45 protein-coding genes and 1 pseudogene (1 of these 46 running past the window's edge) are annotated in these 57,671 nt (G+C 58.2%); 15 read left to right on the top strand and 31 right to left on the bottom strand.

Going from position 1 to position 57,671, the window contains the following annotated elements; all coding sequences use genetic code 11:
* Positions 1-2,821 carry the 3' portion of an NACHT domain-containing NTPase gene (locus tag CKW38_RS25735; protein WP_256588450.1) on the top strand. The gene continues 1,733 nt to the left of window position 1, outside the view, so the window shows 2,821 of its 4,554 coding nt (coding positions 1,734-4,554); the start codon falls outside the window, past its left edge; its stop codon occupies positions 2,819-2,821.
* A gap of 350 nt (positions 2,822-3,171) precedes the next feature.
* On the opposite strand, the gene CKW38_RS25730 is transcribed toward CKW38_RS25735, so the two are convergent.
* The 3 genes from CKW38_RS25730 to CKW38_RS25720 form a co-directional block, all read right to left on the bottom strand.
* On the bottom strand, positions 3,172-4,383 hold the full coding sequence (locus CKW38_RS25730) for an RES family NAD+ phosphorylase (protein WP_095114206.1): 1,212 nt from the start codon (positions 4,381-4,383) through the stop codon (positions 3,172-3,174).
* A 296-nt stretch (positions 4,384-4,679) separates the two neighbouring features.
* The gene (locus tag CKW38_RS25725) at positions 4,680-5,570 is read right to left on the bottom strand and encodes an SIR2 family protein (RefSeq protein WP_095114205.1); all 891 of its coding nucleotides are present in this window, start codon (positions 5,568-5,570) and stop codon (positions 4,680-4,682) included.
* A 714-nt stretch (positions 5,571-6,284) separates the two neighbouring features.
* Positions 6,285-7,325 (bottom strand): DMT family transporter, encoded by a 1,041-nt coding sequence (locus CKW38_RS25720; protein ID WP_095114231.1) that lies wholly within the window; start codon positions 7,323-7,325, stop codon positions 6,285-6,287.
* A 216-nt stretch (positions 7,326-7,541) separates the two neighbouring features.
* On the opposite strand from CKW38_RS25720, the gene CKW38_RS25715 reads away from it, so the two are divergent.
* The 4 genes from CKW38_RS25715 to CKW38_RS25700 all read left to right on the top strand — a co-directional run bounded on the left by CKW38_RS25715 (position 7,542) and on the right by CKW38_RS25700 (position 11,423).
* Positions 7,542-8,465 carry a hypothetical protein gene (locus CKW38_RS25715; protein WP_095114204.1) on the top strand — a complete coding sequence of 308 codons (924 nt, stop codon included), beginning with the start codon at positions 7,542-7,544 and terminating at the stop codon, positions 8,463-8,465.
* A 239-nt stretch (positions 8,466-8,704) separates the two neighbouring features.
* A complete protein-coding gene (locus tag CKW38_RS25710; RefSeq protein WP_095114203.1) occupies positions 8,705-9,079 on the top strand; it encodes a DUF6124 family protein in 375 nt (124 codons plus the stop codon).
* 248 nt (positions 9,080-9,327) lie between these two features.
* Positions 9,328-9,915 (top strand): ribosomal protein S5-alanine N-acetyltransferase, encoded by a 588-nt coding sequence (gene rimJ / locus CKW38_RS25705; protein WP_095114202.1) that lies wholly within the window; start codon positions 9,328-9,330, stop codon positions 9,913-9,915.
* Positions 9,916-9,944: 29 nt separating this feature from the next.
* Positions 9,945-11,423, top strand: a complete 1,479-nt coding sequence (locus CKW38_RS25700; protein ID WP_095114201.1) for a glycosyltransferase family 39 protein — start codon at positions 9,945-9,947, stop codon at positions 11,421-11,423.
* A 62-nt stretch (positions 11,424-11,485) separates the two neighbouring features.
* On the opposite strand, the gene CKW38_RS25695 is transcribed toward CKW38_RS25700, so the two are convergent.
* Both CKW38_RS25695 and CKW38_RS25690 read right to left on the bottom strand, forming a co-directional pair.
* Positions 11,486-12,307, bottom strand: a complete 822-nt coding sequence (locus CKW38_RS25695) for a phosphatase PAP2 family protein (protein ID WP_095114200.1) — start codon at positions 12,305-12,307, stop codon at positions 11,486-11,488.
* On the bottom strand, positions 12,304-12,975 hold the full coding sequence (locus CKW38_RS25690) for a histidine phosphatase family protein (RefSeq protein ID WP_095114230.1): 672 nt from the start codon (positions 12,973-12,975) through the stop codon (positions 12,304-12,306). Before CKW38_RS25690 ends, CKW38_RS25695 begins: the two co-directional genes overlap by 4 nt.
* 253 nt (positions 12,976-13,228) lie before the next feature.
* On the opposite strand from CKW38_RS25690, the pseudogene CKW38_RS30720 reads away from it, so the two are divergent.
* Positions 13,229-14,290: pseudogene (locus CKW38_RS30720) on the top strand (methyl-accepting chemotaxis protein); the annotation flags it as partial.
* A complete protein-coding gene (locus CKW38_RS30715; protein WP_371748303.1) occupies positions 14,285-15,148 on the top strand; it encodes a methyl-accepting chemotaxis protein in 864 nt (287 codons plus the stop codon). The pseudogene CKW38_RS30720 and the gene CKW38_RS30715, both read left to right, overlap by 6 nt.
* A gap of 147 nt (positions 15,149-15,295) precedes the next feature.
* Here CKW38_RS30715 and CKW38_RS25680 read toward each other — a convergent pair whose 3' ends face one another.
* From CKW38_RS25680 to CKW38_RS25645, 8 genes are all read right to left on the bottom strand, one after another.
* The gene (locus CKW38_RS25680) at positions 15,296-15,769 is read right to left on the bottom strand and encodes a type II toxin-antitoxin system HigA family antitoxin (protein ID WP_007911534.1); all 474 of its coding nucleotides are present in this window, start codon (positions 15,767-15,769) and stop codon (positions 15,296-15,298) included.
* 53 nt (positions 15,770-15,822) lie between these two features.
* Positions 15,823-16,176, bottom strand: coding sequence for a type II toxin-antitoxin system HigB family toxin (locus CKW38_RS25675; protein ID WP_228759094.1), 354 nt, complete (start codon positions 16,174-16,176; stop codon positions 15,823-15,825).
* Between the two features lie 159 nt (positions 16,177-16,335).
* A complete protein-coding gene (locus tag CKW38_RS25670; protein ID WP_095049688.1) occupies positions 16,336-17,709 on the bottom strand; it encodes a DUF1329 domain-containing protein in 1,374 nt (457 codons plus the stop codon).
* Positions 17,710-17,872: 163 nt separating this feature from the next.
* Positions 17,873-19,831 carry a DUF1302 domain-containing protein gene (locus tag CKW38_RS25665; protein ID WP_095114198.1) on the bottom strand — a complete coding sequence of 653 codons (1,959 nt, stop codon included), beginning with the start codon at positions 19,829-19,831 and terminating at the stop codon, positions 17,873-17,875.
* Positions 19,832-19,877: 46 nt separating this feature from the next.
* Positions 19,878-21,167 (bottom strand): phospholipase, encoded by a 1,290-nt coding sequence (locus tag CKW38_RS25660; protein WP_095114197.1) that lies wholly within the window; start codon positions 21,165-21,167, stop codon positions 19,878-19,880.
* 241 nt (positions 21,168-21,408) lie between these two features.
* Positions 21,409-22,977, bottom strand: a complete 1,569-nt coding sequence (locus tag CKW38_RS25655) for an FGGY-family carbohydrate kinase (protein WP_095114196.1) — start codon at positions 22,975-22,977, stop codon at positions 21,409-21,411.
* 20 nt (positions 22,978-22,997) lie between these two features.
* The gene (locus CKW38_RS25650) at positions 22,998-24,590 is read right to left on the bottom strand and encodes a glycerol-3-phosphate dehydrogenase/oxidase (RefSeq protein WP_095114195.1); all 1,593 of its coding nucleotides are present in this window, start codon (positions 24,588-24,590) and stop codon (positions 22,998-23,000) included.
* A gap of 5 nt (positions 24,591-24,595) precedes the next feature.
* Positions 24,596-26,191: an FAD-binding oxidoreductase gene (locus CKW38_RS25645; protein WP_095114194.1), complete on the bottom strand. Its 1,596-nt coding sequence runs from the start codon at positions 26,189-26,191 to the stop codon at positions 24,596-24,598.
* Between the two features lie 207 nt (positions 26,192-26,398).
* Here CKW38_RS25645 and CKW38_RS25640 point away from each other — a divergent pair, with 207 nt between their 5' ends.
* The gene (locus CKW38_RS25640) at positions 26,399-27,415 is read left to right on the top strand and encodes an AraC family transcriptional regulator (protein ID WP_095114193.1); all 1,017 of its coding nucleotides are present in this window, start codon (positions 26,399-26,401) and stop codon (positions 27,413-27,415) included.
* Between the two features lie 513 nt (positions 27,416-27,928).
* On the top strand, positions 27,929-28,294 hold the full coding sequence (locus tag CKW38_RS25635; protein ID WP_095114192.1) for a DUF6124 family protein: 366 nt from the start codon (positions 27,929-27,931) through the stop codon (positions 28,292-28,294).
* 401 nt (positions 28,295-28,695) lie between these two features.
* Here CKW38_RS25635 and CKW38_RS25630 read toward each other — a convergent pair whose 3' ends face one another.
* The 9 genes from CKW38_RS25630 to CKW38_RS25590 all read right to left on the bottom strand — a co-directional run bounded on the left by CKW38_RS25630 (position 28,696) and on the right by CKW38_RS25590 (position 38,171).
* Positions 28,696-29,064 (bottom strand): glyoxalase superfamily protein, encoded by a 369-nt coding sequence (locus tag CKW38_RS25630; protein ID WP_095114191.1) that lies wholly within the window; start codon positions 29,062-29,064, stop codon positions 28,696-28,698.
* A gap of 198 nt (positions 29,065-29,262) precedes the next feature.
* The gene (locus CKW38_RS25625; RefSeq protein WP_095114190.1) at positions 29,263-30,720 is read right to left on the bottom strand and encodes an amidohydrolase family protein; all 1,458 of its coding nucleotides are present in this window, start codon (positions 30,718-30,720) and stop codon (positions 29,263-29,265) included.
* 26 nt (positions 30,721-30,746) lie between these two features.
* A complete protein-coding gene (locus tag CKW38_RS25620) occupies positions 30,747-31,385 on the bottom strand; it encodes a YdcF family protein (RefSeq protein WP_095114189.1) in 639 nt (212 codons plus the stop codon).
* On the bottom strand, positions 31,382-32,092 hold the full coding sequence (locus CKW38_RS25615) for an HAD family phosphatase (RefSeq protein ID WP_095114188.1): 711 nt from the start codon (positions 32,090-32,092) through the stop codon (positions 31,382-31,384). The genes CKW38_RS25620 and CKW38_RS25615 overlap by 4 nt, the downstream gene beginning before the upstream one ends.
* Positions 32,058-33,233, bottom strand: coding sequence for an MFS transporter (locus CKW38_RS25610; protein ID WP_095114187.1), 1,176 nt, complete (start codon positions 33,231-33,233; stop codon positions 32,058-32,060). The genes CKW38_RS25615 and CKW38_RS25610 overlap by 35 nt, the downstream gene beginning before the upstream one ends.
* A gap of 65 nt (positions 33,234-33,298) precedes the next feature.
* On the bottom strand, positions 33,299-35,020 hold the full coding sequence (locus CKW38_RS25605; RefSeq protein ID WP_095114186.1) for a carbamoyltransferase C-terminal domain-containing protein: 1,722 nt from the start codon (positions 35,018-35,020) through the stop codon (positions 33,299-33,301).
* Between the two features lie 543 nt (positions 35,021-35,563).
* On the bottom strand, positions 35,564-36,457 hold the full coding sequence (locus CKW38_RS25600; RefSeq protein ID WP_095114185.1) for an NAD-dependent epimerase/dehydratase family protein: 894 nt from the start codon (positions 36,455-36,457) through the stop codon (positions 35,564-35,566).
* Positions 36,458-36,560: 103 nt separating this feature from the next.
* A complete protein-coding gene (locus CKW38_RS25595; RefSeq protein ID WP_095114184.1) occupies positions 36,561-37,472 on the bottom strand; it encodes a LysR family transcriptional regulator in 912 nt (303 codons plus the stop codon).
* 108 nt (positions 37,473-37,580) lie between these two features.
* Positions 37,581-38,171: an NAD(P)H-dependent oxidoreductase gene (locus CKW38_RS25590; protein WP_095114183.1), complete on the bottom strand. Its 591-nt coding sequence runs from the start codon at positions 38,169-38,171 to the stop codon at positions 37,581-37,583.
* Positions 38,172-38,355: 184 nt separating this feature from the next.
* Between CKW38_RS25590 and CKW38_RS25585 the strand changes: the two genes are divergently transcribed.
* On the top strand, positions 38,356-38,670 hold the full coding sequence (locus CKW38_RS25585; protein WP_095114182.1) for a putative quinol monooxygenase: 315 nt from the start codon (positions 38,356-38,358) through the stop codon (positions 38,668-38,670).
* Here the strand turns inward: CKW38_RS25585 and CKW38_RS25580 are convergent.
* Positions 38,660-39,424 (bottom strand): sulfite exporter TauE/SafE family protein, encoded by a 765-nt coding sequence (locus CKW38_RS25580; RefSeq protein ID WP_095114181.1) that lies wholly within the window; start codon positions 39,422-39,424, stop codon positions 38,660-38,662. The genes CKW38_RS25585 and CKW38_RS25580 overlap by 11 nt on opposite strands.
* Positions 39,425-39,658: 234 nt before the next feature.
* On the opposite strand from CKW38_RS25580, the gene CKW38_RS25575 reads away from it, so the two are divergent.
* The 4 genes from CKW38_RS25575 (at position 39,659) to CKW38_RS25560 (ending at position 42,038) form a co-directional block, all read left to right on the top strand.
* Positions 39,659-40,540, top strand: a complete 882-nt coding sequence (locus CKW38_RS25575; protein ID WP_095114180.1) for a LysR substrate-binding domain-containing protein — start codon at positions 39,659-39,661, stop codon at positions 40,538-40,540.
* A gap of 45 nt (positions 40,541-40,585) precedes the next feature.
* A complete protein-coding gene (locus tag CKW38_RS25570; protein WP_095114179.1) occupies positions 40,586-41,161 on the top strand; it encodes an NAD(P)H-dependent oxidoreductase in 576 nt (191 codons plus the stop codon).
* A 47-nt stretch (positions 41,162-41,208) separates the two neighbouring features.
* Complete coding sequence (locus CKW38_RS25565) at positions 41,209-41,580, top strand: MerR family transcriptional regulator (protein ID WP_038357439.1); 372 nt, start codon at positions 41,209-41,211, stop codon at positions 41,578-41,580.
* Positions 41,581-41,687: 107 nt separating this feature from the next.
* Complete coding sequence (locus CKW38_RS25560; protein ID WP_016770579.1) at positions 41,688-42,038, top strand: cupin domain-containing protein; 351 nt, start codon at positions 41,688-41,690, stop codon at positions 42,036-42,038.
* A 163-nt stretch (positions 42,039-42,201) separates the two neighbouring features.
* Here the strand turns inward: CKW38_RS25560 and mmsB are convergent, their stop codons facing one another.
* Together mmsB and CKW38_RS25550 are read right to left on the bottom strand one after the other, a co-directional pair.
* Positions 42,202-43,104 carry a 3-hydroxyisobutyrate dehydrogenase gene (gene mmsB, locus CKW38_RS25555; RefSeq protein WP_095114178.1) on the bottom strand — a complete coding sequence of 301 codons (903 nt, stop codon included), beginning with the start codon at positions 43,102-43,104 and terminating at the stop codon, positions 42,202-42,204.
* Positions 43,105-43,113: 9 nt separating this feature from the next.
* On the bottom strand, positions 43,114-44,640 hold the full coding sequence (locus tag CKW38_RS25550; RefSeq protein ID WP_095114177.1) for a CoA-acylating methylmalonate-semialdehyde dehydrogenase: 1,527 nt from the start codon (positions 44,638-44,640) through the stop codon (positions 43,114-43,116).
* Between the two features lie 149 nt (positions 44,641-44,789).
* On the opposite strand from CKW38_RS25550, the gene CKW38_RS25545 reads away from it, so the two are divergent.
* On the top strand, positions 44,790-45,737 hold the full coding sequence (locus tag CKW38_RS25545) for a LysR family transcriptional regulator (protein WP_095114176.1): 948 nt from the start codon (positions 44,790-44,792) through the stop codon (positions 45,735-45,737).
* On the opposite strand, the gene CKW38_RS25540 is transcribed toward CKW38_RS25545, so the two are convergent.
* The 6 genes from CKW38_RS25540 to recC all read right to left on the bottom strand — a co-directional run bounded on the left by CKW38_RS25540 (position 45,734) and on the right by recC (position 57,437).
* Positions 45,734-46,228: an OmpA family protein gene (locus CKW38_RS25540; RefSeq protein WP_095114175.1), complete on the bottom strand. Its 495-nt coding sequence runs from the start codon at positions 46,226-46,228 to the stop codon at positions 45,734-45,736. The two genes, CKW38_RS25545 and CKW38_RS25540, sit on opposite strands and share 4 nt — an antisense overlap.
* Positions 46,229-46,233: 5 nt before the next feature.
* On the bottom strand, positions 46,234-47,502 hold the full coding sequence (locus tag CKW38_RS25535; RefSeq protein ID WP_095114174.1) for a diguanylate cyclase domain-containing protein: 1,269 nt from the start codon (positions 47,500-47,502) through the stop codon (positions 46,234-46,236).
* Positions 47,499-48,074 carry a YfiR family protein gene (locus CKW38_RS25530; protein WP_007911622.1) on the bottom strand — a complete coding sequence of 192 codons (576 nt, stop codon included), beginning with the start codon at positions 48,072-48,074 and terminating at the stop codon, positions 47,499-47,501. Before CKW38_RS25530 ends, CKW38_RS25535 begins: the two co-directional genes overlap by 4 nt.
* A 119-nt stretch (positions 48,075-48,193) precedes the next feature.
* A complete protein-coding gene (gene recD / locus CKW38_RS25525; protein WP_095114173.1) occupies positions 48,194-50,302 on the bottom strand; it encodes an exodeoxyribonuclease V subunit alpha in 2,109 nt (702 codons plus the stop codon).
* Entirely contained in the window at positions 50,299-53,988 is a 3,690-nt protein-coding gene (gene recB, locus CKW38_RS25520; protein WP_095114172.1) for an exodeoxyribonuclease V subunit beta, read from the bottom strand. The genes recD and recB overlap by 4 nt, the downstream gene beginning before the upstream one ends.
* The gene (gene recC, locus CKW38_RS25515; protein WP_095114171.1) at positions 53,985-57,437 is read right to left on the bottom strand and encodes an exodeoxyribonuclease V subunit gamma; all 3,453 of its coding nucleotides are present in this window, start codon (positions 57,435-57,437) and stop codon (positions 53,985-53,987) included. The genes recB and recC overlap by 4 nt, the downstream gene beginning before the upstream one ends.
* Between the last annotated feature and the right edge of the window lie 234 nt (positions 57,438-57,671).

The following is a 57,671-nucleotide window of genomic DNA, read 5'->3' as shown; positions in this document are numbered from 1 at the left end:
TGAAGCCGAGCAAATCGTGCAGGTTATCGATGAGCCTGAGGTTGATGTGATCGGCGCATTGCAGCGGCGCTTGCTTCTTGCCAATGTCGTGTTTGGAGGGGCAGAGATCAATCGACCTACTGCTATCAGGCTGGCTGAACGCAGTCTGAACATCATTGGAGGGGCTGGGTGGGGTGGCGAGCGAAGTGCCCACCTTGCCGCTGCGCTAGGGGGAATTTACAACCCGACACTCAGAGAAAAAACTTCGGAAAATATCAACCGCTGGGGCATACGGGCTGCAGAGTATTTGCAAGAATTTTATTCCGCATTAGCACGATGGGAGCGGTCAGACCATCAGCTTAGTTTGTTGAAACATGGGCTTAAGGATGAGAGTCCCGCCAATTCTCGAGCCGCCGCTCAGTCCTTGGCAGTCGTCTACAACGGCGATCTTGAGGTAGAAAGCTGGCTGATGGGGTTGCTTCGCGGTGACTCCGATTTGGCGGTGGTGGCGCGGGCTCTGGAGGCCCTGACCCTCGGTTGGTCCGATAATCCGATGTTGATTGATTTTCTAACCACAGCCTCTGTTGCTGTGGACAAGGCGCTTCAACTGAGTGCTGTCTGGTGCAAGGTTCAATTAGGGCTGCACCAGGATACTGATCTGTCAGCGCTACTTTCATTGTGTGCTTGGCGTGATGGGGTCGGCCACTTGCATCGTGCACAGGTTGGGGAAAGTTTGGTACAGGGTTGGTTGGACAACCCTAAATTAGTTGAGATTTGCCTGGGTACCCTAAACGGAAGCATCACGCGCTACGATGAAATTGAGAAGGAGATCGCACAACATTATCTTCTCAGCTGTAGTGCTGACAATGCGCAGATATGTGCATGGATCGCGCGTGAGTTGCAGTCAGAGCATCCGTTCGTCTTGCGATTGGGGCAGGATTGGAGCCAGCTTTTGAAATTCTCGGAAATGGATAGTGAGGTTCGAGAGCAGCTCGTGCTCGCGGTTATTTCCAAGAAGGTGGAGCATCAAGAGTATGTCGCGAGACCGGTGTACAACTGCCTTCAAGACCCAAGAATTAAACAGCACTTGATGGATAGGGTGAAAAAAACTGAGGGTTTTTCGGTCTTCTGGGCTCTGGCTCCTTTGGTTGAAGGTTGGGCGGCTGAGCTTCCTGAAGTTCGCGAGCTGGTGCAAGAGGTACTTCTGTGGCCAGATGAGCGCAGATTTCATCTGATTGGCTTGTACCCCAAAATGCTTAGTCGCGAAGCGTGCATTGAGGAACTATTAAAGATTCTCAACGGTCGCCATAAGGTAAGGTTCGACACATTGCTTGCTGCTTTCAGCCAGTTGGACGTTTCCGATCATAAAGAAATTGTAGATATTTTGGTGAGCAGGGCGTTGTGCGAGCCAGACCACGTGTTTTCAGGTTCCGGGCAGTTGATTGCGCTCTACCCCCAAGAAGGCAGGGTTAAAGCGTTTGCGCTAGAAAGACTTAAAGGGCGTAACCCACCCATTGGGCTGCTAGCTTCAGCCTATCGTGATGACTCGGTCGTTCAGCAACTTATCACTCAGAGTGTTGGTTCCCTCTCAGCTGTCATGCGGTTGCAAATCATTGATGCTGCCTCCAGTGAATTCGACCGAAACGATACTGCCAAGGAAATCTTGGAAAAGTATGATCATGAAGTAGACGGCCCTCTCAAAACACACGCTGCCATAAAAAACTATCAAGCACTGCTCTCCATCGACACAGACCGGAAGCCAGTTGTCGATCGCCTGCTTATAGATGCAATGGCGGTTGGACACGATCATGACGCTCGGCGAGCGGCTGCGTTCGCCGGCTTGGTCGTGTACGGAGCAACGGAGCAATTTTCCATCCTCGAGTGGGGCAAAAAACCCCTGGATATATCGCTAGGGCAATATTCTAATGAGCCCCCAGCGCTGATTAGATTGGTGGCCGAGCACTGGGACGAATTGGAAAAGAGCTTCGGCGAGCAATTACTCTCAAGACTAGGACACTTTACTGACGAATCGCGCTTTTGGGAGCTTATAGCGCCATATGTGTCCGTTAATGCCGTTTTGCGACAGCGCTTTCTCGACTATTGCTCACACACCACGGAGTGTCTTCGCGTCCCAGTATTGCAGGCGCTCGCCAAGGAGGTTTCCAGAAGCGATCTGCTGCTACAGCACTGTTTGACTGGGACTAGGATTCGCAGAAACAGTGCGGATCACTCTTGGCATAGAATGCAGAGCTATTTCGAAGCTTCCTATATATTGCGACAGCAATTTTCCGAGAACGGTGACGTGTTAGCCCAATTACAGTCGACTGTTTGTGAGAGTGGCTTCCAACTTGGCGTTGCAGCACTGGCCATTTATGATCCCGGCAACCCCAGTCTGGACGAAGTAGTATCAGCGATAACAGATGACGACCACGCCTATGAAAGCTTTGTTGGACCTATCATTGTCGGGGTTCAAAGGCTTCAAGGCGTAAAGCTCGAGAAGCTGGTTAGAGCAATGGTCAATCGACCGAGCCATTCGTTATGGGATTTTCAGGACAGGGTCAATTATGCTATTAAATCCAGGATTGGCACAGATGATGAGTTTGCTGGTTTGATTGGTGCGCGGTTGGCGTCAAGTTCGTCCGAGAGTGAAATTTCAAGCTACTCGCGTTATTTGGCGTCCGCAGGAAGGCTCAACGAAGAAACTCATGGGCATTGTCTACGCTTGCTCAATGCAAGGTCCTCTTCTTTGCGCATCCCAGCGCATGGGTACGATTCGACAGCCGACGTTGTACGACCAGTCGTTCATTCTCTTCTTGATGTCCTAGCAGGTCCAATTTATTAGCTTGTGGTGTTTTGATAATTGTGGGCTTTCCTTTGTTTGTGGAAACCGCGTCGTATGACTGACCGCTTTGGAACGCTTCCAGCGTTAGATCGAGGTGCTCGACAAGCAATGAACGAGTAAGTCACTAAGCGCCAAACCATCTATATCGCGTAAGCGTCCGCTTTCGGCCAAAAGCGGATCTCCACCCTCTCTAGATAGCGTTAGCCAAATTTTATAATTCTATTCGACGACGCTTTTTAATAATGGGCAAGGAGAAAATATTACTTTAGCTGAACACGTCAAGCCATAATTTTCCGTGGCGGAGCATGAACTTCTCCACAAAACTATCAGACGCCAGAAGCTAAAGTGTATTATCTCTTCTTGGCTATACTATGCAAAAGCGTTGAAAGTGGACTATTTTCATCAGACTGGTACTCAAACTCATCATAACTTTCACCAATTACTGGCATGCTTCTGAGTTCGTACCGCAGAGAGGAAATCTCATAAACAGCTTCACTGCCAGCAATTGGAATGAAAGCGTCAGCAACGAAACAAGTTAAATTAACCCCCTCCCCGACACTGCTTTTAAATGTTAAGCCATCAAATCCTTCAAGTCGCAGAGCATCACCAAATAGCTGAGTAAGGCTATAAAGATAACGATGCTCAGGCTGTACTGGAACACTCAATATATCAGCAATAGACAGTATTTCCCTCAATTGCTCTAGCTTGCTATCACTAAGAAAATTCCGCACATCAAAACTTGCAAAATTTGCGATCTTAAGGTCGCGAACGGAACGAAATTTTGAAATTGAAACAAGATGTCCAGGATCTGGGCGAAGTTCAGACACAGCAGTACTGGAGTCAGACGCCAAGTACAAAACCGAAACTCTAGTGCGATTGAATCGTCCCTCAGTTGCCAGATGCAATGGTGGGCGATCAATATCCGCTGACTGGTAAGCCTGATACTTATATTCTGGCGGATAGCCAGGCTCTATAAAAACAGGGGAAAGCCGCGAGCTAACACCAACACGACCTCGAAAATATTCTGCTCCCGCTGGAATAGCCTGAACAAGGTAAGAAGAAAGAGTCTTGAGCTTCTCTCTTACTGCTGGCTCTACTTCAAAATGGTTATTTTGCAATGCTTTATTTACCAGTCCATTCACAAAACCACTATGATTTCCTCGTATCGCATCAAGAATACTACCATCCCAATAGCCTCCTCCTAGAGCAATATCTTCTTCAGACTCTGGGTACCATCCTAGATCCTGCTCAATTGCACCCCAAACCTCATCAGGAAGAGGGAAATCAATATCTTTGTCAAAACTAAATACCACTTCACCCTTAGACATCAAATTGTAGAGCGAACTTCCTCCAATATGATCATTGTAATGCCATTCGGAATAATTAACTCTAATTAGCGCTCTAACTATTTGCTTGACCCTTCTGTCCTCTGCGCTAAGAGTTCGGACACCTTTTCTCTTACAAGTCGGGCAAAGCTTAGCACGGACACCCCTCTCTTGAATCTCTAATCTCAATTCGTTATCACTAGCACAAAGCTCACAGATGTGCGTTTTATCGACCATTTGAGTATCTCTTAAGAGCCTATTGACCTAGCGCCTCACATAAAAGGCTACGCTATAAACAGTGGCTCACAATGACGCCAACATATGCACGCAATAGACAAGCCTACTCTGCGTGGGCAAGCAAAAATAAAGAACATTTAGGACGCTAGGGACATTATAAAGCCCCTTGAATCATTACCATCCCCATACCTCGACCGATCTCGTCATCATAACTCTATTAGAGACCGGGTGATAAGCGATATCAATCTAATTCGATACTTAATACTTAATCCTGAGAAAGTCGGCGCCCATGATTACTATGCCGCTCGCACCGAAACCGACGGAGGAAGCATTTTTTCAATGGTGGCCCTATACATACTTTTATAATCGCCACTACAAATTTCTGCGAGTACAATATTAACACCAAAGGACTCCAGCAAGCCTTTTTTCTCATCATCCAAGTAGTGAGAGTAAAAATATATTTCGTTTTTTACGAGATTTTCGGCAGCGAACCGAGCTCTTTTATTTAAAAGCCACCATAGATCTGTCTCGCTATAATCCATGCCGAAACCGATTATATGAACATCTGAGGAAAAAAATAAATCCACCCAAGAGGCGTGACAAAACTCTTGATCCCTCAGCTTATCTTTCATTGGCGCAACTTGGATCGGTTTCCCGTCAACAGAGTGCTTGTAGGTGCCTTTGACATACGAATCTATTTTACTTAAGGACCCGCAGTAGTGATCTAAGCCAAGCATAATTGACTTGGGATTATCAATCTCACCATGAATATTCCAAAGTTGCTTTACGTCATTACCAATCTTATACCTACGTTTCCTTCGCAAGCTGTAGATGTCTTCAGTGCTTAATATTTCCGGCAGTACACCGATCGCTTTTTCGAAAGCATAGTCATAATTTGTCGTAAGATAGTTTTCAAAATCCATACCCGCTAGCAATTCGAAGATTTCATTCGACTCCTGCTCCGCAAGAGAGCTAGCGATTTTTATTTTCAGATCCAACTCATCGAATTTATCTTTCTCGTTCGCCTTATGCTTCCCCATAAAGATTCTTTCATACACCATGGTATATGGCAGTCGACCGTTATCAAAACCATTTGAACCCTTGAGCTCATCCAGTAAGTCATTCCAACTAACGGCATTATTTGAAAGCCTGTTTAGGCCATTTCCATAAAGAACTGTATTAGTCATTCCCAACCCTGATATTCACTAAGCTAAAGCCTGGGGAGTTCTAGCTTTCCTGAGGCGCAGCGCAAGAGTAATATATCCGAGCCGAATGTAAAGACAGCCTGCTCTTAGGTCCAAGCTTCAACTGGCCGATGCTTATCATTTTTCGCCGCGAGCCGTCGAACCACAAACGGCATGAATTGGTGCTAATGCTCTCTTCGTACGCATTGGCGCGAACAATCGCCGAATGGTGTCTCACTCTCGATGTAGCGGGCTGCCGATTGGATATCGCGCTATCCAACGTAGTCCGTCAGGGACGTACTGCATCCCACCCGCTTTCGTAGACTTTTGGAATGACAGCATTAGGTCGTTTTCTACCGAATGCGACGGGAGCTTTTGGCCGGTTTCTGCCAGTCACCACCTTCAGCCTCTTATCAAGCGTAACCTGTGTCCCGACAGCGGCAGGAAGATCCCCCCTGATCATAGATGAGAAGCAACGGTGTAAAATCGATTACAAGCGACTGGCCAGAGCATGGCTATCTCGTGAGGTATTCCCATTGGTATTCCAAGCAAAATAGAAAACGAAAGTTAACGATAATAATCAATAGGATAGAATCTGAAGTCAGATTACCCCGGCCCACCAACTCTCAACGACAAAGCCCGCCAAGTGCGGGCTTTGTCGCATCTGGCCGTCCCATCCAGCCCCTACCGCCAAAAACCAATCCCTCCCCACACACCTCAATGCTCATGCCGATGATGCACATCCGGAAAATGCGCATGCCGATGACGCATCGGCGTATGCACATGCGGATGACTGTGCGGCTCCGTTCCATCCCACTCAAACCCGTGCGCATGCTGATGATGCTCGTCGTGTGTATGACGATGCTCATGCTCGAGCCGTTCGTGCTGATGCTCATGACTATGGTTTTCCATCAGGTGAATCCACACCCCCACGGCCATCAACGCTGCTGCGAGCAGGAACATCAGCGATACCGACTCGCCCAGCAGCAGAATCGAGATCGCTGCGCCCAGAAACGGTGCGGTGGAAAAGTACGCGCCGGTGCGTGCACTGCCCAGCCCGCGCAGGGCGAGGACGAACATCACCAGGCTGACGCCGTAGCCGAGAAACCCGACCAGCAGGATGGGCACCAGCGAGTCGGCTGCGGGCAGTTGTTTGCCGATGAACAAGGCCAGGCCGCAGTTGACCACTCCCGCCATAAGACCTTTGCTGCCCGCGATAAACAGTGCATCCGAGGCAGAGACCTTACGCGTCAGGTTGTTGTCGATGGCCCAGCAAAAGCAGGCGAACGCGACGGCCAGCGGGCCTGTCCAGTCCTGCGCCGACACGGCCTCTTGCGGCCAGGACAACACGACACCACCGGCCACGATGGCGAGCATGCCGATCACGATTCGCCGATCGGCATTTTCCTTGAACACGACCCACGCCAATAGCGCCGTGAGCACTGATTCCAGATTGAGCATCAGTGACGCGCTCGCGCCGGATGTTCTGGTCAAACCGAACATCAATGCCACTGGCGCCAGTACACCGCCGAAGCCGATGGCTCCGATCAGCCACGGCCATTCGCCGGTGCCGAGTCCGGAGCGCTGCCAGCCTCGATCGCGGGCAAAACGCAGGACGGTCAGACCCAGCCCGCTGCCCAGATAGAGCAACCCGGCCAATAGAATCGGTGAAATCTGTACCCCCAGCAGCTTGGCGAGTGGCGTGCTGGCGCCAAACAATGCTGCCGCAACCAAAGCGTAGAGAACGCTCACATTCATGACGGAATCACTCACTCGGGCTGATGGAATGCCGGTGATGATCATGGCAGAACTCAGGTGAGAATTATGTGAACGGTTTCCTGATGGATCGAACATCCAACGCTGGCCGCCCCTTCAAGCACACGCTCAAATCCAGCAACATTTAATCCTCGCACTTCATGACGCTGGCTCGACGCAGCCTCTATGCTGCAAACATCGAGATGAATGGAGTTGAAGATGAAGATCTGGATCGCCGCCACGCTGGCGGCACTGATTTCCCTGCCTGTCCACGCAGCAGATGCTGGCGCTGTGCGCGTCGAACCGATCGCTTTCACAACCAGCGCCGACAGTGTCCAGCGCAAACAGTCGATCAAGGGTGACCAAACGGCGGAGTACCGATTCAACGCCAGGACCGGCCAGATGCTCACCGTCGATTTCAAACCATCCAACACCTCCGCTTACTTCAACATTACTGCCAAGGGCGCGGATTACGCACTGTTCAACGGCTCGATCATGGGCAATCACTTTTCCGGCACCTTACCTTCCGATGGCGAGTACACCGTTCAGGTATACCTCATGCGCAATGCGGCACGGCGCAACGAAGTCGCCAACTATGCGTTGTCTCTGAGGCTCGCCACTGCTGATGCGGCGGACGGGACGAAACCGTTCGAGCAGACATTGGAATTGCAGGGCATCCGCTTTCACGTCAGCCGTGAACAGGCCGATGGCCAAGCCGTTTTGCGCATTGAACCCAAAGGCCTGGAAATCGACAACAGCGCGATTACCCGGCCGCTCAAGGGCGATATCGTCCGCGCCGAGATTGGCGACCTGAACAACGACGGCTCGCCCGAAATCTACGTTTTCACCCGCATTCCCGGACGCGGCATGCCGGGCGATCTGATTGCCTATTCAGCCAACAACAAGAAATCCCTGAGCGAAATCTACCTGCCGCCGGTCAGCGACAATCCAAACATCGCCGAGGGCTATCAGGGCGAGGATTCGTTTGCGGTGGTGGAAAACGCCTTGGTGCAGCGCTTCCCGGTGTATGACAGCACTGATGCAGGCGCAGGCCGCACGGGGAAGATGCGCCAGGTTCAATACACGTTGGTGACGGGCGAGGCCGGGTGGGTTCTGCGCGGAGATAAGGTGGCGGAGTATTGAGTTCCCGTCCGGACCACACGTCTTGAAATGACTATCCGTGATCACCGCGACTGCCGTTTGGTTTTATCGCTACGCCCGCCCTCCCACATCGAACGTCCTAGGAAAATTCCTGCAACACGCGTCGACTTTGATGAACTGGTGCACAGTTCCTCAGGGCGTTACGCTCCACGACCACTGCCATCCAGCGGACGGTTTGGCAGCCGCAATTGCAGTGAATGTTCACTCCACGGAGCTACGTCATGAAGAAAATCCCCCGTCTTTCGCTGGTTGGCCCGGCACCGTCCGACGCGCCAACGTCCAGCACCCAACCGCAATCGAATAACAGCGCACACAGCGAAGCGCACAAACGGCGCCGTAGCATCCCGCTCAATCAACTCATCAGGGTGCGCGACGATGTCGACACCCTGACCCTGCTCACCCACGCCAGCGAGATCCTCGATTCCCTCGCGGCCATCAGCGCAACCTTTGCCGATGAGTTCGACGGCTCAAAACGCCATGTGGCGGTGGCCATGAAGCAATTGAGCGCACTGGCCGAGATCCTGATTTGTCGGGCACGGGACAATCTTGATCCGCAGAAACCGCTGAACACTACCGGGCCTGAAACCCGCCATTGACGGGCGAAACCCCGGCGCTCGGTTGCGCATCGGACTGCATTGGGGCCGCCCATCGAGATGAATTTTTCTTCACTGCAGCTGCGCGGCCAACCCTTGTACAGTCCGCTCGCTCATTCAAGAAACTACGGTTCGCCCGCGCTCCTGCGGGCTTTTTTTTGCCTGAAACAAAGTCCTGTCTTCGCCACGACTTGCCGTAACCCCGGTGATTGCGCGACTCTGCCTGCAGATCCCACAAGCCGGAGCGCCCGATGCCGCTGTTGACCCTGCCCTGCCAACGCCTGACGCTCGCGATACTTGCACCGGAGCAGGCCGAGCTTGAAAGCGAGTTCTACCGACGCAATCAGCGCCACCTCGCGCCCTGGTCACCGATACGCACCACTGAATATTTTTCCACCAAGCAGATTCGCCGGCGCCTTGAAATACAGGCCAGCGCATTCGAGGCCGGGCTGGCCATGCATTTCGCGCTACTGACGCCGGACGGCCAGCAGATGATCGGCGCGTGCAACTTCAGCGGCATCATTCGCGGGGCCTTTCAGGCGTGCTATCTGGGCTATCACATTGATGAAGCCCAACAGGGACAGGGCTTGATGCACGAAGCGCTGAAGGCTGGCATCGACTACATGTTCGATATCCAGAACCTGCATCGGATCATGGCCAACTACATTCCCGGCAACGAGCGCAGTGAGCGCTTGCTTGAGCGTCTGGGCTTCGAGCGCGAGGGTTACGCCAAGGCGTACCTGAACATTGCCGGGCGCTGGCAGGATCATGTGCTGACAGCGCTGGTCAATCCGCTGTTCGAAACGCCGGAGAAGCGTTGGTCGCGACAATTGGACTAGCTTCACAATTTGTTCAGGATTGCCGACGTATGCTCAGGCCTCCCGCCCCTTCCGGTTGCCTGAACACCATGTCGCGTGCCGTCACTTCGCTGTTTCTGCTTGCCGCCCTGCTGTTTTTCTTCGCATTGGGCGGCCATCAATTGCAAGGCTCCACCGAGGCCCGCGTGGCTGGCATCGCCATGGAGATGCATCTGGACGACGACTGGGTGACACCTCGTCTGTTTGGTGAACCGTTTCTGGAAAAACCACCGTTAAGCCTGTGGCTGGATGCTGGCGCCATGCGTATGTTCGGCGTTTCACCGTGGGCCGTGCGGCTGGCGTCGGCGGTTGCCGGGTTGCTCAGTGTGATGCTGCTGTACGGCATGTTGCGGCGTTTCGAGCGGCCGAAAATGATTGCCTGGACCGTAGGCATTCTGCTCGCGACCATGGCCAGTTACTGGAGCAATGTGCGCGGGGTCGGTGAGGACGCGTTGCTCGCCCTCGGCGTGACCACCGCGCTGCTGGCCTTTTTCCAGGCGCAACGGGCGTCGACCGCGGGCAACTCGCTGTTGTTTGTCGTTGGGATCGCCATCGCTACATTGAGCAAGGGTGTGCTGGGGCTGGCCATGCCGGGCGTGGTGATTTTCGCCTATCTGCTGGCCGACAACCTGATGGACAAGCGCCTGAAAATCGCCGACTGGTTGCGCCCGGGTTTACTGACCCTGGTCGGTTTGATTCCGCTGCTGATCTGGCTCGTCATCCTCTTCCAGCACGGCGGTGCGCGGGCCGTCAAAGAGGTGCTGCTGACCAACAGCGTCGGGCGCTTCAGCGGATCGTTCGTCGAGGCCGGGCACTATGAACCGTTCTATTACTACTTGGCCAAACTGCCGGAAGCCTTCCTGCCGTGGAATATTCTGGTGTACCTGGGGCTCTGGCATTTCCGCAAACAATTGAAGGCCGACCGTTACCTGCTGTTTTTCAGCCTGTGGATCGTGGCGCAATTCATCATGCTGACGTTGGCGTCGAGCAAACGCACGGTGTACCTGATGTCGATGACACCGGCCGCCGCGGTGATCGCTGCGGAGTATGCAGGGGTGCTGTTTGAGCGATTGAAGCAGTACGAATCCGGTAATGGATTCGTAGGCCGAATCGCCCGGCAGCGTCAAACACTGGCAGTCGGTGTGCTCACGCTGGTGATCGGCAGTTACCTCGCCGCCGCGCAGTGGGCACTGCCCCACGCCGACAAAAAGCTTTCGTTCCTGCCGTTGAGCGTTGAAATTCAGACGCTGCAAACCGCTGGGCATCAAGTCGCGCTGTTTCAGGCCAATGAGCGGGTCGGTGGCGCTACGGTCTTCTATACCCAGCAAGTGCTCAAAGGCCTGGATACCGAAGTGCAGTTGCGAGATTTCCTCGCGGCCTCGCCATCCCATGTCGTGGTGATGGCCGGCGACAGCGAACCCGCCGCCCCACTGAAAGTGCTCAAGACCATGATGGTCGGACGACAGGCGTATTACTTCGTCGGCTATTGAGACCTGCGCAGGCCCATAAAAAACCCGCCGTGATGGCGGGTTTTCATTTCATTTGAACGGGTTCAGAGAGAGACCTCAGACTGCGCAATGAAAACTTTCTGTTTGCGCTTGCCCAGCACCGGCACATCCAGCCGCGCGCGCCCGTAGAAGGCTAACGCTGTCAGCAAACACGCCAGCCACACGAAGATTCCGGCCCAGAAGGTGTGGGACATGTAGTGCCAGCCCTGCAGGACGCGAGTAGTGCCATAAACGAACCCCAGCAGCAGCGAGCCCCACAAGATGGCACTGGAAAAGCGCCATTGATAGCGCCGCGCCACGAAATACAGCGCCAGCATGGTGAAGCCGCCCGACGCATGACCACCCGGCCAGCACCGGCCACTCCCGGCTTCATGGAACAGTTGAAAATTGCTGTACCACTCAACGTGAGCCATTTTGCCACCGTACAGCGTGGTCTCGATCGGGCAGTAAACGCTGGTGTGGGACTTGAGGAAATGAATCACCCCGGTGCAGACCGCAAATGCGACCACCACAAACAGAAAATCCCTACGGTGATCAGCGGCAAATCGCAGCACTGGCGCGACTTTACTGCGCTCAAGCATTGTGCCGAGTCGCGGACGTTTCTGCGGATTGACCAACGGCCAGACCACCGATAGCAGCGCGCCGATCAGGGCGATTTCTGCCGTCCAGTTGGGAATGATCCGCGCCCATTTATGCGTGAGCTTTTCAAAAAAGTGGATTTTGTCGAGTGGGAAGGTCTGCGTCAGCGGATCGAACAGCAGGTTGCTGAAGGCGATGTCGATCTTGGTCATGTCGAACATCAGGAACACCAGCGCCGCACAGACCAGCGGAATACCAAAGTTGTAAGCGTAGAAGCGGGATTTCATCGGGTATTCACCGTGCGCCAGTCGGAGGCTTCAATGAAGCCGAGCATCTTGGGAGCCGCCGGGCTAGCAGCGGAAACAAACAATGACGAGCCGTACCCCGCGCTCGAAGTCGGCACTTTGAGATCTTTCTCGATTTGCGCCATGCATTCACTGTGGGTCACCAGGACCAGATTGCGACCGGGCAGCTTGTGGGCCAGCGCATCCTGCAACATGCGCCCACGGCAGTTGATCAACCAATCGTCACCGCTGGCGGCATGGTTGAACATGTAACCGGCGGTCTGCACCGTGCGCATCGACGGGCTGTTATAAATGTCGGCGTTGTTCAGGCCCAGTTGTTCGAACTGTGCACCGACCGCCACCGCGACACTGCGCGAGCGATCGGTGATGCCGTCATTGCCACTCAGGCACGCGGCTTTGGAGTGATCGCAACGTTCAACGTGCCGCACCAGGACGATCATGTCGCCCTTGGCCCAGCCCGTCGCCAACGCTTGCGCACCCGCCACGTTGCCGTGGGCCAAGTCCGGCACCGCCGCCGGCGCCAGCAACCACAGGGTCAGCGGGATCACCAATACCGATGCCGCCAACACCACCCAAGTGTTGCGAAAACGCGCCAAAAAGCTCAGATCGATCGAGCGTTTGACGCCGAACAGACTCAGTCTCAATTCCACAAAAACCGCCTCACCACTCTGCATCACGGGTTCATTCGATGCGGCGAAGGTACAGAGGCGGGCGTGGGCAGCCAGTGAAACCCATGTGAAAAAAGTCTTGGGATCCGATGTTACAAATTCCGTAGGACAAAATCCTTTCAGCTCTGGGAAATGCGGCCGATACAGACCTGCTAACACCCTTGCTGGCTCAAAAAAACAACAATCTTCCAGCCTAACTGACGACAAGAAACCCAACGTTTCTGGAGGATTTTTGATGAATAGCTGGTTCGGCAACATCAGCGTGAACATGAAATTGGGCCTGGGCTTCGGCCTGGTGCTGGCCCTGACCTGCGTGCTGGCCCTGACAGGCTGGACCAGCCTCGGTGGCCTGATCGACCGCAGCAACTGGATGAGCGATATCACCCAGCTCAATGCCGGTCTGACCAAACTACGCGTGGTGCGCCTGCAGTACATGCTGACCAATGGCGATGAAACCGCCGCGCAGAATGTGCAGACCACCCTCGAAAGCTTCGCCGCGCAGCAACAGAAGCTGATCAACAGCTTCAAGAGCCCGGAAAACGTCAAACTGCTCAAGGAGCAGGCAGCGACCATCGCTGAATACCAGACGTCGCTGAACAAAATGCGTAACGCCTATCGCACCGGCAACAGCGCCCGCGACAGCATGAGCGTGAGTGCCGAGACCGCGTACAACCAGATCGAATCGATCAGCAAACGCGTGCAGCAGATGGACATGAGCGAGCAGCGTTTCGAGCAGTTCCAGGCGATCACCGCCGCCAAGGAAGCGTTCATCCTCGCGCGCTACGAAGTGCGCGGCTACACCGCCACTACCAACGCCGAAACCGAACAGAAAGCCATCGGCCAGATTGACGCGGCCATCGCCAGCCTCAAGTCATTGAATGCGCAATTTGCTGCGACTCAGCAGGATGCCTTGCGCCAATTGGAATCTGCGTTGACCAGCTATCGCAGCGCGTTGATGGCGTACAAGAACGCCAACACCGATGCCGTGCAGGCGCGTAAGGAAATGACCGACCAGGGCACCACCATCGTCGCCCTGAGCGAGCAGCTGTATCAGATCCAGCTCGATCGCCGTGACGCGGAAAGCGCCCAGGCGCGTACCTTCCAGTTGATCAGCACCCTGCTCGCCCTGCTGGTTGGCGTGATTGCTGCGGTAATCATCACCCGTCAGATCACCCGTCCGTTGCAGGAAACCCTGGCCGTGGTCGAGCGCATCGCCAGCGGCGACCTGACCCAGAACGTCACCGTCACCCGCCGCGACGAACTCGGCGTGCTGCAACAAGGCATCGCGCGCATGGGTGTGACCCTGCGTGACTTGATCAGCGGCATCCGCGACGGCGTCACCCAGATCGCCAGCGCCGCCGAAGAACTGTCGGCCGTCACCGAGCAGACCAGCGCCGGTGTAAACAGTCAGAAAGTCGAGACCGATCAGGTCGCCACCGCCATGCACGAAATGACCGCCACCGTGCAGGAAGTTGCGCGCAACGCCGAAGAAGCCTCGCAAGCCGCTGCCGCCGCTGACGGCGAAGCCCGTGAAGGCGACAAAGTGGTCAATGAAGCCATCGCCCAAATCGAGCGTCTCGCCAGCGAAGTGGTGCGTTCCACCGAAGCCATGAGTGTGCTGCAACAGGAAAGCGACAAGATCGGCAGCGTCATGGACGTGATCAAGGCTGTTGCCGAACAGACCAACCTGCTGGCCCTCAACGCTGCGATCGAAGCCGCGCGTGCCGGTGAAGCCGGTCGTGGTTTCGCCGTGGTCGCCGATGAAGTGCGTGGCCTGGCGCAGCGTACGCAGAAATCCACCGAAGAAATCGAAGGCCTGGTCGCTGGTTTGCAGAACGGCACCCAGCAGGTTTCGGCGGTAATGAGCAACAGCCGCGCCCTGACCGACAGCAGCGTGGCCCTGACGCGCAAGGCCGGTGCATCGCTGGAAAACATCACCCGCACGGTGTCGAACATCCAGTCGATGAACCAGCAGATCGCCGCAGCGGCTGAACAGCAAAGTGCAGTGGCCGAAGAGATCAGCCGCAGCATCATCAACGTACGCGACGTGTCGGAACAGACCGCAGCGGCGAGTGATGAGACGGCAGCGTCGAGTGTTGAACTGGCGCGTCTGGGTGGTCAGTTGCAACAGATGGTCAGCCACTTCCGCGTTTGATCTTGATTCAGCGCTGACGCTACAACCGCATCGCGAGCAGGCTCACTCCTACAGGTAACGCGTCGATCACAGATTATGTGGGCGACGCCAATTTCCCTGTAGGAGTGAGCCTGCTCGCGATTGCGTTAGACCTGTCACGGCATCCCGTCAAACCACACCGTGCATAAAAAACTCAACCGGTACTTTAAAGAACTCGGCGAATCCCTTTATCTGGGCAACGGTCATTTTTCGCTTGTTATTCAATATCTCTGAAACAGCACTCTGGGTCGCAATCTCAGACAAGTCCTTCTGTTTGACACCTCTTTCCGACAGCAGAAACGCCAGCGCTTCAGATTGGGACGAATAAGCAATCAACACCGTTTCATTTTCGTACTCATAAACCCGATCAGCCACAAACTCCGCAAACCGTGCCGCAGCATGATCCTCGGTGTTCGCGTGGGAATAAAGCTCATCAATCAGGGCCATTCGCACTTGCAGATCGTCATCATTTTTTATCGGATCATGGCAGGCAGACAACAACTTGGACAAAGTCGCTAGCTGATCGCCCAGCCCCTCAAGCATGGGTGAAATATCGGCTATGAAGGAATCCAGTCCTGTCGCTTCGACTTTATTACGCTTCATTGAGATCACCTTTATTTTCGTTAAACATAAATAGCGTATTTCATTCTGGCCAACTACTTGACATCACCCTTCCACCATTTGTCATATCCGGCATGGGGAAGAATGTCCTTGATATAGATAGTGCCAGTCTTCGTGTTGATCCACGTAATGACACGGCACTCGTTTTTCTTGATATCAAAAACGTAAATATCAAGCGGACCTTTCTTGCTCGTCAGCCTCAGCTTCGAGTGAGGGATACGATCAACGTTCCAACCTGAGGCGCTGGCCCAGTCTTGACGAAGCTTCTCAAACGACTCGAAGCGCAGCGATGCTCTGTCGAAGATGGTTAGCCACAAGGTGAGAGGATCTCTCCACTGGCCATGAGTCTCAATGGCCCGCGCAACCGCCGCTTTTGTGATCACTCTCATACAATTTTCGGTTCTGGTATCCCTACATGCGCCCAAATTATCTCAAATACAGATATCTGTAAAGTAGATATATTTAGCTCCACAGAACAAACCCGAAGCCAAATGTATCAGTGGCTTCGGGCTTTTTTCTGTCAGTGGTGCGGACTTAAACTTCAGCCATCACCGCGTCCCACGCTGCCGCAACGCCGACGGCATAAAATACGCATCCTCCGGCACCGGCTGCGCAAAATCGACAGTCTCCGCTTCTTCGTTATCAAGGTTCTGCACGTAGTAACGCCGCGCCTGCAAATCGTGGAAAACATCCAGCGCACTCCACGTCGTCGGCAGGTCATAAAAGTTTTTCAGGTAAGCCATCGACACCCGCCACAACTCCCCTCGCCCGTCGTATTGATCAACCAGTGCCGCGCCCCAGCTGTCTTCATCGAGAAACAACACGCGTTTGGAATAGATGTGCCGCGACCCGGGTTTCAGGTTGCCTTCCACCACCCAGACCCGATGCAACTCGTAGCGGGTGTATTGCGGATTGAGGTGGCCGGGGGTCAGCAACTGCGCGTATTTCACCTCGGGGCTGGCGACTTTGTAGTTGTTGTAGGGGATGTAGATTTCCTGTTTGCCCTTGAGCTTCCACTCGTAGCGATCCGGTGAGCCGTTGAACAGGTCGGTGTCGTCGGCGGTGCGCAGGCCATCGGAGGATGCGATTGGCGTGTCGTAGGCGAGGTTCGGTGCGCGGCGCACGCGGCGTTGGCCGGCGTCGTAGATCCAGGCCTGGCGTGCGTCCTTGAGTTGATCGAGGGTTTCGTGCACCAGTGCAGCACCGCCGGCCAGTCGCGCCGGGCTTTTCACGAAGGCGAGGTAGTAGAACAGGATGTTTTTCAGGTCGGCGAACTGGCCGTTCGGGCGGTAGTAGTTGAACAGCGCTTCCTGCTGCGACGTCACCAGCGCGAAGCTGCCGTTGCGCTGCACCGGTGCTTCGGAGGCGCGGCGCACGACGTAGATGCCGCGATAGCGAGTGATGTGGTTCCACAGCACTTCAACGCCGTCCTTGGGCACCGGGAATGGCACGCCGCCGTAGGCATCGGAGAAACCGCTGCCGCCTTCGAGCAGCTTGGCCGAGGTCGCATTCTTGAGGGTGTTGTCGTACAGCCATTGCGGTGCCGAACCGGAGCGGCGGGATGGGTAGATCGGCATCTGGAAGGTGTCGGGGTAGCTGTTGAACAGGGCGATCTGACCGGGGCTGAGGTGGGCCTTGTACTGGTCGAGGTTGGCTTTGGTGATGGTGAACAGCGGTTTGTCTGCCGCGTACGGATCGGGGTGATGCTGGCCGGGTTTGTAGCCGGCCGGCGCCTGGGTGATGCCGCCGGTCCACGCGGGAATAGTGCCGGCGGCGTTACCCGCGCGCTCGGCGCCCATCGGAGTCAGGGTGGTTTTCAGTTGTTCGGCTTGTTGTGGGGTGATGGCGGCCAGAGCGGTGCTGGCGGCAAGGCCTAAAACAAGCCCTAGCGAAGCTTTGGTCAATCTTGAAGTGTGAAACATGATCGATCTCCGAAACGGGAGTGAGGTCTGAAAATCACCGTAGATCCCCTGTAGGAGTGAGCCTGCTCGCGATAGCGGTGTGTCAGACAACACCTACAGCGACTGAAAATTCGCTATCGCGAGCAGGCTCACTCCTACAGGGGGGGCGCCTGTGGTCTGGGTATCAAAGGAAATACTTGAGGTTGAACCCGACGTTGTCGCGGTCGCGAATGCCGTTGTTTTGCCCGCCGCCATAGAACTCGGTGTATTGCAGTTCGGCTTCGAGCTTGTTCTGGTAGTTGGCCTTGATCCCCAGCGTGTAGGCCTTGCGACCTTCGATGGTGTTGCCGGCCTGATAGCTGTTGCCCTCGAAATCGTCCTTGTAGACGATGTAGGGCGAGACGTTGACCCCGGCGTACACGTCGTTCCAGGTGCCGTTGAGCATCGCCGTATAGCTGTAGGAATTGCGATTGACCTGATCGTCGCGATCACCGCCGGAGACATAGGAATAGTTACCGGTGCCGGCGTAGAAGCGACGGCTGCCGTCATACGCGGTGTATTGCAGACTGCTGCCGCGCAGGTGCTCCGAGGCCAGTTCGAAGATACCGAACAGCGAGTCGAACGAAGCGGTCGGGCCAAAGTTGTAAATGGTGCCGAGCGAGGTGTTGAACGCTTCGACGCGTTCGGCGTTGTTGATCTCGCTGTTGAGATTGACCATCTGCCCGCCGACGTTGATCGACCGCCCCGTCACCGCCACTGCCGCACCGTTGGCCAAATCACCAATCAAATCATTAGTGGCCGCGACACCGATCGGCAGGTTCGGCCGATAAGCGATTTCACCGAATACCGACGCCTCACCCAGCGTGGTGTTGAAGCTGAAGCCGTACATGCGGATGTCTTCGGCGTAGCGCCGATGCGCCTGAATATTGCCCATCACATCGGCCGTCGCCAGACCGTTGGCCAGCGCCCCGGCCTGACTGCCGGCGACACCGGACAACAGGTTGGTCAGCGCATCCATGTCGATGCCTTTGTACCCGCCCAGATCGGCAGCGATGGTCGGTTCCTTGGCGTGGTAATTGACCATGTACAACCCGAACTCGGTGCTGTTGAGCTGCTCGGCGATGTAGCGAAAGGCAAAGCCGAACTGGCCATCGTTGCGCGCGTTGTAGTCCTTGCCGATGCTCGCCACTTTCAACGTATTGCCATAGGCCGGCGTCACGCCGTTGGCGTACAGGCCAGTGGTTTGCAGGGCGGAGCTCAGTAACGGGTTATTGCCCAACGCGCTGTACAAACCGATGACGTTGCCAAACCCCGGAACCGGCGTGTCGAGCGCTGTGCCGCTGAAGTTGTTGTAACCGGTGTTGCCACCGTCAGCGAACAAGTCGGTTTGCGAGTAGAAGGTGCCGACCGGGTCGATGCGGGTTTCCTTCCAGTTGGTCTGGTAGAAACTCTCCATGGTCAGCGAGTCGGTCAGGCCGATGTTGAAGCTCAGCGCCTCGACCGGCACCAGCACTTCCTTGACTTCGGCGCCGGGCAGGCGGTACTTGGCGGCGTCCACCGGGTTGGTGGTGTTGATCCCGCCACGATAGAAAATCCCCTCGCCCCAGTTGAACACCTGCCGCCCGATGCGCGCGGTCACCGGCATCTGCGCAACGTCCCAACTGCCGTGCACATAGGCGTCGAGCATCTCGATGCGGCTGCCGGCAATGTCGCGGGTCTGGTTGGTGAAATGGTTGTCCTGCGGGTAGCTCTGGCTTGGTTGCGACGGGCTGTTGTTGTCGTAGTAGTCGTTGCGCCTGTCCATCAGTTGCGTGTCGTAGAACGCGGTGCCGCGCACGAACACACCGTAATTCTGATAGTTGGCTTCAAGCTCGGAGGTGATCTTGTACACCTCGGAAACCAGCCCGGTGTCGAAGTTGCGATTGCCGTCGTTGGTGTTGACGTCGTCGTTGGTTTTATCGCGGCCCTGCACCCGCCATAAACGGCCGTAGGACAAGGTCGTGTCGAGGGAGCCGGTGACCTGCTTGTCCATCAGGCTGAACTCCACCGCGTGCGCCGCATCGACTGCGCACAGTTGCAGCAGCCCGGCCAGGCCGACACCGGGGAGCGCGGCGCCCGTCAGGCGCAATCGAGAGTTGATCATGTGTTCCTCCTTCCCTGTTTTTATTGTTTTGGTGTTCGTTACCGCGCTACGGCGCCAATCCCGCGCTGACGTAAATCCGGCTGTGCGCGCCGAAATGCCCTAGCAACTTCAACAGCTGCTGATTGAGTGCCGGGTGATCGAAATCTTCGCTATGAAGTTGATTGCCGCGGCTGAAATCACTGCTGACGGGCGCGGTTTCCAGCCACTGGCCGATGGCCTCGTCGAACGCTGCGGAATCGTTGACCGACTCGGCACTGACCACTTCGCGCAGGTAGTCGACCGAGTACGGCGGGTAGGTTTTGTCCTGAGCCACATCGGCGTAAGCCGCCAGCATCGGGTGCGGCTGACCGGCGCGCAGTACGCGACGCAGCCAGGTCGACTGATACTTCTCCACTTCCATGTGCCGGGTGGCGACGCGTTCGATCGAGGCTTGTTTGTCCTCGGCGAAACCGGCGATTGCCTTGCCTTCCAGCAACAGAAGACTGGCCAGGTCGACACCGGGCAACGGCTTGGCGTGATACGGCTGGGTCAGGTCCTGAATGTGGTGCAGGCCCCAACCAAGAAAACGATAACCCCAATACGGATGACCGCTGGCAAATGCCAATCGCGCCAGCCCCATGTATTGATAGGCGCGCCAGTCCGGCCAACTGCGTTCAAGGAAACCTGCAGCGGCGTACACCACGGGGCTTTCGTGGAAAAAACCCATGTGGAACGGCGCCTGCGAGCTGTACTGGAAACGCGCGTCGCCGAACGGCTGCGGGCCGAAGCCATAGACCGCGCCGACTGCGCCGGGGTTGTCGCTGAACAGATTGATGTCGTGGCCGTAATCCGGTTCGTCGGCGGCGCTGGCGAGCACGGCCAGCGCTGCGACTTTTTCGTGCTCGGCGACAACGATGAAGCGTTGTCGATTCCACGGCGAAAGGGTTTGCTCGACCATGACTTGATTGGCCTGCAGATGCTCACGCTCGGGCAGGTCTTTGCCGGGCAATGGCTGGATGACCATCGCCAGGTAAATCTCGGGACTGATGCGCAGCGCCGTGAGGAAGTCGTGGCGCAGATTGTCACTCGGCACTGCGGGCAATTTCAGCTTGTCGGGGCGTGGCGGGTATTGCGCGAAGTGCTCGCGGGCGAAGCTTTCCTGTTGCTCCAGCAGCGCCAGCACGGCCGGGTATTGCTCGGTGAGAAACCGCTCCAGCGGCTCGACTTCAACCTGCGGTGCATCACGCAACGCCGGCAGATCCTGCAACGCCAGATAGCTGCCGACCGTATGGTTCGACCAGCCCCAGGCGCTCGGGGCCGTTGCACAAAGCAGCAACAGGAGGAAGGTCAGCTTCATTGCTTGTCGTTCTTATTGGCGGTGCCGTGGGGGATGAGCCTAACAACCGACCCCGGCGCTGACACTGTCCGATCTCACCAGAAAAGTTCTCCGATGGCGCCAATTACCCGATATCAAAAACACTACCGCCCCCTGTAGGAGTGAGCCTGCTCGCGATAGCGATGTGTCAGTCAAATAGATGCTGGCTGATACTCCGCTATCGCGAGCAGGCTCACTCCTACAAGGGATTTGTGGTGGTCAGCTAAGCGGGGTATCCGGTGATTTTGCGGATGCTCTGGTACAGCGGTTTGAGCTGGCGGTACATGCGCAGGTACACGTCTTTGTACAATTGTTCGTAGATTTTCTGCGCTTCAGGCTGCGGTGTGAAAACCGCGCCGACCCGGGTCATCGCCGCGATGGCCGTGGGGAAATCCGCATGCAGCCCCAATCCCACCGCACAACAAATCGCCGCGCCCAGACCCGACGCTTCATACACATGCGGACGCTCCGCCGGCAGGCCGAAAATATTCGCCGTGAGCTGCATCGCCGCATCACTCTGCGAACCACCGCCAGCAACCCGCAGACGCTTGATTGAGACATTCGAACGCCGCTCGATATTCTCCATACCCTGACGCAACGCATACGCCAGCCCTTCCAGAATCGCCCGGTAAATATGCGCGCGGGTGTGCACGTCGCCGAAGCCGATCATCGCTCCTTTCGCCTCGACACCCGGCTCGCGAATCCCCGGCGACCAGTACGGTTGCAGCATCAAACCCATCGATCCCGGTGGAACGGCATCGACCAGCGCATCGAACAACTGCTCCGGCTCGATGCCCTGCTCTTTGGCCTGCTGCATCTCACGCAAACCAAACTCGTTCTTGAACCAGCTGACCATCCAGTAACCGCGATAAATCATCACCTCGCAGTTGTACTGGTCGGGCACCGCTGACGGGTACGGCGGAATCAACGGGACGATTTCCAGATAGCGCGAGCGGGTGCTGGTGATCGTCGCCGTGGTGCCGTAAGACAGGCACACCGTATTCGCATCGACCACGCCGGCACCGACCACTTCGCAAGCCTTGTCGGCGCCGGCAGCAATCAACGGCAAACCTTCGGGAATGCCGGTGTGGCGAGCGGCTTCAGCGGTGATGTAGCCAAGGGTTTCACCGGGTTTTTGCAAGCTCGGCAATTGCTCGGGACGCACCGCCAGCGCCTGCCATTTCCAGTCACTCGGCGCAGCCCATTTCAGCCGTCTGAAATCGAACGGAAGATAGCCGACGCAGCAACCCACCGAGTCGACAAAGCGCCCGCACAGGCGATGCGTGAGAAACCCGGACAACAGCAAAAACTTATCCGTCGCCGCCCACACTTCTGGCTGATGCTGAGCGATCCAATTCGCCTCTGCCTGAGCGCGAAAATAATCCACGGTGCCTTGCGCGCCGACCAGTTTGAACAACCAGCCCCACGGTCCTTTGATCCCGCCTTCGACTTCGCTCTGCCGTTGATCGAGCCACAGAATCGCCGGACGCAGCGGTTTGCCCTCGGCATCGACATTGATCACCGTGCCGCGCTGAGTGGTCAGTGACACCCCGGCAATCTGCGAACGATCAATGCCGGTCTGCGCCCACACTTGCTGGCACGCCTCGCCGAGTTTCGCCCAGTAATACTCCGGATCCTGCTCGGCCCAGCCCGGTTGCGCCGAGTAATACGCCTGCAATTCAACCTTGCCTTTACCGAGCAGATTGCCCTGCAAATCGAAAAGCAGCGCGCGCACGCTCTGGGTGCCGTTGTCGATGGCCAGCAGGTAACGCTTGTTCGGGTGGTTATCCATGGAGCTCTCTTCAAGGGGCATCAAGGCGTGGCATCCGGCAAACCGTGATGGCGTTGCCACAACGCCCGATAACGCTGAATTTCTTGCTGCCAGTGTTCGTCGCTCCAGCCCAGTCGCGGCTGGCAGAGTTGACGCATTGCGGTGAAATAATCTTCACCGCCATGGGGCAGCAGCAGGCCTAGACGCGTGCGGCGCAGCAGCAGATCGTCGAGGTGCAGAACCATTTCAGTCTCACAGGCGAAGGCCAATTCCGCCCACAAGGTGTCCGTGGCGCCGACCGTGGCGTGGCCGATTTCTTTGATTAATTGCGCCAGCCTTGGCAGTTCTCGGCCATGCCGTCCGGCCAGACGTCGCCACTGATGGCTGCTCAATTCAGCAATCAGCAGCGCAGGCACAGCGGCAAACACTGGCGCGGCGTCATCGATGAAAGGACGACCCAGCATGCTCGCGCAGGCCTTGAGCACTTCGATGGCTTGCGGGCGAAACGTGGTCAGCTTGCCGCCGGCCAACGTCACGCAACCGGGCTCCTGCCACAGCACATGCTCGCGGGTTTCGTTCGACGGCTTGTCTTGATGCGCACCCGCGCTGCCCACCACCGGACGTACGCCGGACCAGGTCGACAACACATCCGCCGCGCTCACTTCGGCGCCGGGAAACTGTTGTGTGCAGGCCGCCAGAAGATAGCCGAGTTCTTCAGCGCTGATGCTCGCGCTCTGATCCAGATCGTCGCGATGGTCGAGGTCTGTAGTGCCGACCACCGTCGCGCCCTCCCACGGAAAAACAAACACCGGACGCCGATCGCGCTCATGCAGAAAAGTGAATGCCTGCGCCACCGGCAAACGCCAACCCGGCAGCAATAAATGACTGCCACGCAACGGTCGTAATTGTCGCGGCGCCTCAGTCGGCCGCAAACGCTCAGCCCACGCACCAGTCGCCACAGCGAGCACACCGCAGCGCAATTGCAGGGTAGCGCCGCCCTCGCAATCTTCGATTTCAACGCCGCACACTCGGCCGTTTTCACGCAGCAGATGTTCGACGCGCACGCCATTGACCACGACAGCGCCATCGGCCCGCGCTTCGCTCAACACACGCATCACCAGCCGCGCATCATCGGTCAGCGCATCGACAAAACAGGTGCCACCGAGCAAGTCGTTTTCCTTCACACCCGGCGCCAGATAACGCAGTTGTTGCGCATCATGAAAGCGATGGCTGCGCCGTCCGGCCAGGGCGTCGTAAACGCTCAGCAAGCCACCCAACACCCGAGGCCCGGGAAAGCCGCCGCGATAGTGCGGCATCATAAAGCTCATCGGCTCGACCAACCCCGGCGCTTCGTCGAGCAAGCGCTGACGTTCGCGCACCGAATCACGAGTCAGGCGCCACTGGCCCTTGGCGATGTAACGCAAACCGCCATGGACCATTTTCGACGATCGGCTAGAGGTGCCCCAGGCAAAATCACGCTGTTCCAGCAGCAGACAGCGCCAGCCTCGACGCGCGGCTTCCCGCAGAATGCCGGCGCCGCTGATACCGCCGCCGATGACGATCAGATCCCAGCTTTCCTCAGCCAGCGTCGGCAGAATCTGCTGACGCCATGCGGCGTTCCAGTCCGGACTCATCGCCGTCACTCCGGCAGCAGCGTGCCGGGATTGAGGCGCCCGGCCGGATCGAAGTGTTTGCTCAGCGCCTGCAACGCATCCATCGCCAATGCGCCCTTCTCGCTTAACAGGTACGGCGCGTGATCCTTGCCGACACCGTGCTGGTGACTGATGGTGCCGTGGTTGTCGACGATGGTCTGGCTGGCCGCGTGTTTGAGCGCTTTCCAGCGTGCCAGCGTCGCCGGGTAATCCGCCGCCGGGCGAAACACGTAGGTGGTGTAGATGCTTGAGCCTTCGCCATAGACGTGGGACAGATGGGTGAACACATGCACGCGTTCCCCTTCGGCGGCCAATGCCTCGCGCAGGCTGTTTTCAATGAGCTTGAGCAGGTGGTCGACATTGCTCCAGTCGGTGGCGGTTTCCAGAGTGTCGACGACGTAACCGGCGTTCCACAGGTTCTCGCGCAGGTAGGGGAAACGGAAGCGGTTCTGCGCCCATTTCTTGCCGAGCAAGGTACCGGTGAACACGCCGCCGAAGGCCTTCAGATGCTGCCGCGCCTGCGTCAGCGACAATGCGTTTTGCCGGCGATTGCCGGTGACGCCGAAGGTCAGCAGGCATTTACCCTCTGCCGCCCCCCTTAGCTTCAGGTACTTTTCCAGCCAGGCGATTTGTTGCGGATGACCGGCCAACGCCAGTTGCGTTTCGGTTTCCACGGCGTTGGATAAACGCAGCATCGACAGCGGCACACGCGCCTGAGCCAATTGGCGGATGGCTTGCAGGGCCTTGGTCCAACTGGGTAAAAACACCCCGTAGAAACGCTCATCTGCAGGCAAAGCACTGACCCGCACTTTGACCTCGGAAATAATCCCGAAACGGCCCTCGCAACCGAGCACCACCTCGCGCAGATCAGGCCCGGCGGCAGAGGCCGGGAAGGTTGGAATTTCCAAAGGCCCGGCAAAGGTTTCCAAGGTTCCGCCCGCAAACAATTGCTCGATGCGGCCATAGCGCAACGACTGCTGACCGCTGGAACGGCTGGCCACCCAACCGCCCAGCGTCGACAACTCCCAAGACTGCGGAAAATGCCCCAGGGTGTAGCCCCGCGCCCGCAGCTGACTTTCCACCTGCGGCCCACTCGCACCGGGACCAAACGTCGCCAGCAGGCTCTGTTCGTCGAGGTCGATCAGGCGGTTCATCCGCGCCAGCGACACCGTCACCACTGGCCGCGCCGAATCCGGCGGATTGATGTGCCCGGCCACCGACGTGCCGCCGCCATACGGGATCAGGCACAGGTCCTGCTCGTGAGCGAGCGCCAGCAATTGGCGGATGTGCTCGGCGGTCTCGGGGAACGCCACCGCATCGGGATAATTGCCCAAAGCACCTTCACGCAACGCCAGCCAGTCCGGCAGGCTCTGGCCCCGCGCATGCAACAAGCGGTCGTGGGCATCGACGCTGTACAACGTGTGCGCAGGCAATCGCGAGGTAGGCACACGCGCCAATGCCGCTTCAAGGGTCGCATCGGGCAGCGCGCGCCCCTCGCCCAGTCGCTCATGAAGAAACTCCGCGCCCTGGGCCGGCAGTTCGACCACCGTGCTTGCATCTCCCCAGCCGTTCCAGCGTCGCATGCGTGTGTCCTTCTAACCGTCGGATCAGTGATATTTCAGGCCTCCATACTAGCCAGCGGCCGCAAAGTGTCACGGTCGCATCCGGCCAGTTCGTGTAGCCAATTGAGTCAAACGTCGCGCAAGCGTCAGCCATTTACTTTAGTCGGGGTTTCAAATTACCTTTCAGGCCTTCATCCGCCCACGCGTCCTCGATCAAAGGAAGGGATCATGCAATCGCTTGGCTTCACCTCGGTACCGCCGCTGCTCAAATACCTGCGCCATGCCGAACAGCTGGGCATGGCCATCGAGCCGGCGTTGGCGGCGGCGGGTTTGCAGGCGCAGCAGTTGAGCGACAACACCCTGCGTTTGCCCGGTGAAGCGCATGAACGCTTGCTGGATTATTTTTGCGAACACTCGGGCGATCCGCTGTTCGGGCTTAACGCGGCGAATTTCGTCCTGCCCAATTCGTGGAGCGTGCTCGGTTACATCACCATGAACTGCGCGACGCTCGGTGATGCGATGAGCCGGATCATGCCGTTCGAGAAACTGGTGGGCGACATGGGCATCAGTCGCGCCGAGGTGCTGGATGACCACGTGCACCTGATCTGGACCTGCCGTTATCAGCGACCACGGATCCGTCGACATCTGGTGGAAAACGTCCTCGGTTCGTGGCTGCACTATGCGCGCTGGATCGCCGATACGCAGATGTCGCCGGCCGCAGTCTGGCTCGAGCATTCATGCCCGGCCGAGGCCACGCCGGCGCAGTACGAGGCGTTTTTCGGTTGCCCGGTGCTGTTTGATCAGCTGTATTCGGCGTTGGTCGTGCCGCTGGCGTATTTGCAGTTGCCGTTGCGTCAGGCGGATGCGCAGTTGCTGCGGACGCTGGAAGAACATGCGTTGGGATTGATGGCGACGCTGGAGGATGCGTCGCTTGAGCAGCAGGTGAAGAACATCCTGCGGCAGTTGCTCAAGGAGGGTTTGCCGCGCAAGGAACAGGTCGCCGAGCAGCTCGCTGTTTCCGTGCGGACGTTGCAGCGGCAATTGCATCAGGCGGGGACGTCGTATCAGCAGATTCTCGATGATTTGCGTCAGGAGCTGGCTGAGCATTATTTGCTCAACAGCACGCTGCCGATTCAGGACATTGCGCAATATCTGGGGTTTACCGAACCGAGGTCGTTTCATCGTACGTTCAAGAGTCGGCGAGGGATGCCGCCGGGGGAGTTTCGGCAGATGCATCGGGGGTGAATGTTCTGGCCTCTTCGCTGGCAAGCCAGCTCCCACAGTGTCCGAGTCGTCCACAAAATCTATTACTTGCACATAAACCTGTGGGAGCTGGCTTGCCAGCGAAGGCGTCAGTGGCAGCCAACAATTCCTACAGGCAAATCTTCGATACTTGAGCGCAATAAACATCCCGCACCACAGGTGTTTAAAGACACTCAGCGTTACGCGAAACAGCCCACAAATCCTTGCGCCGTAACCTACGCCTAAGCCAGAATCCGCCGGCTTGTGCGCCCTGAGCATGCTGCGTAACTTGATTGCGTCACTGATTCCCAGTGATCGAGCTTAGCGGCTCGGCTACATTCGCTCCCCGCTGCACCAGTATCATCCCGTCAGGTATTTGCCTGCGCTTGATGGTGGCTGTGCGCATGGCACCTTCGGGTGCGCCGGGGTGGGATGCGACCGGTCCGCTAACTTGCGCACAGCTGCCTCCCTTTTGCTTAGCGGCGAAATGGATGCGGCTTTAAAAGGTACGCTCCCATGTTCAAAGTTACGCCAAATCCGCCGGTCACCGACCCGGCCTCCCCCTACGAATCCCCCGACTCAAAGAAATTCCACGAAGCCGCCGAGCGCGCGCTCGACCACTACCTCGGTCCGACGAACGCCGACCTCATGGCCACGCCCTACACCCCCAACACGCTGTACATGGCCAACCCCGAGGCAGGTACCGAATCCCTGCTCGCCGACGCCAGCGAAACTCTTGGCTCGGCGACGGTCATGCTCAACAACCATGCCGCGCAGGTTGAAGGCACACACCGCAAGACTTTGCAGGGTATTGCGCAAGTGGTGATGGTGGCGGAAATGGCCGTCAATCGCGTGTTGGACAGATTAGTGCCGACCGACTAACGAAAAAGCCCGCGACCCCAACTGTGATGGTTAGGTGGCGGGCTTCTTTTTGCGGTGTGCCATTTACCCTCACCCCAGCCCTCTCCCGGAGGGAGAGGGGGCCGAACGGGGGATATTGATTAGATACGCCGACCTGAAAGTGCTGCTGTGAATCCATAATCGACTCGGTCTTGCAGGTCGATGTATAGCGCCAGACACCTCGGTCAGTCCCCTCTCCCTCCGGGAGAGGGCTAGGGTGAGGGTGAAGGGGCGACCGTGAGATGTTCGCTAAATACACCGACCTGAAAGTGCTGCTGTGAATCCATAATCGCTGCAGATCTTTCAGGTCGGTGCATAGCGTCAGACACCTCGGTCAGTCCCCTCTCCCTCTGGGAGAGGGTTAGGGTGAGGGGCTTTTCAGTTCAGAGACAAATCGCATTGGTAAACACCAACCGATTACCAAACGGATCAACGATGGTCATGTCCTGACTCCCCCAAGGCATCGCCTGAATCCCCGGGTACGAAAACTTGTAATCCTTGGCCACCAACTGCTGCTGAAACGCCTCCAGCTCATCGGTCTCGATACGCAGCGCAGAACCCGGGCACGCATCGCCATGATGCTCGGACAAATGCAGCACGCACTCGCCGCGAGACACCTGCAGATACAACGGAAAATTCGCTTCGAAGCGATGCTGCCAGTCGATCTTGAAACCCAGAAAATCGACGTAGAACTCGACAGCTTTGGCTTCATCGAAGATCCGCAGGATCGGGGTGGTTTTGCCGAAGCTCATGGGGTGCTCCCTGACTGATTGGCCCCACAGTGTAGACGGGGTGGATGTCAGCAATTCGGCTTGGGCTGGCGTTTCTTTAATTGCACAGTGCCACTATGAGACGCAGTTCAAAAGATCGCAGCCTGCGGCAGCTCCTACAGAAGATCGCATTCCCATGTAGGAGCTGCCGAAGGCTGCGATCTTTTGACGTCAGCAGAATCACTTAAACCCGTCGCGTAAATTCCCATCGCGCGCGAGAAAGCGCCCTCCCCGGCGACCGTTTGCCTGTCCATCGCGATAGCTCAACACTCCATTGATCCACACACCGTCAATCCCCTGCGCAGCCCGTTGCGGATCATTGAAATCCGCCACATCACGCACCGTCGCCGGATTGAACAACACCAGATCAGCCCAATAGCCTTCACGAATTTCGCCGCGCTCTTTCAGCCCAAATCGCGCCGCCGACAAACCGGTCATCTTGTGCACCGCGGTGTGTAACGGAAACAGGCCGACATCACGACTAAAATGTCCGAGCACCCGTGGGAAAGCGCCCCACAGGCGTGGGTGCGGGAACGGGTCTTCAGGCAGTCCGTCAGAACCGACCATCGATAACGGATGGGCGAGGATTCTTCGTACATCGGCCTCATCCATGCCGTAGTACACCGCGCCGGCTGGTTGCAGGCGTTTGGCGGCATCGAGCAGCGGCAGATTCCATTCGGCGGCGATGTCGATCAGGTCGCGACCGCTGACTTCCGGGTGCGGCGTCGACCAGGTGATAGTGATGCGGTGGGCGTCGGTGACTTGTTTCAAGTCCAGCGTCGATGAACTCGCCGCATAGGGATAGCAATCGCACCCCACGTGCTGGGTTTTAGCGGCCTCTTCCAATGAGGCGAGCAATTGCGGACTGCGCCCCCAGTTGCCGACGCCGGCACACTTGAGGTGGGAAATGATCACCGGCGAACGCGAATGACGGCCGATGCTGAACGCTTCTTCCATCGCTTCCAGCACCGGGGCGAATTCGCTGCGCAGGTGCGTGGTGTACACCGCGCCGAATGCCGTCAGTTCTTCGGTCAGTTGCATCACTTCATCGGTGGAAGCGTTGTAGGCGCTGGCGTACGCCAGACCTGTGGATAAACCCAACGCACCGGCCTCAAGGCTTTCGCGTAACTGTTCGCGCATCGCAGCGATTTCTTCTGGCGTCGCGGTACGGAACAAATCATCCAGATGATTGCTGCGCAGCGCCGTGTGGCCGATCAGTGCCGCCACGTTCAGCGTGGTATTGGCCGCTTCCACCGCCGCGCGGTAATCGCTGAAGCGTGGATAAACGAATGCCGCCGCGCTGCCGAGCAGGTTCATCGGATCCGGCGGATTGCCCTTCAATGTCACGGGCGAGGCGCTGATCCCGCAGTTACCGACAATCACCGTGGTCACGCCCTGGCTGAGCTTGGGCAGCATCTCCGGTTGGCGAATGACCACGGTGTCGTCGTGGGTGTGCACGTCGATAAAACCGGGTGCCAGCACCCGCCCCGCCGCATCGATTTCTTCTGTTGCGTGAGCATCCTGCAAGTCGCCGATACGCTCGATGCGACCCTTGCGGATTGCCACATCGGCGGGGTAGCCGGCCACGTTGCTGCCATCAATGATGAGCGCATTGCGGATCAGCGTGTCGTACTGCATGTCAGCCTCCCGGCGGCAGACTGGTATCAATGTCTGCCCTTGATCAAATGGTGATCGAAGCCTTGTTCTATCAGGTATCGCCAGGCCGCCTCAACCGCTTCGGGAATCACCTGCGGGGCCTGAAAACCCAGCGAAGGGTAAACCATGATCCGGTGCACATCGCCGACCATTTCGTCGATCACTCCCAAGACCCCGATCAGATTGCTGATCTCGTCAGGAAAACTGAACGACGGCGCGTCAACCCAAGCTTCAACTTCGGGCCATTGAACGGGCAAGGTCAATGCCACGCGGCGGATCGAATTCGGTTTGGTCAGAAAGGTCGCTCGACGCACGTCGGGAAACAGCGCCTTGGCAAAGGCAATGTTTTCAGCAAAGTTGGTGGCGCGCGATTCCAGGGTGAACTGATCCGGCCTGACGCCCAGCGCCATGGCCCGCTGAGCAAAAATATCGGCTTCGCTGCGGTCCCACAAATGCTTGGTCCAGTTGCCGGTATTGCCGGTGAACAGCAGATGCTCGGCAACGCCTTTGCTCAGCAATTGGCAGGCGTAATCGCAGACTCTGAGGTCGTAGGAGCCGCAGACCACGATCAGTTCACACTGATTGTGCGTGCGCCTGGCGCCAAGGAATTCCCAAAGAACGCGAGCGTGTTGCAGGGTCTGGGTCATGGTCGGGCGAACCTCTGTGCAATGTGTCCACTGATGCGCAGGCCGCCCTCGGTGTAAGCGTGTGGCCCCGCCTCTGTCCGCGAGATCGCGAGTGCGGTGAAATCGGCATACGCACACAGCGCACCGTGCGCGGTCAGGGTTGGGTCATCGCCAATGCCGATACACAAGGCGCCGCTGCTGATCGCCGATTGCACGCCGCTGACGGAGTCCTCGAAGACCAGACATTCATCGCTCTGACGCGCCAATTGAGCCGCCGCCAGGCGATAGGGATCGGGGGCCGGTTTGCCACTGCGTACGTCGTCTCGGCAAATGATGCAGTCAAAGACCGACGTCAGATGGTGTTGCTGCAGAACATGCTCGACACGTGCCCGCCAGCTGCTGGTGACCAGGGCCAGGGGCACCGCGCAATCCTTGAGCAGCGTGATAAATGCCGCGACGCCCGGCACCAGCGAACAGTCGGAAAGCTCTTCAAGGGTATCGACCTTTTGCTTGATTACCACCCGTTCCTGCTCGTCAAACTGCCCGAACAAGGCCTGTAGCGTGTAGCCGCCCGGGCGCCCGTGAATGTGCTCGTGGATAAACGCCTGGTCGACTTTGATGCCGTACTGGCGCGCGACTGTGGTCCAGGCCGCTTCAATGACCTCGCGAGACTGGATCAGCACGCCGTCCATATCAAAGCAGACGGCGGTAAAGGTTCGTTGTGTCATGAGTTGAACTTCGCATTTTCAAATGAGCGAGAAATGCCAGCATTGTGCCCACCAGGGCAAACAGCGCCATCACGTAATAGGACCACTGCGGGTGAGTTTCGTACAAATACCCGGCGAAGGGCGTCGCCAGCCCCATAGGCAAGGCCACCGCCAGGGAGTAATAAACGCCTTGAGTAAAGACCTGAATATCCTGCGGCGCGTGATCGCGAATAAAGCGCATGATCGCCGCGTGATACGCGGCAAAACTCAACGCATGCAGGCACTGCCCGAGCACGATCACTGGCAGCGCATCGCTATTGGAAAACAGCGCCCAGCGCGCCGCGGCACAGATGCTGGAAAACATCACGATGGATAACGGCGAGCACCACGACAGGACTTTGTTGGACAGGGCGAAATAGCTGATTTCGGCAATGACCGCCACCGACCAGAACATCCCGATGGCCGAAGAAGAGTAGCCCTTCACGCCCCAGCCGATCGACGCGGTAGAGAAATACAGAGTGTGACTCAGTTGAATGAAACTGGCGGCGGCAATCGCGATCAACAGACTTTTTTGCGCCAGCAACGCCTTCCAGTCCGGCCGTTTGATTGCGCGCCTGAGCGGTTCCGCTTGCGTGCGCGAGACCTGGTGTTTCAAGCGCAGACAGGCTATGGCGGTAAACAACATGCACGCGGCAACCACGATCGGCACCCATGACTGGCTGTACTGGGCAAACAGAAAACCGCCCAGGGTCGAGGTCAGAATAAACGCGGAAGACCCCACCGCCCGTACCCAGCCATAGTTCTGCAGCGCCTGTTTATCGCGCTTGAGCAGATAGGCCTCGGACAAGGGCAACACCACCATCCACAGCCCGCCAAACAGAATGCTCAGTCCGACAAACAGCCACAAATGCACCGGCACGAAATAAAACAGTGCGGTGCACAACGCCGCCGAGAACCCGAGAAATGCCGCCAGACGCAGTTGGTCTACGCGCCAGTCGGCCACGTAGGTGATAAACACCCCGCTGAACACCTGTGGCCAGTACGCCGCCGCAATCAGCAGGCCGATCTGACTGGCGCTCAAGCCCAGTGAATCAAGCCAGGTTGGCCAGAACGGATAGATGATCCCTTCTGCCGCAAAGAATCCGAAGAAGATTAGATACATTCGACATCCATACGCTCGATACGCCAAAACAGGGCTCCAGCGGAGCCCTGCCCCACATCACTTCATTACTCGAAGCGTGTTTGGGTGAAGCTGTTTTTGCCCTTGCGCCAGACGATCAGCGATTCGCTCATGACCACCAGATCGACCATGCCTTCTTTCAAGGCATCCAGGGCATCCTGAGAAGAACACACGATGGGCTCTTCGTGACGGTTGAACGAGGTGTTGATCAACGCTGCCTGACCGGTCCTCGCGTGCCAGGCATTCAGCAGACGGTGCATGAACGGGTCGGCTTGCGGGCGAATGATCTGCGGCCGTGCGGTGCCATCGATGTGCACCACCGCCGGGCTCACCTCGATGAACGCTGGATGACAATCGTAGGTCATGGTCATGGTGTCTGCCGCCACTTGCTCCTCGTCCCAACCGACGTAGCAGGCGGCGGCCTGTTCAATCGCAGTGACCGGCCCGAAGGGCATGAACTCGGTGCGGTGCATGCGTTTGTTGAGCCAGTCGTTAACCTCGGCATCCTGGGCGTGATAGACGATGCTGCGATTGCACAGCGAGCGCGGACCGAATTCCATCTTGCCTTTGAACATACCCAGCACCTGATTTTCCAGCAGCGCCTCGGTGAGCACCTCGATGAGGTTGGCAGGCGTGTGGTAACCCAGTTCCGGGTAGTCGCGATGGATCAGATTGATGTTCTGCGAAACGCTGCGCGACTCCGGACCGAGCGCCATGGTCGGGGTCTTGAAACGCGTGCCGTTTTGCAGATAAGCGGCACCGACCGCTGCCGCCAATGCCAGGCCACCATCGCCCATGCAAGGCAACACATAGACATTCTTGACGTTGGCAATCTCGCGCAGGCGCTGATTGAGCTTCACGTTGCCAAACACGCCGCCGGCCAGACACAGATTGCTACTGCCGCGTTGTTCCAGATGATGGGTGACCACCGCGACCAGCAAGTCTTCGCTATGCCGTTGTACGGCGGCCGCGATGTCCTCGGGGGTTTCCTCAGCGAACAGCGCTTGCAGCGGATCGCTGTAATTGTTGTAGGACGGCAGGAACAGATCGCCGCAATACGCTTTGATACGCCCGTCCTCGAAACGGATCATCTGCTGCATCACCCCCAGCAGTTTCTGCGGATCGCCGAAGGCTGCCAGGCCCGTGACCTTGCCTTCATGGCGGTTCGGCTTGTAACCGAGCAAATGGGTGATCCGCCCGTAAAAATATCCCAGGCTGTCGATGCTGGTTTCCCGTTGCAACACGGTGGTTTCAGTCGGGCTGTACCAGGTCACGGTCAGCGACTGGAAGTCGCCGCGCCCGTCACAGGTCAACGTCAGCGCTTCATCGAACGGCGAACAGACGTAGGCACCGAGGGCATGGCATTCATGGTGATCGATGTAGTACGCCTTGCCCAGCAAACCATTGGCCGCGATGAACTGGTCAAATTCGGCGCGTTTCTCTTTATCGTTCCTGACCTCATCGGTAACCCGTTGGCGGAATTGCATCAGGCCTTGAGGGTTGGTCCTGACCTCCTCAACAATGCGATCGAAATACAACTCAAGGTGCTTGTCGGCACTGAATCCGGCGTTCCATCCATAGGCGACATAGTCGACATCTTCCAGAGACAAACCCGCATGGCTCAAGACGAACTCAATGGACTGGGCGGGCCAGATCTTGTGGTCCTTGATACGAGTGAAGCGCTCCTCGCTGACCGCTGAAAGAATCAGGCCGTCGCGCACCAGGCAAGCTCCCGATAAATCGTTGTTGGTAACACCCAAAATGATCATAACTATTCCTTGTTTTTGCCAATTTCAGTGATGACGTTACCCACGCCCTGAACACGCGAAGCGCAGGCGGGACTGTTTGAAGGAGGTGCGGCAGCAATGGTCGACAGCCATTAACCGCGAGAAGGCGAAGTGAATCTGTCCGCCCGGGATACACCTTTACGAAAAGGCATCAGTAGCGTGCTGTCATCGCAAAATCCTTTTGCATAAAAACTCCACAAGCATTGAGCTGCAGAACCGGCTTCATGCCGTTACAGCCCGTTGATGTGGCTATCCAGAGGGCGACGCGAGGGGCGCCGAGCTGTTTAGCCGGATGACAGCCTAATAGGAAATTTCCGGCTAAAACGGTTCAGGTTGACCTAAAAATTAAATGCGATCTGCCGTGCCATGGTTTTCCGGGACAGCCGTAGACCTGAAAAAACCTGCGGGAGCGAGCGTGCTGGCGAAGCGGTTTTTTCATTCAACATGCGCGTTGAATGGTTGGCCGCTATCGCTGGCAAGCCAGCTCCCACAGGTTTCGGGGGTGATCACTCGGAAGGGGTGAACTCACACCATTTCGTTACGAATCCATTCAACCACCGAGGTGCGCTTTGGCACCCAACCCAGCAGTTCGCGGGCGTGTTTGCCGCGCACTCGGCTGTTGGAGCCAAGGCCGTAGTTGGCCATTTCGTAGCCCCACTCGGCTTCGGCGTCTTTCAGCGGCCAGTCCTGCGGTTGACCCAGGTTCAGGGCTTCGGCCATGGCGGTGGTCATGTCGATAAACGACGCTTCGCCGCTCTCGACGAAGTAGAAAGTGCCCGGGACGTTCTTGGTCAGCGCCAGCAAGTACAGGGCGACGACGTCTTCAATGTGCACGTTGGACCAGATGTTCTGGCCGGTGCCGACGTGGCGCACTACGCCGCTTTTGCGTGCTTGTTTGAGCAGTCGCGGTAATTGCACGCTGTCACGATTGACGCCCAGGCTGTGGCCGTAAATCAGCGTGTTGCAGATGACGGCGGAATTCACGCCGTCCTTTGCCGCCGCGAGAATAAGGTTGTCGATGGCCACACGCGCGGCTTTGTCGACGGTCGGCTCTGGCAGGTTGTCTTCGTAGTAGATGACGTCACTGGATTTGCCGCCCGACGCATCACCAACGATGCTCGAACCGCTGGTGTGCAGGAACACTTTGTTGGAACCGCGCAAGGCATCGAGCAACGCTTCGACGGCGCCGCGATGATCGCTGCTGGCGGCGTTGATCACCGCATCAGCGACGCGGGCCTGTTCGGCGAGCAGGGCTTTGTCATCGAGAGTGCCGATGACCGCGGTGATGCCGAGCGCTTTCAGCTCTTCAGCCTGTTCGGCGCTGCGCACCAGGCCTGTGACTTTATGCCCGGCCTTGACCAGACCGGTAGCGATCGAGCCGCCGATAAAACCGGCAGCGCCGGTGACGAATACGTTCATGGAGAAACTCCCTGCGTGAGTAAGTGATGGGACGAGTATCTGCCCGTGAGCCGGAGGGAAAAACCCGCCCCTGCCCAATTCACTCTTGCGCAGAGGTCACGAATCAGCCCTTGAAATCAGCGCTGGCGTAGGCGGCGAGTTTGCTCTGGATAAAATCGAGGAAGCACTGAATGCGCAGCGCCAGTTGCGAGTTACGGTAGTACACGGCGTTGATCGGTTGGCGATAACCGCTGTTGAATTCGCCAAGCAATACTTTCAGGCGCCCGGCACGGATGTCGTCGATGGTCATGAAGTGCGACAGACAGGCGATGCCCTGCCCTTCCAGCGCCAGGTGGCGCACGGTCTCGCCGCTGGAGGCGCTGATCGCTGGGGTGATTGGCCAGCGGTCACCGTGCACGTAGCGCAGCGGCCATTGGTTGAGGCCTTCGTTCTGGGTGAAGCCGAGCAAGGTGTGTTCGCTCAGGTCGGCGACTTGCTGCGGCGCGCCGTGCTTTTCCAGATAGGCCGGGCTGGCGACGATCAGCAGCGGACTGCAGCCGAGCGAGCGCGCGTGCAGCGTCGAATCGGCGAGAGTGCCGATGCGGATGGCGACGTCGGTGCTTTGTTCCAGCAGGTCAATGATCAGGTCGTTGCTGTTGAGTTCGAGCTGGATGTCCGGATAGAGGCGGCGGAATTCGTCGATATACGGGACCACCGCGTGGAGCATGAACGGCGATGCGGCATTGATCCGCAAGCGCCCGGACGGGGTTTGCTGGCGCGAGGACAGGCGTTCTTCGAGTTGATCCATTTGATCGAGAATCAGCTTGGCCTGCTCGAAGAAATACTTGCCCTCCTCGGTCAGGTCCATGCGCCGCGTGGTGCGGTTGATCAGCGTGGTATCGAGCTTGGCTTCCAGCTTCGACAACGTGCGACTGACCGCCGACGGCGTCTGCCCGACCTGTTCGGCGGCGGCGGAAATCGAACCGCATTCGATCACGCAGACGAAAATCTGCAACTCATCGGATCTGGCTTTCACGGGTGTCCTCTTTGAAATCGCCAAGATCGCAGATGACTGCAACGCGCTGTAGGAGCTGCCGCAGGCTGCGATCTTTTGCTGTTACCACCGATAGTAGCCCGAAACCATTCAGGCCTTGAGACCAAACACCTCGGTCAGATGCTGTTCATAGCGCGCCACATCAGCCTCGATGTTCGGGCGTTTCATCACGTCGACACAGAGGAACGTCGGCAAACCGGTCATGCCCAGAAACTCATTGGCCTTGTGAAACGGGAAGTACACCGCATCCACGCCTTTGGCTTCAAAGAAATCAGTCGGGTCATCGAAGGCTTGCTGCGGTGCGTTCCAGGTCAGCGACAGCATGTATTGCTTGCCCTGAATCAGACCGCCACTGCCGTACTTCTGCGACGCGTCGGAACGGGTGCGGCCATCGCTGGCGTAGAGGCTGCCGTGGCCTTCGGTGAAGACTTCGTCGAGGTACTTTTTCACCGTCCAGGGTGCGCCCATCCACCAGCCTGGCATCTGATAAATGATCACGTCGGCCCAGAGAAATTTCGCCACCTCTTCGGCAGCGTCGTAGCCCTCGTCGATGAAGGTGGTTTTGACGTCGACACCGCCGCGATCCAGCACGCTCAGTGCAGCCTCGTGCAGGGTGGTGTTGTAGCGACCGTCGGAGTGAGCGAATTTTTTACCGCCATTGAGCAACAGCACTTTTTTCATGAGAAAGCCTCGGCGCAGCCATTGGGCTGGGTGGAGAAGAGAAATGGGAATGGCGGCAGATTAACGATCCGCCTCGCGCGGAATAAGCCGGTTTTGCGCAAAATACATTTGATTAAAAAGCACGAATCGAATGCCGATTGTTGCCATAGCATTTGCGGCCATCAGAATTTGAGGAGTTGCCGCGATGAGTGAACGCCAGGGTTTTATCCTGCACGCCAAGACCCGCCCGGAAAAAGCCGAGGCCTTCGAGGCGCTGTTTCGCGCCTACGTTGAGCCAAGTCGCGCCGAGCCGGGCTGCATCGAGTACCACATGCTGCGCGACAAGGAAGATCCGTCGCTGTTTATCTTCTACGAGATCTGGGCGTCGCAAGCGCATCTGGATGTGCATTCGAATCTGCCGCACATGAAGGCGTTTTTTGAACGGCGCATGGATTATCTGGAGCGTGATTTTGATATCCGCCAGATCGAGATGCTCAGCGAAGCCTCGGCTAACCGCTGATCAACAAATGGGCGCCGAGCGCGCCCAGACCGATAAAGAACACCCGCTTGAACAGCACGGCGCTGATGCGTTCGCGCAGCCATTGACCAAGCAACATGCCGAGAATGGCCGGGATCAGCGCCAGCAGCGAAGCGCTTAGTTCGCCGCCACCGAGCGCGCCACGCCAGAGCAATCCAGCGGCCAATGCCAACGTTGAAACGGTGAATGACAGGCCCAGCGCCTGCACCAGTTGATCGCGATTCAAGCCAAGCGCTTGCAGGTATGGCACCGCCGGAATCACGAAGACGCCGGTGGCCGAGGTGATGACGCCGGTGATCAAACCGCACGCCGGGCCGAGCCAGGTTTCATGACGCGGCTGGATGCGCAGTGTTGGCAGAAACAAGCCACTCAACGCATAGAGCAACAGCGCCGCGCCCAACCCGCGCACCAGCCAATGCCCGCCCGCCATGCCGATCGATAACGTGCCGATTGCGGTGCCGAAGAAGATCATCAGCAGCATCGGCCACAGGCGTTTGATCAATCCTTTCAGATGACCGCCGAATGCCAGTTGCCAGACATTGGTCAGGGTGGCCGGGATGATCAGCAACGCGGCTGCCTGCGACGGCGCCATAGCCAGACCGAGCAGCCCCATGGCAACGGTCGGCAGGCCGAGGCCGATCACGCCTTTGATCAGGCCGGCGAGGATGAAGGTCATGATGACCAGCATAGACAGGGCCAGGCCGAGGTGTTGGTAGAAATCTGTGAGTGTGTGCATGGCGCTACTCTGCGCCAGTCAGGGTTGGCTGAAAATCTGCCATATACTGAGGCTGCCTCTCTCCTGACAAGAGGCTGATATTTTTTTGAAGCTGTTGGCCTCATCGCTGGCAAGCCAGCTCCCACAGTTTTTTTTGTTGTTCACACATTTTGAGATCAACACTGAAACCTGTGGGAGCTGGCTTGTCAGCGATGGGGCCAGCCCAGACACCACAAAAACCAGAGGCTGCCAATCATGCACTTCGACCTCACCGACCTGCGCCTCTACCTGCACATCCTCGACACCGGCAACATCACCGCCGGCGCCGCCCGCAGCCATCTCTCGCTGGCAGCCGCCAGCGCCAGAATCCGCGCCATGGAAGCCTCACTCGGCACCGATTTCCTCGAACGCGGCCGACGCGGCGTCACACCGACGCCGGCCGGAAAGGCGCTGGCCCAACACGCGCGCATCCTTCTGCAACAAGCCGAACGCCTGCAGCAGGATCTGGCCGACTATGCCCAAGGTGTCAAAGGTCAGGTGCGCTTGCTATGCAACACCACGGCGATCACCGAATACCTGCCGGAAGTACTCGCGGACTTCCTGCGCGATCATCCCAATCTCGACATCGACTTGCAGGAACTGCCCAGCGCGCGCATCACCCACGCCTTGCGTCAGGGTGCGGCGGATTTAGGGATTGTGTCCGACGCAGTGGACACCAGCGACCTGCATACCCAGCCATTTCGCGACGATCCGCTGGTGCTGATTCTGCCTCTCGACCACCCATTGTCTGACGCCACTGAGGTCAGTTTCAGCGACGCTTTGCACCATGACTTCGTAGGACTCAGCGCCGACAGCGCTCTGGCGATTTACCTGGAGGAACAAGCCCTGCACAGCGGCGCGCGAATGCAGGTGCGTATCCGTGCCGACGGTTTCGATGGCGTAATGCGCATGGTCGGCCGTGGCGCCGGGCTGGCCATCGTGCCGCTGGCCGCCGTCGAACGCGCGGGGCAGCGCTCATTCAACAGCGTGACATTGAACGAACCCTGGGCGCGCCGCACGTTGATGCTGTGCGCCAAGGATTTCACCGCCCTGCCCGGTTACGCCAAAGCCCTGCTGCACGCCTTGACTCTCCCCTAAGGGGCAGACTTCATCCTAGGCTTTTCTTCAGCACGGACAACGACGATGGGCAAACGCATTCTGCTGATTCTCGGCCATCCATCCGGCGCCAGTTTCTGCGCCGCACTGGCCGAGCGTTACGTCCAGTCAGCGATCGACGCCGGCCACGAAGTTCGTCAGTTACGCCTCGGCGAACTGGATTTTGACCCGGTGCTGCGCGAAGGTTATCGACAGATCCAGGCGCTGGAAGAGGCCTTGAGCGTGGCGCAGTCCGACATCCTTTGGGCCGAACACCTGACGCTGGTTTACCCGATCTGGTGGGGTGGCATTCCGGCGTTGCTCAAAGGCTTTTTTGACCGAGTATTCCTGCCCGGTTTCGCCTTCAAATACCGTAAAGGCAAAGCCTTCCCCGATAAGCTGCTGAAGGGGCGCACCGCGCATTTACTGGTGACCATGGACACGCCGCCCTGGTACTACCGCTGGTTTTATCGCATGCCCGGTCTGCATCAGGTACGCAAGACCACGCTGGAATTCTGCGGGATCAAACCGTTGCGCACCCTGACGTTTGGCCCGGTTCTTGGCTCAAGTGACCACCAGCGAAAAACTTGGCTACGGCAGGCACAGGCTATCGCCGCTCACTGACTCTGCTGATAATGCTGCGCGCTGTTTCCCACTGAAAAAGGACTTTTATGTACATCGGCCAAGCCGCGCAACGCTCCGGCACCACCATTAAAAGCATCCGGCATTACGAATCGATCGGCCTGCTGCCCAAGCCCCGGCGGCAGGGCAATTACCGCCTCTACGATCAGCAGACCGTCGAGTTGCTGGTGTTCATCAAATGCGCCAAAGACATGGGTTTTCGTCTCAAGGAATTGCAGGTGATTTTCGCCGACCATCAGGGTGAGGCAATGCCTTGGGCACGTGCGCAGCAGGCTATCGAAGCGAAGAAACGCGAAATCAGCAACACCCTGGCCGAACTCACCCGGCAATTCGCGCAACTGGAGGTATTCGAATCCAGCCTCGAACAGGCCCGAGCCGAATGCCCGCTGGAAAAACTCTGAGCCTGCGCGCGTTTCTGAGCAGTTCGATGTCGACCCCAGACAACTGAGCACTGACCGGGCGCTATAGGGTGCGAGTTCATTTCTCAAGCCCACTGCCCGGAGTCCTCATGACCGCGACTGCCCCTATCACTGTTCTGCGCGACACCCATCCGCTGCCGGTACTCGATGCCTGCAAATGGGAAAAACTCGAAGGCGACCCGCACACCGTTAACCTCAACGCCTACACCAGCGAAGACGGCAGCAAGATCATGGGCACGTGGATCTGCACACCAGGCAAGTGGCGCGTTGATTATGTGAAGTGGGAGTACTGCCATTTCCAGGAAGGCTACTGCGTGATCACCCCGGACGGCATGGCGCCGATCCATTTGCGTGCCGGCGATATTTTTGTGGTTGAACCGGGCATGAAAGGTACGTGGGAAGTGGTTGAGACTGTGCGCAAATATTTCGTGTTTGCCTGATGCAAAAAAGCCGGGAGATCACCCGACGTGATTTCCCGGCAAACAATGTCTGATACACGCAACTCCCCTGTGGGAGCGAGTCTGCTCGCGAAAGCGCACGTTCAGTCACTTCCTCGTTGAAGCCACCGCCGTCATCGCGAGCAGGCTCGCTCTCACAGTTTGTTCAGCGCTGTCCTTCTATTGCAGGCTTGCGATAGCTGTTGATGATCGCCGAGAAATCTTTGCCGCCATCCCCACGCTGACTCATCGCCTGATACAACTGCTGCGCCACCGCGCCGAGCACCACCGGTTGGTGCGCCTGACGCGCCGCTTCGGTCGCCAGCCCCAAATCCTTGAGCATCAGTTCCGCACCAAATCCACCGGTATAACCGCGCGAAGCCGGCGCTGTTTCGACGATGCCCGGCCACGGGTTGTACATTTCCGAACTCCAGCAGCGCCCGGTCGAACTGTTGATAATCCCGGCCAGCACAGTCGTGTCGATGCCCAGTGCATCGCCCAGCGCCATCGCCTCGCTGACGCCGACCATCGAAATCGCCAGCAGCAGGTTGTTGCAGATCTTGGCGATCTGCCCGGTGCCGACTTCACCGCAATGCACAATGTTGCGGCCCATTTGCGCCAGCACCGGTTGCAGGGTGGCGAACAGTTCCGGAGTGGCGCCGACCATGAAGGTCAGCGTCCCCGCCGTTGCACCGCCAGTGCCACCGGACACCGGCGCATCGGCCATGGCCACGCCTTGTTTCGCCGCAGCCGCTGCCACATCGCGGGCCGTCTGCGGATCAATGGTGCTGCAATCCACTGCCGGCACACCTTGGCGAATACCAGCCAGCACACCGTCCTCACCGAGCCAGACACTGCGCACATGCACCGCGGCCGGCAGCATGGTGATCACCAGTTCGGCATCCTCGGCCGCTTCACGCGCCGAAGCGCGAATGGTCCCGCCCAGTTGCTCCAGCTCCGCCAGCACGGTTTTGTTCAGGTCGACCAGACTCAGCGAATGGCCGGCCTTGATCAGGTTGCGCGCCATCGGCGCGCCCATGTTACCCAGACCGATAAATGCGATTTTCATGGCCGTTCCTCAGCGCAGGTTGATGGTGGTGTTCACGCCGTCGTTGACGCTGTCGTCATCGAACCAGCGCGCCGTGACCGTTTTGGTCTGCGTGTAGAACTGCACCACTTGCTTGCCGTACGGGCCGAGGTCGCCGAGTTTCGAACCGCGCGAACCGGTGAAGCTGAAGAACGGCACCGGCACTGGAATCGGGATGTTGATACCGACCTGACCGACGTCGATTTCGGTCTGGAATTTACGCGCCGCCGCACCGCTCTGGGTGAACAGACCCGTGCCATTGCCGAACGGGTTGGCGTTGACCAGCGCAATCGCCTGATCGAGGGTGTCGACTTCCAGCACCACCAGCACCGGGCCGAAGATTTCCTGGGTGTAGATCTGCATGTCGGTGGTCACGCCCGAGAACAGGGTCGGGCCGACAAAGTTGCCTTGCTCGTAACCCGGCACCTTGATGTCGCGACCGTCCAGTTCGAGCTTGGCGCCTTCTTTGATGCCGCTTTCGATCAGGTCGAGAATCCGCGCCTTGGCTTTTTTCGAGATCACCGGACCGACATCGGTGCCCGGCTCGCTGCCGGCGTTGACGGTGAGTTTCTGCGCCAGCGCTTTCAGATCCGGCAACCATTGTTTCGCCGCGCCGACCAGCACCACCACCGAGGTGGCCATGCAACGTTGCCCGGCCGCACCGAAACCGGCGCCGACCAGCGCATTCAGCGCTTGCTCGCGATTGGCGTCGGCCAGCACCACGGCGTGGTTCTTCGCGCCCATCATCGATTGCACGCGTTTGCCGTGCTTGCCGGCCAAGTCGTAAACGTGGGTACCGACAGCGGTCGAACCGACGAAGGACACGGCTTTGATGTCCTTGTGCGTGCACAGGCCATCGACCACATCTTTACCGCCATGAACCACGTTCAACACGCCCGCCGGAACGCCGGCCTCAATCGCCAGCTCGACCAACAACATGGTCGACAGCGGATCCTGTTCCGATGGCTTCAAGACGAAGGTGTTGCCGCAAGCGATGGCCATCGGGAACATCCACAGCGGAATCATCGCCGGGAAGTTGAACGGCGTGATGCCGGCGCACACTCCGATTGGCTGGCGCAGGGTGTAGGTATCGACACCGCCGGCGACGTTCTCGGCGAACTCGCCCATTTGCAGGCTGCCGATCGAGCAAGCGTGCTCGACCACTTCCAGGCCACGGAAAATATCGCCCTCGGCGTCGGCAATGGTTTTGCCCTGCTCGGCGCTCAGGACCACGGCAATGCGTTTGGAGTGTTCGCGAATCAGCGCTTGCAGCTTGAGCATGATGCGCATCCGCGCGCCGATCGGGGTCAGTTTCCAGGTCTGGAAGGCGCGCTGTGCAGCGCTGACGGCGGCATCCACTTCTGCGGCAGTGGCAAACGGCACTTTGGCCAGCACTTGCTGGGTCGCCGGGTTGACGATGTCGTGCCACTCGGTGGTCTGCGACTCGACCCATTCGCCATTGATCAGCAGCTTGACCTTCTGGACCGTGGTTTCGTTGGGCGTAAGCGATGCGTTCATGCTGGTCTCCGAAACTTGTTTTTATCGTAGGAGCCAAGGCGAAAGGTTCGCCTTGAGATGAGGCGTGTGTCACGAATTGGTTGTCGGACTGTTTTTGGAGTATAGATGTGCAAACTTCTAATAAGAACGCACATATAAGCCCGTCCATCATGCAAAAAAACATCACCTCGCTAGGCTCGCTGAACTGGGACGACCTCAAGTTTTTCCTCGAAGTCGCCCGCACCCGCAAGGCCAGTACCGCCGCCAAACGGCTGGCTGTCGACTACACCACCGTGTCGCGGCGGATCAGTTCGCTGGAAGCGGCATTGGGCACTTTGCTGTTCGAGAAGTCGCGAACCAGCGGCTTCGTCCTGACCACCGAAGGCCAGCGTTTGCTCGGTTATGCCGAGTCGATCGAAAGCACATTGCACATGGCCTGCGAGCAGGTGTCAGGCTCCGGTGTAGCGTTGTCTGGGCATGTGCGCATGGGTTGCACCGAAGGCTTCGGCAGTTTTTTCATCACCCCGCAGCTGAGCCATTTCGTCGACGCCTACCCGGCGATCTCGGTGGACATCCTGCCGCTGCCGCACTTCATCAGCCTGTCCAAGCGCGAGGCCGATATCGTCATTGCTCTGGAACGCCCGGAGCATGGACCGTACGTCTGCTGCAAATTATGCGACTACCGTTTGCAGCTCTACGCAACCCAGGACTATCTGGACCAACACCCACCGATCCGCCGCCCGGCAGACTTGGGCAAGCATCAATTCATCAGTTATGTGGATGACCTGGCGTTCAGCTCGGAGCTGCTCTACCTGGCGAATGTGCTGCCCGGTGCCAGCGCCAACTTGCGCAGCACCAGCGTGATCGCACAGTTTGTCGCCGCGCAGCAAGGGCGTTCTCTAGCGATTCTGCCGTGCTTCCTCGCCGCTCAGGATCCGCGCCTGCTGCCGGTACTGCCGGAGGAAATCGACATCACCCGGCAGTTCTGGATGTACTGCCGGGAGGATCTGCGCAAGCTGAAACGGATCACCCTGTTGTGGGACTACATCCGTGAGGTGACTGAGCGAAATCAGGATCTGTTGATGGGCAAGACGCGCGAAATGCAGTTCGCCGACTAGTCGGCGCTGACCACAATCGAGACCCGGCGATTTTCCGTGCGACCGGCCGCCGTATCATTGGACGCTACCGGCTCTTTGCTGCCCAAGCCCTGCAACTGGATGTTCTCTTGTTTCATGCCGACCGTGCCCAGCACGCTGGCGACACTCTTGGCACGGCGCAGCGACAGTTGCTGGTTGTAGGTTTCCTTGCCTGATGCGTCGGTATGACCATCGACGCGCACGCGCTCGATGCCGACACCCAGCAATGCCTTGCCGATGCGTTCGACGATCTCGGTGCTTTGCGTATTCAGGCTTTCGACGTCGCTGCCAAACAGCACTTTGCCGGACAGGCCAAACTCCCAGCCCTCGTCGGTCAGCTCAAAGCCCTGTTGCTTGAGGACCGCGACTTGCGCCGGGGTCAGGCCTTTTTGCGGCGCTGTCTGGCAACCGGTCAGGGCCAGAACGGCGATCAACAGCACAGCGTAAAAAGATCGAATCGACAGTGTGAACACGAGAGTCAGCTCCTGGTTTGAACGGAATCGACCGGGTGCTCCGCCCCGGCCGTGAATTGGGCGCCGCGCGACAGGCGCTTGGCTTGATACATCGCCGCGTCGGCAGCATCAAGCAAGGCCCCGGGCGTAGCGCCATGATCGGGAAAAACCGCAATGCCGATACTGAGCGAGGTCACCACACTGGTGTCGCCCGGCAGCGCGATGGGCATGTCCATGCTGGCGAGAATCTTGTCGGCAATACGCTCGGCATCTTCGACCTTGTGCAGCGGCGTGAGCAGCACGGCGAACTCGTCGCCACCCAGCCGCGCCACCAGATCTTCTTCGCGCAACTGCGCACGAACGCGATTGGCCACCGCCACCAGCACCGCATCACCGGCGGCGTGGCCGAAGTTGTCATTGATGCCTTTGAAGCGGTCGCTGTCGAGAAACAACACGGCAACGCGCTCATCGTGTTTGCTGGCATTGCGCAACGCGCGGATCAAGCGTCCTTCGAAAAACGCTCGGTTTGGCAGACCGGTCAGGCTGTCGTGACTGGCCTGGTGAGCGAGGGTTTCGTTTTCGTTTTGCAGATGGGTTTGCCACGACTCCAGTTCGTCGAGCAAGGCGTTGAAGTCATTGCCGAGGTTGTCCAGCTCAGCGATCTGCGCCGGTGGTACACGGCGGTCCAGCGCTCGTTCGCTGCGTGCGGCGTGGGCCACGGCGGCCAAGCTGCGCAAGGGGCCGGTGATTCCGCGTAACTGGAGCCGCGCCAAGTAGAGCGCGACCCAGGCGCTGATCGCGGTACAGAGGATGATTCCTGCCAGACCGCTGAGCAGAAAACGCATCAGGCTGCCGCCATGACCGGTGAGCAGTACACGACCGATTTCACGGTCCTGATGCTCGATCGGCAGGCTGATGGGTTTTTCCAGGACGGCGCGGGTGATCTGCATTTCCAGCTCAGAGAACAAACCGTTTTCCGGGCGTTGCCAATGCGCGAGCAGTTGTCCCTGGCTGTCCAGTACCTGGGCATCAGCGACCTCTTCGGCAGAAGCAATCAGCGCCAGCGATTCGTTGGCGGCCGTCTTGTCGTTGAACACTACTGCGGCTTCCACGGTGTAGCTGATCGAACGGGCGATCAAATGCAGGTTGTGATCGGCATAAACCCGTAACGCCAGTACGCCGAGCAACGTCAGCGAAACACTGGCCATCGCCACGCCCACCAGTGCGACCGTCAAATGCCCTCGGCCAATGACCGAACCCAGCGTTGGGCGGCTATTCGATCTGAACAGGTTCATGGTGCCGCCGGTTTGCGACGCGACAGCTGCAGCACGCTGGGGTGAATGCGCACGCCGCTGCGGGCAACGGAGTCGAGATTGACCTCGAAGGACACTTGCTCATCGCCAACGCGCAGACAGAACAGGCTACCGACCGTGCATTGATCGCCACCTTCGCTGATGCTCAGTACTGGATGACCAATCAGCGAAGCGAACAAACGAGTGCGTTCATCCGCCGTAAGTTTGCCGATGTACACCGCATCGCATTCGCTGACGATCGCCGGGTTGTCGGCCAGCAGGCGACGTACGGTGACCGGCCGGCCAGTGGCTTGCGTGGTGCCTTTGACCAAGTCGTCGGTGTATTCGGTGGGGCCGACGATGCACAGGCGCAATTGCGCCGGCTCCACCGGCCAGCGCGCGTAGCTGAGAATGCCAAGAACGACCTGAGTGACAGATTTGGCCCGTTGTTCGGCCATGCCCGTCGGCGCTTGCGACTGTGCGACAGCCGCCCCCGTCAACAACCAGAGCAGACCGACAAGCAACGCGTGCTTGCAGACAACTACGCGCCCTGTCGCCCAGACAGACACCTTCATGCAGGGATTCTCTTGGATCGTAGCGAAATGATGCCGCAACGATAGCACAGCAGTGAAACACCAGCGAGACAGTGACCACTGACCGGTTGGTCAGTAATCGCCACCCATCGTCGGGATTCTCACCTCGCGGGCACGCCCCCTTCCTCCAGTTCCAGCATCAGCCCGCTCAGGCGTTTGACCTTTCGCTGCACCGCTTCCTCAAATACCCCCGGCCGGGATTCAATCAGGGTGAACCAATGCTTGGCCCGGGTGATGCCGGTGTAGATCAATTCTTTGGTCAATACCGGGTTCAAGGCGTCGGGCAGGATCAGCGCGGTGTGGGCAAACTCCGAGCCCTGGGACTTGTGCACCGTCATGGCGTAGACGGTTTCGACGTCATTGAGCCGGCTGGGCAATACGAAACGCACGCCGCCCTGGCCATCGTTGCGCGGGAACGCCACGCGTAACACCGGTTTGCCCGCGTCGGGTCCTTCGCGCTCGGGCAGCTTGAGGGCGATCCCGATGTCGCCGTTCATCAAGCCCAGACCGTAATCGTTGCGAGTCATCAGGACTGGCCGACCTTCGTACCATTGCTGATCGCTTTCGATCAGACGGGCCCTCAGCAGCGCGGCGGTGATCCGTTGATTCAGACCTTCAACGCCCCATGGCCCTTTGCGCACTGCACACAACAGCTGAAATGTATCGAACGCCTGCAAGACTTCGCGGGCCCAAATAATCCAGTCCGGATGTTCGAGGGGTCTGCCCGACGGTGGACGCTGATCACGCAGAACACTCAGATAATGGCGGTAACCCTGCGGGCCGTCGCCGTGCCCCTCCAGCAACAGGCGCTCCAGTTTATGATCCTGTTCGCCCTTGAGCGGCAACGAATACACATCGTCATAGTGCCCGGCCGCGAGCAACTGACGCGCTTCATCCGGCAGCTGCTGATTGACCCGACGCGCGAGCTGACCGATCCCGCTGCCCTCGCCGAAACGCCGGGAGTGACGCAGCATGACCACTTGCTGGGCCAGCGGGTGAGCACCCTCGACGTCTTCATGCAAGCCACTGTCCTGCAGCGACTCACCGCTGACCGATTCCAGCCACTGTCGGGTCTGCGGGTTGTACCAGCCACCCTCGGCATCCCGGCACAAATCGCCTAGCACTGCGCCGGCCTCAACAGAAGCCAATTGATCCTTGTCACCGAGCAACACCAGTCGTGCATGGGCTGGCAAGGCATCGAGCAGATTGGCCATCATTTCCAGGTCGATCATCGAAGCTTCGTCGACCACCAGCACATCCAATGGCAGGCGATTGCCTGCATGATGCCGAAAGTGCCGGGTGCCGGGACGACTGCCCAGCAGACGGTGCACGGTGGTGACGTCGCAAGGGATCTTCGCCCGCACCTCTTCGCTGACTTTCAGCGACTGCACTTGTTGGCTGATGGACTCGGTCAGCCGCGCCGCAGCCTTTCCCGTCGGTGCCGCCAGACGAATCCGCAGCGGATGACCGGTGGCGACTGCCGGCGCTTGCAGCAGAGCCAGCAACCGCACCACTGTGGTGGTCTTGCCAGTGCCCGGGCCGCCGGTGACGATGCTGAAGGCGCCACGGGTCGCGATGGCACAGGCGAGTTTCTGCCAGTCGATCACCTCACCGGTTCTCGCTGATCCGAACAACTCATTCAACCGCTGCGGCAGATCGTCCGGAGTCGGCTCGACTTGTTGCAGACGCTCGCGCAACGCCGTGTCGATGCGCCGTTCGTAGGTCCAGTAGCGTCGCAGATACAGGCGTTTGCCCGACAGCACCAGCGGGCGTTGCTCTGCGCTATCACGGGTGTCCGCCGCCAGTGCGACCAGGGAGCTGCTCGCCAGAACCTTGCACCAGTGAGCGCCATCGAGCGCCTCGAGCAATTGCGAAGGCAGCAGCAACACACCACCTTGCACGTCTCCTTCGGGGGGCAGCGACAGCGCGAAGTCAGGAGCTTTCAGGGTCTCGTACAGATCGAGACAGACATGACCGTGGCCAAGTTGATGACTGGTCAGGGCGGCAGCGAGCAGCACCAGCGGATCCGTATCGCGCTCGAGTTCGTGAAGGAACGCGACGAATGCTTTGTCCAGCGCACGCAGCCAGCCACGCTCGACCCAACGAGTGAGCAAGATCAACAGATCATCGGCGCTGGTCAGCGGCGAAAGCCTCGACAGGCTGTCGGCTGCCAGCGGCGTGGGGAGCAGATCGGCAAAGGTGCGGCTCATAGCAGGACTCCCTGTTCCCAGGCGGGCTCGGTCTTGGGTTCAGGTTTCCCTTGAAACATTCGGTCGAGACGCTCGATCAGCTCACGTGGCGGCCGGGCGAAATACACCCCGCGACTGTCAGCACGTGTGCCACGCAGGAACAGATACAACGCGCCGCCGACATGCCGGTCGTAATCGTAATCAGGCAGTCGTGCCTTGAGCTGGCGATGCAACGCCAACAGGTACAGCACGTATTGCAGGTCATAACGGTTGTCGAGGATCGACTGTTCCATGGCCTGCTCGGTGTAGGCCAGGTCGTCCACGCCGAGCCAGTTGGATTTGTAGTCGGCCACGTAGTAACGGCCATTGTGTTCGAAGGTCAGGTCGATAAAACCTTTGAACATGCCGTTGAGTTGCACCGGTTCTGCCGCCACACGGGCCACGCCCCTGTGAGTGTGCTGCCGCACCAGTTCGTCGAGTTTGACTACATCGACCTTATGGCTGGCGAACCAGAATTCCATCTCGACCCGATACTGCTTCAGTTGCTCCAGAACAACTGGCGGCTGCCCACCTGCAATCGGCAATGGCGACTGCAGTAAATGTTGCAGCCAGTCACTCAGAGTATTGATCCAGCCCTCCCAGCCGCGCAAATTGCAGCGCCGGGCAATCGCATCTTCCAGCGCTTCGCGGGAAACGGCGAAGCCGTCGTCACCGGCCCATTCCAGCAATCCGTGAAGAAACGTTCCCGGATTGGGACCGCGCGGGAAGCGGTGGATATCGGCACCGCCGGCAATGATGTCGCGCGGCGCGTCGGGATCAAGGCGTTCGTCATCAAACAGCTTTTGCGCTTGCGGGCTGTCCGGTGCTTCATCGCTGCCGATACTCAACACATCGCTGATGCGCAGAGCGCTGTAGGAGGCGATCCACCAGTTTTCGCTGGCTTTGCGCTTGGGCAGCAGTGTCGCACTCAGCACGGCATCGTTGCGCGGGGGCTGGTAATGCTCGTCGGTGGGTTGGGGCATTTCATCGATATGGATAGCCGGGCAATCCTGTTGCAGGTCTTGAAGCCAGCGTTTCAGTTCGCTGGACTCGCCAAGCGATGCGCCACCACCAAGCAGATAACCCAGCGCCGACAGGTGCAGCACCGAGCTGTTGTTATTGCCCCGTTTGAGATCCGTCACGCCTAACCAGCAGGCATGTTGTGCGCGAGTCAACGCAACGTAGAGCAAGCGCAAGTCTTCGGCCAGACGCTCATCGTCCGCTTGCGCTACCAACTCGGCAGTTGGTTTCAGGCTCACCTGAGCCCTGCCCTCGGCGTCGTGATAATGCAGTGGCAAGCGACTGCCATCCACGGGTTTTGCCGAGCAAATGAACGGCAAGAACACCAATGGATACTCCAGGCCTTTGGACTTGTGGATGGTCACGACCTTGACCAGTTGCTCATCACTTTCCAGACGCAGAATCTGCTCTTCGCCGGCCTGGCCGGACACTGCCAACAATTCGGCCAGATGGCGAATCAGCGCTTGTTCACCGTCCAGTTCCGCAGCCGCTTGCTGCATCAACTCCGACAAGTGCAAAAGGTTGGTCAGTACACGCTCGCCATCGGTGCGTTTCATCAAGGTTTGCGGCAGGTGGAAGTCGTGCAGCAGGCGGCGCAACATCGGCAGCACACCTTGCTTGCGCCATAGCTCGCGATAGCCACGGAACTGCATGACCCGGGTTTCCCAGACCAGTTCGTCCTGGTTCAGACGTTCCAGCTCGGCCAATGGCAGGTTCAGGGTGATACAGGCCAATGCGGCTTTCAGGGAGCGCTCGACATCCGGCTCGGCACAGGCCTTGAGCCAGGACAGCAGATCGTGAGCTTCTTGAGCCGCGAATACCGAATCCTTGTCCGACAGATAAACGCTGCGCACACCTCGGGCGGCGAGTTCAGCGCGTACGGCCTGGGCTTCTTTGCCGTCGCGCACGAGAATCGCAATGTCGGACGGCCTCAGACCTCTGAAGTCTTTGCCGTCCTGAACAAACCCCGCGTCAGCGCTTTGTCCGCCATTGAGCAGCGCGGTGATTTCGCTGGCGCACGCCGCTGCCAATTGCTGGCGATAGACCACGCCGGACAGTGGCTGGTCGCTGGACAAGTGCCAGACATTCAACGCTGCGACTTCCTGCCCGGCAACCTGCAGGCGTTCCTTGCGGCCCTGAGATTCCACGGGCAGGAACGGCACCGGGTTGTCGCCGTTTTTCTCGCGGAACAAAAACGCGCCGCGTCCCTGCTCTCGGGACTCGGCGCGCTCGAATACATGATTGACCGCGTTGACCATGCCATGGCTGGAGCGGAAGTTGGTGCCCAGTGTATGCAGTCGGCCAGTGGTGGCCTGACGCGCGCGCAGGTAGGTGTAGATGTCTGCACCGCGGAAAGCGTAGATCGCCTGCTTCGGGTCACCGATCAGGAACAGGCCGGTCTCGGGACTGTTCTCTTCGATGCGATAGATGCTTTCGAAGATTCGATACTGCACCGGATCGGTATCCTGGAATTCGTCGATCAGTGCGACCGGGAACTGCTCGCGAATCAACGTCGCAAGACGTTCGCCTCCGTCGGATTGCAGAGCGGCATCAAGGCGCAACAACATGTCGTCAAAGCCCATCTCGGCGCGACGCCGCTTCTCTTCTTCAAAGCGTGCGCCGACCCATTTGGCAGCATGTTGCAACACAGCGGCATCGGGGGTCGGCAATGCATCGAGGCTCGACTTGAGCTTTGACATGGCATCCAGACCCGGGTGACCTGGAGCCTGGCCTTTCCACGCTTCCGCCATCCCGTCGGGGGTCAGTCGAGTGAAACCAGTACCGATATCCAGTTGCTCCAAGGTCTCGTCTTCGGCCCATGCCTTGAGCTTTTCGAACCACGGCTCAAAGTAACGCGCCTGCATCTTGCGCCCGTCGACGGTTTTGCTCGCGACGCCTTGCTGGCAAATGGCGAGCAATTCGTCTGCCCACTGGCGCCAGGGCATTTTCAGTTCGATCAACGCCACGCGGCGTTCTTGCAGACACTCATCTATAAGCTCCGCAGGCGCCTTGCCCTCGTCGCTGTCACGCTCACTGGCGAACAGCCCGCGCACGCGAGGCAATAACGCCGCCGGCCCCCCCCAATTGCTGCGAACCCAATTCAAGGCATCGCCCTGCATCGGGTAACAGAACAGTCGCCAGTAATCGCGCAGCACTTCGCCGAGCAAGTCGCTGTGATCGGTTTCCAGGGATTGGGTGAACAAGCTGCCGCTGTCGAACGCATGCTCACGCAACATGCGCTGACACCAACTGTGGATGGTTGAGACGGCGGCCTCGTCCATCCACTGCGCGGCGACATCGAGGCGGTTGGCACAACCGGGCCATTGTTGGGTGTCGAATTGGTCACGCAATTCGGCGATCAATGCATCGGGCGCAGCCGTTTCGTCACGAAAGAATCGAGCTGCCTCAGCCAGACGCGTACGTATGCGCTCACGCAGCTCCTTGGTCGCGGCATCGGTGAAGGTCACCACGAGAATCTGTGGTGGCAGCAATTCGCGGCCGAATCCACTCGCCTCGTCACCATGTCCGAGGATAAGCCGCAGATACAAAGCCGAGATGGTAAAGGTTTTACCGGTACCGGCACTGGCTTCGATCAACTGGCTGCCCTGTAGGGGAAAGGCCAGTGCGAGGGGTGTCTTTGTACTCATGCGCGAGTCCCTTCGGTGGACAGCGAACGCCAAGGCGCTTCAAACAGAGGGCGATACAACGCGTCGCACCAACCGGAGAATGTTTCGTCCTCCAGCAATGCATCGAAGTCGGCGTATTGCCGGGACAACGCCGGGCTCTCGCGGCGCTCACCTTCGCTGGTCTGCCCGTCACCTTCATACGCTTTACGTGCCACGGCTTCGGCCTTCAGAGGGTCGGTCTGGGAAAGCCACGCAAAAGCGGTTTTTACCGCGATTGGCAGTGGCTGTCGCATGCCTGCCTGCCAGGCGAGGAGCAAGTCGCCAAGAAAACGTATCGCCCGTGCTGGCTCCATGGGTTCAAGCAGCAAGGTATCGTCGCTGGCGACCAATGCTGTCGTCAGCGAAAGTCCACTGGCGCAGGCCACCAGATGATTGATCCAAGGCTTGGTCAGGCGATGCCATTTGCGGCTTTTGATCGAGCCAATGCTGTTGGGAATGGTCGTGACCGACAACAGGCCACCGTCGGTGCGCTGGTGCAAACCGGCAAGCCAGCCTTCAAGACGCAAACCCTGCAACTCTAGATTGATCGGCATCGCACTGTTCAGAGGGGTCGGCCAGAGTGTCAGCAATTGTTGATAACGCTGCAGCAAATCCGGCAAAGGTTCGATCAGCTCTCGTTGCAGGCACTCGCCGAAGCCGGCCATTGGCAGCAGACCGCTGTTCTGCAGACGGCGGGCCTGGGCAGTCAAAGCCTGATCGACATTGTCCGGCTGCCTGAGAGCGGCTTCGAGCAGGCTGTCGCTGAGCGTATAGCGCTGCAATGCGTCCAATACGAAGGGTTCTTCGTCAGCCAGCGGTGCTTCGGCAGCCTCGAAATACACCTTGAGGCGCTGGGTGAAAAAATGCCGAACCGGATTGCGTAAAAAATCCTGCAACAAAGCCAGGCTCAACGGCTCCTCCTGCACATAAGGGGTAAGTAGCTGAGTTTCGTTTTGAGGCTCATGCTGTTGATGCAGAACCTGCCATTCGCTGGCATAGCTGAAGAGTTGATCGCCGTCATGAAAATAGCGCGCACTGAACGGTTGCAGCGGATGCTCTTGCGTCATGGCACTTAACAGATCACCGCTTTCGTCGAGCAATCGCCAACCGCTGGCGAGGTGATCGCGCAACTGGCCGATCAACACGGAAGCCGGTCGTTCACTGTTGTCGCGAATGCTGCGGCCGACCCAACTGATGTACAGCTGATTGCGCGCTGACAAAAGTGCTTCGAGCAAAAGATAGCGGTCATCTTCACGCCGCGAACGATCTCCCGGACGGTAGTCGCTGCCCATGAGGTCGAAGTCCAGCGGCGGCTGCGCCCGTGGATAGTCGCCGTCGTTCATTCCCAGCAGGCAGACCAGTTTGAACGGAATGGCACGCATGGGCATCAGCGTACAGAAGTTCACGGCGCCAGCCAGAAACCGCTGAGACAATCGCCCTTGGTCCAGCCCCGCGAGCCAGGCTTCACGAACCACGGTCAGTGGTAGCTCATCCGTCAGACCGACGGCCTCACACGTTTCCAGCCAGGTTTCGCGCAGTTCCTCGAGTTGGGTCAACAAATAATCGTCATGCTCGTTACTAGCCTTGAAGAACAGTTGCATCAGCGCCTGCAAACGGTATCCCCACTCCTTGGGTTGAGCGGGTTGGGTGAGCTGTTGGTGGGCAAGTTCCAGGGCATCGAGCAAAGCCACCAACGGCCCGATGAGTGCGGCGTCGAGTCCGCCGATCTCATCGTAGGGTTCAATTCCTTCACACGCATTGGCACTGCCGACGGCGTAACCGAGAAGCATGCGGCGCAGACCAAAATGCCAGCTGTTTTGCTCTAGTTCGTCGGGTAACCCCAGGCCCGCGCGTTGCTCGGCGTTCATGCCCCAGCGCACGCCCGCACCTTCGATCCAGCGGTGCAGTGTTGGCAGGTCGCGCTCTTCCACACCAAAACGCGCGCGAAGTGCGGGAACGTCGAGCAGGTCGAGGATTTCACTGACCGGGAAACGACTGTCGGGAAGCTTGAGCAGGTGTTCGACTGCGATCAGCAGTGGATCGCGGCCGCGCTGCCCCTGATCGGCCAATGTGAAGGGTATGAATCGCGGATCATGGCGATCAAGCTGACCAAATACTGCGCGGATATGCGGTGCGTAGCTATCGACGTCAGGCACCATCACGATCACATCGCGCGGACGCAGATGCGGGTTGGCACTAAAGCGCGCGAGAAGCTGGTCGTGCAGTATTTCAACTTCACGTTGAGCGCTGTGGGCAATGTGAAAACGGATCGACTCGTCCTTTGCCAGATCGACAGCAGGCCAATGTTCACGTGTTTCGTTGAGTGGGCGCAACTCCAGGATATCGTCCTGTAGTTGATTGAGCAGATTGTGTGGTTGAGTTTCGCTGAACAGGTCTATGCGGCCATCGCGAAAAGCCGCCCGATAGCTATTGGGATCGTCATAGCTGTCGAGCAGGTTTATGTAGTCCCGGCCTTGTTTGCCCCACGCAGCCAACAGTGGATGGGCGTGTTGATGCAGCGTTTCAGGGTCCAGCACTGCGGGCATTCCAGTCTTGCGCGATTGCCGTTTGTATTGATGCCGCAGCAGATCTTTGTCGGCGACAATATCGGCCCAGTGGTGCCGGCAGGGGTTGTGTACACACAGCAGGACCTGACTGAAACGCGCAAGCCCGGCCAGCGCCTCAAGCACTTGGGCTGGCAGTGAAGAAATCCCGAAAACGATCACTCGCGATGGCAATCCCGCAGGCGCTTCGGTGAGGTTGTTGATGCGTTCGATAAAGCGTTGATGAACGCCGGCACGACTCTGCGCCATACCTTGCTCGCCCACGTCATCCAGCAGCGCACGCCACAGTTCTGCCTGCCAACAACTGGTCGGGGGCAGTGGCTTTACTTCTCCCCTGACGTTGCGCAGTTGATGCCGACCTTCGGCCCAGTCTTCAAGCCAGTCGGCCCGGTACACCTGATATTGGTCGAACAGATCCGCCAGGCGTTCGGACAATTGATAGCGTTTGCGCAGGTCGGCGTCGTGGGTAAGGAAGCGTTGCAATGGCTCGAAATGCGGGCGATCAATGACCTGTGGGAGGAGGCGCATGAGACGCCAGGTCAGCGGGGCCTTATCGAGCAGGGATTTGGGAGGAATCTCATCTCGGCCTAATACCATGCGATAAAGCTGCCACATGAAACTGCCCGGCAGTTGCACATCAATCGCCGCCGCAATGCCGCAACCTCCGAGATCGTCGTCCTCTGGATCTTCAGCCAAAGCCAATTTGAGCCACTGGGCAATACCGTTGCTCTGCACCAGAGCGATTTCGTTTTCCAGCGGGGCCAGTGGATAGCGCCGCATTATGCTGATCACAAGGCTGCGCAGCTCGTCCAGGCTATTGCTCTGGACCACCATGAATGCAGCGTTGAGGGACTGGGCGTCCGGCATAAGGGTTTCCTTGGAGAAGTACAAAGCCAGGGCAGAACCTTAGCATTGTCGGCAGGGTATGACAGCCGGACGGCGTCCGTGAATGCTGTAAGAACTTTCCTGCGGGCAAAACAAAACCCCAACTGCTTTCGCAATTGGGGTTTCGGAATTTAATCTTGACGATGACCTACTCTCACATGGGGAAACCCCACACTACCATCGGCGATGCATCGTTTCACTGCTGAGTTCGGGATG

The sequence above is a fragment of the Pseudomonas sp. Irchel 3H7 genome (assembly GCF_900187605.1).
GTDB lineage: Bacteria > Pseudomonadota > Gammaproteobacteria > Pseudomonadales > Pseudomonadaceae > Aquipseudomonas.
Note: the sequence above shows the minus strand (reverse complement) of the source record. Positions and strands in the feature narration are given on the sequence as shown.

Excerpts from the sequence above, each read along its gene's own strand:
- CKW38_RS25605 (WP_095114186.1), bottom strand. The coding sequence starts at position 35,020 with ATGATCATTTTGGGTGTTACCAACAACGATTTATCGGGAGCTTGCCTG.
- CKW38_RS25565 (WP_038357439.1), top strand. The coding sequence starts at position 41,209 with ATGTACATCGGCCAAGCCGCGCAACGCTCCGGCACCACCATTAAAAGC.
- CKW38_RS25625 (WP_095114190.1), bottom strand. The coding sequence starts at position 30,720 with ATGCAGTACGACACGCTGATCCGCAATGCGCTCATCATTGATGGCAGC.
- CKW38_RS25660 (WP_095114197.1), bottom strand. The coding sequence starts at position 21,167 with ATGAAGCTGACCTTCCTCCTGTTGCTGCTTTGTGCAACGGCCCCGAGC.
- recD (WP_095114173.1), bottom strand. The coding sequence starts at position 50,302 with ATGAGCCGCACCTTTGCCGATCTGCTCCCCACGCCGCTGGCAGCCGAC.
- CKW38_RS25655 (WP_095114196.1), bottom strand. The coding sequence starts at position 22,977 with ATGGATAACCACCCGAACAAGCGTTACCTGCTGGCCATCGACAACGGC.
- CKW38_RS25530 (WP_007911622.1), bottom strand. The coding sequence starts at position 48,074 with ATGAAGGTGTCTGTCTGGGCGACAGGGCGCGTAGTTGTCTGCAAGCAC.
- CKW38_RS25695 (WP_095114200.1), bottom strand. The coding sequence starts at position 12,307 with ATGAAATCCCGCTTCTACGCTTACAACTTTGGTATTCCGCTGGTCTGT.
- CKW38_RS25730 (WP_095114206.1), bottom strand. The coding sequence starts at position 4,383 with ATGGTCGATAAAACGCACATCTGTGAGCTTTGTGCTAGTGATAACGAA.
- CKW38_RS25670 (WP_095049688.1), bottom strand. The coding sequence starts at position 17,709 with ATGTTTCACACTTCAAGATTGACCAAAGCTTCGCTAGGGCTTGTTTTA.
- CKW38_RS25645 (WP_095114194.1), bottom strand. The coding sequence starts at position 26,191 with ATGCGACGCTGGAACGGCTGGGGAGATGCAAGCACGGTGGTCGAACTG.
- recC (WP_095114171.1), bottom strand. The coding sequence starts at position 57,437 with ATGCCGGACGCCCAGTCCCTCAACGCTGCATTCATGGTGGTCCAGAGC.
- recB (WP_095114172.1), bottom strand. The coding sequence starts at position 53,988 with ATGAGTACAAAGACACCCCTCGCACTGGCCTTTCCCCTACAGGGCAGC.
- CKW38_RS25715 (WP_095114204.1), top strand. The coding sequence starts at position 7,542 with ATGAAGATCTGGATCGCCGCCACGCTGGCGGCACTGATTTCCCTGCCT.
- CKW38_RS25710 (WP_095114203.1), top strand. The coding sequence starts at position 8,705 with ATGAAGAAAATCCCCCGTCTTTCGCTGGTTGGCCCGGCACCGTCCGAC.
- mmsB (WP_095114178.1), bottom strand. The coding sequence starts at position 43,104 with ATGAAAATCGCATTTATCGGTCTGGGTAACATGGGCGCGCCGATGGCG.
- CKW38_RS25560 (WP_016770579.1), top strand. The coding sequence starts at position 41,688 with ATGACCGCGACTGCCCCTATCACTGTTCTGCGCGACACCCATCCGCTG.
- CKW38_RS25640 (WP_095114193.1), top strand. The coding sequence starts at position 26,399 with ATGCAATCGCTTGGCTTCACCTCGGTACCGCCGCTGCTCAAATACCTG.
- CKW38_RS25545 (WP_095114176.1), top strand. The coding sequence starts at position 44,790 with ATGCAAAAAAACATCACCTCGCTAGGCTCGCTGAACTGGGACGACCTC.
- CKW38_RS25665 (WP_095114198.1), bottom strand. The coding sequence starts at position 19,831 with ATGATCAACTCTCGATTGCGCCTGACGGGCGCCGCGCTCCCCGGTGTC.
- CKW38_RS25570 (WP_095114179.1), top strand. The coding sequence starts at position 40,586 with ATGGGCAAACGCATTCTGCTGATTCTCGGCCATCCATCCGGCGCCAGT.
- CKW38_RS25630 (WP_095114191.1), bottom strand. The coding sequence starts at position 29,064 with ATGAGCTTCGGCAAAACCACCCCGATCCTGCGGATCTTCGATGAAGCC.
- CKW38_RS25675 (WP_228759094.1), bottom strand. The coding sequence starts at position 16,176 with ATGAGAGTGATCACAAAAGCGGCGGTTGCGCGGGCCATTGAGACTCAT.
- rimJ (WP_095114202.1), top strand. The coding sequence starts at position 9,328 with ATGCCGCTGTTGACCCTGCCCTGCCAACGCCTGACGCTCGCGATACTT.
- CKW38_RS25610 (WP_095114187.1), bottom strand. The coding sequence starts at position 33,233 with ATGTATCTAATCTTCTTCGGATTCTTTGCGGCAGAAGGGATCATCTAT.
- CKW38_RS25635 (WP_095114192.1), top strand. The coding sequence starts at position 27,929 with ATGTTCAAAGTTACGCCAAATCCGCCGGTCACCGACCCGGCCTCCCCC.
- CKW38_RS25700 (WP_095114201.1), top strand. The coding sequence starts at position 9,945 with ATGCTCAGGCCTCCCGCCCCTTCCGGTTGCCTGAACACCATGTCGCGT.
- CKW38_RS25620 (WP_095114189.1), bottom strand. The coding sequence starts at position 31,385 with ATGACCCAGACCCTGCAACACGCTCGCGTTCTTTGGGAATTCCTTGGC.
- CKW38_RS25600 (WP_095114185.1), bottom strand. The coding sequence starts at position 36,457 with ATGAACGTATTCGTCACCGGCGCTGCCGGTTTTATCGGCGGCTCGATC.
- CKW38_RS25650 (WP_095114195.1), bottom strand. The coding sequence starts at position 24,590 with ATGAGTCCGGACTGGAACGCCGCATGGCGTCAGCAGATTCTGCCGACG.
- CKW38_RS25725 (WP_095114205.1), bottom strand. The coding sequence starts at position 5,570 with ATGACTAATACAGTTCTTTATGGAAATGGCCTAAACAGGCTTTCAAAT.
- CKW38_RS25550 (WP_095114177.1), bottom strand. The coding sequence starts at position 44,640 with ATGAACGCATCGCTTACGCCCAACGAAACCACGGTCCAGAAGGTCAAG.
- CKW38_RS25585 (WP_095114182.1), top strand. The coding sequence starts at position 38,356 with ATGAGTGAACGCCAGGGTTTTATCCTGCACGCCAAGACCCGCCCGGAA.
- CKW38_RS25615 (WP_095114188.1), bottom strand. The coding sequence starts at position 32,092 with ATGACACAACGAACCTTTACCGCCGTCTGCTTTGATATGGACGGCGTG.
- CKW38_RS25535 (WP_095114174.1), bottom strand. The coding sequence starts at position 47,502 with ATGAACCTGTTCAGATCGAATAGCCGCCCAACGCTGGGTTCGGTCATT.
- CKW38_RS25720 (WP_095114231.1), bottom strand. The coding sequence starts at position 7,325 with ATGAATGTGAGCGTTCTCTACGCTTTGGTTGCGGCAGCATTGTTTGGC.
- CKW38_RS25575 (WP_095114180.1), top strand. The coding sequence starts at position 39,659 with ATGCACTTCGACCTCACCGACCTGCGCCTCTACCTGCACATCCTCGAC.
- CKW38_RS30715 (WP_371748303.1), top strand. The coding sequence starts at position 14,285 with ATGGGTGTGACCCTGCGTGACTTGATCAGCGGCATCCGCGACGGCGTC.
- CKW38_RS25580 (WP_095114181.1), bottom strand. The coding sequence starts at position 39,424 with ATGCACACACTCACAGATTTCTACCAACACCTCGGCCTGGCCCTGTCT.
- CKW38_RS25680 (WP_007911534.1), bottom strand. The coding sequence starts at position 15,769 with ATGAAGCGTAATAAAGTCGAAGCGACAGGACTGGATTCCTTCATAGCC.
- CKW38_RS25590 (WP_095114183.1), bottom strand. The coding sequence starts at position 38,171 with ATGAAAAAAGTGCTGTTGCTCAATGGCGGTAAAAAATTCGCTCACTCC.